The organism is Microbacterium sp. ZW T5_45, from assembly GCF_044987415.1.
In the GTDB taxonomy this organism is placed as follows: domain Bacteria; phylum Actinomycetota; class Actinomycetes; order Actinomycetales; family Microbacteriaceae; genus Microbacterium.
The window spans coordinates 1-54812 of record NZ_JBJDRJ010000007.1; the positions used below are offsets into that span (position 1 = coordinate 1).

Sequence of the window (54812 nt, forward strand, 5' to 3'; positions counted from 1 at the left end):
GCAACCTGTCCTGGATCGCCTCCAACGGGCCGATCGCCGCGAGAAACCCCGCCACCCCGATCACCCCGTCCAACAGCACCTCCCGCAGCAGCGGCCACTTCGCCGGAAGACGATCCCCCGACGACAAACTCACATCCCGCCGCACCGCCGCCGCGACCCGAATCGTCTTCCCCGCCGACGCCGCATCCGTCAACAACGCCCGCTGCAACAACTCATTCATCCCCGAGCATCCGAACCGGTGACCGAACTCCACATCCGCACACGCCACCGTCTCCACGACCACCGCGTCCGTCAACCGGCCGATCTCCCCCAACGGCCGCAACACCCCGGCCCGATCCTCATCCGACAACCCCGCCAGCACGCCCCCGGACAGCACCCCACGCAGGCCATCAACAGCCTTGCCGAGAGCAGCATCCGTGATCGGGTTCATACCCCCAGTGAACACCCGACCACCGACATTCCCACCCCGATAATCCCCAGATCAGGAGTCAGAAAACCGAAATACCGGAATAGATCACACGAGCCCTCAAGATCTGCTCTACACACCCGAAGAACAGTCCCGCAACCCAGCGGATGCCCGCTCAGACCGAGCCCGAAGAAGAACTCTCAGGAAGCCCGCTTCACTCAGCGTCCAGCCAACGAACGACGCGATCGTTGAACCACTCGGGACGCTGGAGCGGGATGCCGTGACCGCACCCGTCCACGACGGACAGCTCGCTGCGAGGATGAGCCGCGTGGATCGGGGCCGCGGACTCGCGCATCAGACGCCGTTCTCGACCGCCCACCATGATGAGAGCCCGCCCGGGGAACAGCGCCCATTCGTCGGGCAATTCGAAGCGAAGGTTGTCGCCGACTGCGGCGAGGAGGGACTCCTTCGTGATGCCCGCACTGGTACTGATGTACTCCTCGAGCATATGGGCGGGGACGAAGAGCTCCCGCGCCTGCAGGCGTGCGAACCAGCGTCGGCGAGTGAGCGGAGCACTCTTGCCGAGCACCGCCAGTGTGAAGCGGGTGAGCGGCAGGGGCTTCGCCTGAGCGCTCACGATCACGGCCTGGGACACGAGGTCGGGATGCTCCGAGGCGAGGCGAAGCGCGAGCTGAGCTCCGAGCGAGAAGCCGACGACCGTGACCACCTGATCCCCCGCCGTCGCTCTCATCGACCGCGCGAGCGCCGCGACCGTCTCCGCATGGGACGTATACGACTCGTCGGCCGAACGACCATGTCCGGGCAGGTCAGGAACGAGAACCGAACGGTTCGGCTCGAGCGTTCGTCGCAGAGAGTCCCACATCCAGCCCGCAACGCCACCGCCGTGGAGCAGCAGCACGCGAGGGGCGCCGGACACGCCTGAGCTTGAAACGAACATCGTGGCTCAGCCTGCCAGAACTCGCGCAGGAACACGCGCGACAGCCCGCCGCACTCGTCCCGTCCCACCGCGACGAACCACTGACACTCAGGAAACCAGAAAACCCGCGGGAATCCGCGGGTTTCGTATGGCTGGGGTACCTGGACTCGAACCAAGAACAACTGAACCAGAATCAGCCGTGTTGCCAATTACACCATACCCCAAGGGCGAAACCGCAGCCTCGCACCGAGATTCAACCTTACCCGAGCACGCGTCGATCGCCAAAACGACGCGCGCCGCTCGGGCGCGTCGACCGTGGAAGGCCCCGTGCCGGAAACGCGAGAGGAGGGACACCACCCGGCGTCCCTCCTCTCGAACCGAAGCTCAGACCAGCGTGGCGGCCAGCGCACGCAGACGACGAAGCGACTCGTCCTTGCCGGTCAGCTCCATCGACTCGAACAGAGGCGGCGACACCCGCCGGCCCGTGATCGCCACGCGCGGCGGCCCATAGGCGACACGCGGCTTGAGCGCGAGGTTCTCGACGAGCGCCGTGGCGAGAGCATCCTGGATCCGCTCCGGTGTGAACTCCTCCACAGGCTCGAGCGCAGCGACACAGGCCTCGAGCACCTCGGACGCGTTCGCGGGAAGTCCCTTCAGCGCATCCGCGTCGTACGAGACCTCATCGACGAACAGGAAGCCGAGCATCCCAGGCACATCACCGAGAAGCTGCACGCGCTCCTGCACGAGCGGTGCCGCACGGAACGCGAGCACGAGCTGCTCATGCGTGGGCTCGTCGAACAGCCCGGCGGCGGCCAGATACGGGATCGTCCGCTCGGCGAAGTCCTTCCCCCCCAGCATCCGGATGTGGTCGCCGTTGATCGACTCCGCCTTCTTCTGGTCGAATCGCGCCGGGTTCGGGTTCACGTTCGTGATGTCGAACGCCGAGATGAACTCGTCGAGAGAGAACACGTCGCGGTCGGGACCGATCGACCACCCCAGCAGCGCCAGATAGTTCAGCAGACCCTCGTGGATGAAGCCGCGCTCGCGGTGCAGGAACAGGTCGGCCTGCGGGTCGCGCTTCGAGAGCTTCTTCGTCCCGGTCTCCCCCAGCACCAGCGGCATGTGTGCGAAGCGCGGCACGAAGGTGGTGACACCCGCGTCGATCAGCGCCGCGTACAGTGCCAGCTGACGCGCGGTCGAGGGCATGAGGTCCTCGCCACGGAGGACATGCGTGATGCCCATCAGCGCATCGTCCACCGGGTTCACGAACGTGTACAGGGGGATGCCGTTCGGACGGACGACCACGAAATCGGGGAACGAGCCGGCCGGGAAGGTGACCTCGCCACGGATCAGGTCGACGTAGGTCACGTCCTCGTCCGGCACGCGCAGACGCAGCGCGGGCTGGCGCCCCTCGGCGCGGAACGCGGCCCTCTGCTCGTCGGTCAGATCGCGATCGAAGTTGTCGTAGCCGAGCTGCTTCGCGCGGCCCGCCGCCTCATTGCGCGCGTCGATCTCCTCGGCGGTCGAGTAGCTCTCGTAGAGCGCACCCGTCGCGAGGAGCTTCTCGATCACGCCATGGTAGATGTCGTGACGCTCGGACTGGCGGTACGGCGCGTGCGGACCACCCACCTCGACACCCTCGTCCCAGTCGATCTTCAACCACGTCAGCGCGTCGACGAGCTGACGGAAGCTCTCCTCGCTGTCACGCGCGGCATCGGTGTCCTCGATGCGGAACACCATCTTGCCGCCGTTGTGGCGGGCGTAGGCCCAGTTGAACAAGGCAGTGCGGACCATGCCGACGTGCGGCAGACCGGTCGGCGACGGGCAGAAACGGACACGGACGTCGGCACCACTGGCGGTCGTGGTGGCGGGATGAGGAGTAGCCATAGCCCCTCGATTCTATCCGCGCGCCCCGATCCGCCCGCGCGCTATCCGCCGACTCGGAGCCCGCCCGACTCACGCACGGCGAGAGGCGACAGTGCGAGGATCGCCACGACGATGACGGATGCCGCCATGCCGAGCCCCGCGTACTGGAAGTTCGAGAGGATCACGCCCGCCAGCACCGCCCCGACCGCGGCGCTCAGGCTCATCAGCGAGTCGCTGCGCCCCTGGCGCCGTGTGCGCAGTTCCGGTGCACTGGCCTCGGTCAGCAGCGCCGCCCCGGCGACGGTCGCGGCGCTCCAGCCCAGTCCCAGCAGGATCAGGGCGACGATCACACCCCACGCCCGATCGTTCGTGAACACGGCGAACACCAAGGCCCCGGCGAGCAGCACCTGGCCGAGAAGGACGACGCGCAGTCGGCCCCACCGATCGGCGAGCACCCCGAAGACCGGCGACAGCGCATACATGCCGCCGACGTGCAACGCGATGGTGATGCCGACGAGCGCGGAGACGTCGGCCGCTGTGGTCGACGCTCCGTGCATGGTGTGCGCCATGTGCGAGAGGTGCACCGGGGTCATCGCCATGACGGATGCCATGACGACGTGGGAACCGGCGATCGCGAAGATCGCATACCGCGCGACGACGGGCCGGTCCTGCCTGGCCGTGGCATCAGCGGCGACGACGCGAGCCGCCAGTCGCTGCGCCGTGAGCAGCGGATCGGGTCGAAGCGCCACCAGATAGAGAGCGAGGGCGACCAGCTGGGCCACGAAGGAGAACACGTAGGAACCGGTCTGCGGCGGCATCCCGATCGCCGCACCGACGGCCTCGCCCGGGCCGAGCAGCAGCGGTCCCGCGACTCCGCCGATCGTCGTCGACCACACCACGATCGACAGATCCCTGCCCCGATGCTGCGGCGCGGCGAGATCGGTCGCGGCGAAGCGCGACTGCAGATTCCCCGCGTTGCCCGCGCCGATCATGAGCGTGCCGATCAGCAGCAACGGGAAGACCCACACCGAGACGGCGAACACGACGATGCCGATTCCGATCAGTGCGAACAGGTTGCCGAGAGTCAGAGCCCGCCGGCGCCCGAAGCGCGACGCCATCCGTGCGAGCGGGATCGCGCACAGCGCCGGCCCCAGCGTCACCGATGCGGTCGCCAGCCCGGAGAGCCCGTCGTCGCCCGAGAGATCGGCGGCGAGCAGAGCACCGAGCGACACGGTCGCCCCGAAGGCGATCCCGCCGAGCACCTGACCGAGCGCCAGGACCAGAACGGTGCGCCGCTGGACCGCCCTCTGCTGCTCGGGCGAGAGCAGCGTCACCGGGCGTCGCGAACGGGGTTGCGTAGGATGCCCAGCCCGGTGATCTCCACCTCGACCGTGTCTCCCGCCTGGAACGTGCCGACCCCCGCCGGCGTACCGGTGAGGATCACGTCGCCCGGCAGCAGCGTGAACACCGCCGAGGCGTAGGCGATGATGTCGGCGACCGAGTGGATCATGTCGGTGAGCGGCGCCTTCTGACGCACCTCACCGTTAACGCGGGTCTCGATGGTCGCGGATGCCGGATCGAAGTCGGTGTTGATCGTCGGTCCGAGCGGGCAGAACGTGTCGAATCCCTTCGCTCGCGTCCACTGTCCGTCCTTGCGCTGCAGATCGCGAGCCGTCACGTCGTTGGCGATCGTGTAGCCGAGGACATGGTCGAGGGCGTTCTCGGCCGTGACGTTCTTGGCGACCTTGCCGATGACGACGGCGAGCTCGCCCTCGTGCTCGGTCTGTTCCGAGATCGCCGGGCGCACGATGGCGTCGCCGGGACCGATCACGGACGTGTTCGGCTTGAGGAACAACAGCGGCTCCTCCGGAGCCACTCCTCCCATCTCCGCCGCGTGGTCGTGATAGTTCTTCCCCACGCACACGATCTTCGACCTCGGGATCACCGGCGCGAGGAGCACGGCATCCGCGATCGGGACCCGCGCACCGGTCGGCTCGTATCCGGCGAACAGCGGATCGCCGGCGAGCACGACGAGGTCGGTGTCGTCGACGATCCCGAACAGGATGGCGTCGTCATGGCTGAAACGGGCGATCTTCATGCGTCCAGCCTAGCCAGACGACACGACGACGAGACCCCGCCTCGCGCGAGCGGGAGGCGGGGTCTGGGAACGTCCCGGGTGATCAGGCGTCGAGGCGCAGGAGCCAGCCGTGGCGGTCTTCACGACGGCCGTACTGGATGTCGGTGAGCTCTTCGCGCAGCGACAGCGCGAGCTCGCCGAGGGGCTGGGCCTCGTCGAACCCCTCGCCGACGAGAGCGCCGATGGGCGTGACGACGGCGGCGGTGCCGCAGGCGAACACCTCGACGATGTCGCCGGAGGCGACTCCCTCACGCCACTCGTCGATCGAGATCGGTCGCTTCTCCACCGTGTAGCCGCGGTCCTCCGCGAGCTGCAGCAGCGAATCGCGTGTGATCCCCTCGAGGATGCTGTCGGACTCGGGAGTCACGACGCGGCCGTCCTTGAACACGAACACGACGTTCATGCCGCCGAGCTCTTCCACGTCGCGGTTCTCGTTGAGGAACACGACCTGGTCGCAGCCCTTCTCACTCGCCTCGGCCTGCGGCAGCAGGCTGGACGCGTAGTTGCCACCGGTCTTCGCCTTGCCGGTGCCGCCGCGACCCGCGCGGGCGTAGTCCTCGGACAGCCAGATGCGCACCGGCTTCACGCCACCGGTGAAGTAGGCGCCCGCCGGGCTGGCGATCACGTAGTAGGCGACCTTCTGCGCGGCGCGGACACCGAGGAAGGCCTCCTTGGCGAACATGAACGGTCGCAGGTACAGGCTCTGGTCGTCTCCGGACGGCACCCAGCGCTCGTCGACCGCGATGATTTCGCGCAGCGACTGGATGAAGTATTCGGTCGGCAGCTCGGGCAGGGCGAGACGACGGGCGCTCGCCTGCAGGCGAGCCGCGTTGCGGTCCGGACGGAAGGTGTGCACCGAGCCGTCGGCGTGACGGTACGCCTTGATGCCCTCGAAGATCTCCTGACCGTAGTGCAGCACCGAGGCCGCGGGGTCGAGCGGGATCGGGCCGTACGGCTGGACGCGCGGGCGGTGCCAGCCGCCCTTGACCGACCAGCAGATGTCGACCATGTGGTCGGTGAAGACGACGCCGAAGCCGGGGTTCTCCAGCACTTCGGCGACTCGCGCGGGCGAGGCCGCGGCGAGGTTCTTGGTCACAGCGAAATCGAGCGGCGCTGCGGGCGCCTGAGCGTCGATGGTCGTCATGGTGATTATCCGTTCTGAGGTATGGACGCGTCCTCGCGCGGTCTCAGCCTACGCCCGTAGGTCAGAGACGTGCGGCGATCGCGGAGCCGATCTCGGAGGTGGTGCGCGAGCCGTCACGGCCCGCGATGTCCGCCTCGACAGCGGCGCTGACGCGTGCGGATTCGGCGGTGAGGCCGAGGTGGTCGAGCAGCAGCGCGATCGAGAGGATCGCAGCGGTCGGATCGGCCTTCTGCTGCCCCGCGATGTCGGGAGCCGAACCGTGCACCGGCTCGAACATCGACGGGAAGGCGCCGGACGGGTTGATGTTCCCGGACGCGGCGAGTCCGATCCCGCCGGTGACAGCACCGGCGAGATCCGTGAGGATGTCACCGAAGAGGTTGTCGGTGACGATGACGTCGAAACGCGACGCGTCCGTCACGAGGAAGATCGTGGCGGCGTCGACGTGGAGGTAGTCGACCGCGACATCAGGATGCTCTGCGGCGACCTCGTTCACGATCCGCTGCCAGATGGCACCGGCATGCACGAGAACGTTCGTCTTGTGGACGAGCGTGAGCTTCTTGCGGCGGCGCTCCGCCAGGTCGAAGGCGTGGCGGACGACCCGCTCGACCCCGAAGGCCGTGTTGACGCTGGTCTCGTTCGCGACCTCGTGCGGGGTGCCCTTGCGGATCGCACCGCCGTTGCCGACGTACGGTCCCTCGGTGCCTTCGCGGACGACGACGAAGTCGATGTCGCCCGGGTCCGCCAGCGGACCCGCTGCGCCGACGAAGAGCTTCGACGGGCGCAGGTTGACGTAGTGGTCGAGCGTGAAGCGCAGCTTGAGGAGCAGGCCTCGCTCGATGTTCGCATCCTTCAGTCGCGGGTCGCCCGGTGTGCCGCCGACCGCGCCCAACAGGATCGCATCGTGCGCCGCGATGGCGGTGAGGTCGTCATCGGTGAGCGTGTCGCCGGTCTCGAGATAGCGCGCGGCGCCGAGCGAGAAGCGGGTCTTGTCGAACGTCACGTCGCTGTCGGCAGTGACGGCGTCGAGCACCTTCTCCGCCTCGGCGATGACCTCGGGACCGATGCCGTCACCGGGGATGACGGCCAGCTTCACGACACGCGACATGACACTCCTTGCTCGGGGATCGGCGTCGCTGACGAACGGACGCCGATCCCTCCAGCGTAGTGCTCAGTGCATGGGCGCCTTGCGCAGTGTGACGGCGGCGATGACGCCGGCGACCACGACGAGTCCCGCGCCGATGAACGAGGTGATCATGACGCCGGAGCCGAACGCATCGGCAGCGGCCTGCCACAGCGCATCGCCGATCTCGGCGGGCAGGTCCTGCGCCTGCGTGTAGGCACCGGCGAGCGTCTCTCTGGCGGCGGTCATCGCCTCGGCGGGCAGGCCGTCCGGCAGCACGATCGCCGAGCGGTAGAACGCCGTGATGATGCCTCCGAGCACCGCGGTGCCCAGTACAGCGCCGAGCTCATACGCGGTCTCGGAGACCGCGCTCGCCGCGCCCGCCTTCGCAGCGGGAGCGCTCGAGAGGATGAGCTCGTTCGAGATCGTCTCGGCGGCGCCGATCCCGATGCCGAGCACCACGAAGGCGACGATCAGCGGAGCGACACCGTGGGCGTGGGTCGTGAACGCGACGATCAGGTACCCGGCCACCGAGAAGGCGAGACCGATCGGCACGACCACATGCGGCGGGATCCTCCGCGAGATCGGGACGACGGCGAGACCTGCGACGATCATCACCGCCATTCCCGGCACCAGAGCCAGACCCGCCATCATCGGCGACAGGCCGAGCACCAGTTGCAGATGCTGCGACACGAAATAGAGGAAGCCGACGAGGCTGACCACGCTGAGGAGGTTCACGAGGATCGCGCCGGAGAAGGTCCCCCGGCGGAACAGCGCCATGTCGAGCATCGGGATCTCCGCGCGCAACTGGCGGCGCACGAACAGCACGCCCATCAGGATGCCGAGGAAGGCCCAGGCAGCAGCGATGACGGTCGGCCCGTCCACGGCGAGCGACTTGATCGCGTAGACCACCGGGATCATCGCCGCCATCGAGAGGGCGATGCTGATCAGGTCGATGCGCCCCGGCTTCGGGTCGCGGCTCTCAGGCACGAGGATCGGCGCGGCGATGAGCAGCGGGATCAGTACCGGAACGGCGATGAGGAACACCGAGCCCCAGCTGAAGTGCTCGAGCAGGAATCCTCCGACGATCGGGCCCAGCGCGGCGCCGGCGGAGAAGGCCGATGCCCAGACGGCGATCGCGAGCCGGCGCTGATCGCGGTTGACGAAGATCGAGCGCAGCAGCGAGAGGGTCGACGGCATGAGCATGGCTCCGAAGAAGCCGAGGAGTGCACGTGCGGCGATCAGCAGCCCCGCCGTCGGCGCGAACGCGGCCAGTACCGACACGGCGGCGAAGCCGCTCGCCCCGATCAGCAGCATCCGGCGTCGTCCGAAGCGATCCCCCATGGTCCCCATCGTCACCAGAAGCCCTGCGAGCACCAGCGGATACACGTCGATGATCCACAGCTGCTCGGCACCAGAGGGCGCGAGAGCGATCGAGATCTCGGGCAGAGCGAAGCTCAGCACCGTGTTGTCGACGGACACGAGCAGCACGGGGAGCATGAGCACGACGAGCGCTGCCCATCCTCTCGCGCCCACCCGGGGAGCATCCGTCTCGGTCATCGGGGTCGACGCGGTGTGCGTCATGGAGCACCTCTCAGAATCGTGGCGGTCCGTTACTAAACCGTCCGGCTGGTATAGTAACAGAATCCGGACTGTGAGACGACCGAGCAGAGGATCCATGCCGCGACCACCACTCGCACGCGAACGCGTGCTCGACGCCTTCGAGGCGCTGATCCTCACCGACGGCGAACGCGCGGCGACGCTCGATGCCACCGCCAGAGCGGCAGGAGTCTCGAAAGGCGGACTGCTCTACCACTTCGGGTCCAAAGAGGATCTGATCCAGGGGCTCCTCGACCGGCTCGACGCGCTCACCACAGCGGATGTCGAACGGATGACCGCCGCCGATGAGGGTCCTGTCGCCTACTACGTGCGCACCTCGGTCATGGAGGACGACGCTCTCGACCGCGCTCTGGTCTCGGCATCCCGCCTCGCACAGGGCGGATCCGTGGCCGCGGCCGACGCGCTGCGCGAGTCGCGCCACCGCTGGGAGGATCTGATACGACCCCATGTGCGGGATCAGACGAGCCTCGACCTCGTGATGCTCCTCAGCGACGGCCTGTATTTCAACAACTCACTCGACGTGAACGGCTCGGAGCACCTGGTCCCCGGGCCGGCGGAGCTCGAGGCGCTCATCGCACTCGTGCTGCGCACGACCGCTCCCGAGAAGAACGCCCCCTGAACGCACGCAGGGCGGAGCGCTGATCGCGCCCCGCCCTGCATCCGCAGTGCCTCGGTCTCAGACCTCGGTGATCTCGATCTGTCGGAACAGATCCGCCTCGATGGCCGCACTCACGTCGTCGAGCAGCTCCTCGGAGACCGGCGAGTCGAGCGTGAGCACGCTGAGCGCCTGGTCGCCGGCGGCGCGACGCGAGATCTGCATGCCGGCGATGTTGATGCCGGCCTCGCCGAACTTCTGGCCGTAGACCGCGACGATTCCGGGGCGGTCGGTGTAGAGCATCACGACGTGGTGCTTCTCGATCGGCAGCTCGATCGCGTGGTCGTTGATGCCTACGAGCTTCTCGGCCTGCTTCGGTCCGGTCAGCGTGCCCGAGACCGACAGCTGCGTGCCGTCCGACAGCGCGCCTGTGAGGGTGATCACGTTGCGGTACTCGTCGCTGACATCGTCCTTGAGCAGACGAACGGCGATGCCGCGCTGCTCGGCCAGCAGCGGAGCGTTCACGTACGACACGGTCTCGCTGACGATGTTGGTGAACACGCCCTTGAGCGCGGCGAGCTTGAGGACGCTGACGTCGTAGTCGTTGAGCTCGCCGTGCACCTCGACATCGAGGCTCGTGAGCGGCGAGGTGGCGAGAGCCGAGAAGATCTGTCCGAGCTTCTCGACCAGCGAGATGCCAGGGCGGACGTAGGGGTCGATGACGCCGCCGGCGACGTTCACGGCGTCGGGCACGAGGTCGCCGCCGAGTGCGAGGCGCACCGAGCGGGCGACCGAGACGCCGGCCTTCTCCTGCGCCTCGTCGGTGCTCGCACCGAGGTGAGGGGTGACGACGACGTTCGGCAGCGCGGTGAGCGCGCTGGCCGTGCTGTCGGGCTTCGGCGGCTCGGAGGTGAACACGTCGAGCCCGGCGCCGGCGATCTCACCGGACGTGAGCGCCTCGAGGAGCGCCTCCTCGTCGATCAGGCCGCCGCGTGCGACGTTGACGACGTAGGCCGAGGACTTCATCGCCCTGAACTGCTCGGTGCTGAGCATCCCGGTCGTCTCGGGGGTCTTCGGCATGTGGATCGTGATGAAGTCCGACTCGGCGATGAGCTCGTCGAGCGAGAGCAGCTGCACGCCGAGCTGCTGGGCACGGGCCGAGGTGACGTAGGGGTCGTATGCCACGACGCGCATGTCGAAGGCGGCCAGACGGGCGGCGACCAGGGCGCCGATGCGCCCCAGGCCGATGATGCCGACGGTCTTCTCGAACAGCTCGGCACCGGTGTAGGAGCTGCGCTTCCACTCCCCCGCGGAAAGCGATGCGTGGGCGGCCGGGATCCGGCGGGCGAGGCTGAGGATGTGGCCGACGGTCAGCTCGGCTGCCGACACGATGTTCGAGGTCGGCGCGTTGACGACCATGACGCCCGCGGTCGTCGACGCCTTGATGTCGACGTTGTCGAGACCGACGCCGGCGCGCGCGACGACCTTGAGGTTCGGCGCGTGCGAGAGGGCCTCCTCGTCGATGCGGGTCGCCGAACGGATCAGCACCGCGTCCGCGTCGGCGAGCGATGCGAAGAGCGCCTCACGATCGGTGCCATCGACGTTGCGCACGTCGAAGTCGGGGCCCAGAGCCTCGATGGTGGCGGGTGAGAGTTCTTCGGCGATGAGCACAACAGGCTTCGGCACAGTGGATCCTTCGGGGCAGCGCGACAAGCGGGAGGGGCCGATGCGCCGCACACCAGCGGGGGCGCGATCGGTCCAACTCTACCCGAGCGCCGGGAGCGCCCCGTGCGTGTGACGAGGGGTCAGGACGCCGAGCCGACGAGTTGTTCGGCGTTGAGCAGACTGTAGCCGAGCAGGCTCAGCCAGAACACCGCTACGATGCCGAGCCCGGTGAGGAGCACAAGTGCGAGGGTTCCGACGGGGCGACGACGTCCGATCCCGAGAGCGAAAACGAACACGAGCGCCGGGAAAAGCACTCCGAACAGCATCGTCACCCATCCCGTGCCGGTGAGCCCGTTCGGCGAGGCCATGGAAGCGAGACGGGCGATCGCATTCCACACCGCGTAGGCGTAGAACAGGCCGGCGAGCCCGAGGACGAGTCCGGTGAGCCAGCGGGGTGACGAGGCTGTCGCCGGTGCGGCGGGGACGGGCGTGTTCATCCGATTGCTCCTACGGTTACGAACGGCCACGGCACGAGGAGGATCACTCCCAGGATGAGCGCGCTGATGCGGATCCAACTCGCGCGACCCCGCGTGAGCACCCATACGGCCAGGAACCAGAGCGCGGGCGCGGCGACTGCCAGCACGAACCACGGCAGGAACATCGCGTCGACGACGAAGAAGCTCGCGAGCGGTTGCAGCCGCAGGCCGCCGACCACCCAGCCGACGCTGTAGAGGAGGTAGATCCCGCCGATCACTCCGAGGGTCAGCAGCATCACCGTGCTGAGGCCGGCCGGCTCCTCGGTCTCGTCCTCGTCGAGCTCGTCCACGTCGACGAGTCGGGGGCCGGATGCCGCACCCGACGATGTCGAGGGGAACGTCGTCGCCGCCGCGGGTGCCTGCACCGGGATGGAGCGGTCGGGACCGGCCTCCGTCGTTGCCGGCTCGCCGGCGTCACCGGCATCCGTCTCCGCTTCGGACGGGCGTCGCTTCTGCCGTCGCGGGGTCGGAGTCGTCGGCTCGTCGTCGCCGTCCCAGGACAGGGCGTCGTCGGAATCGGAGGTCATACCTCCAGCGTAGGTCACACTGTCCACTAGGCTCTGGGCTGACAGCGCCTCAGGTGCGCGTGACGAGAGGGCGAGACCGTGGCCGAGAACAAGACCGACGACGTGGCGGAGCCGGCAGCGAACTGGAAGCCGACCGCCGCAGCGAAGTCGAAGGCGACGACGTTCCGCTGGATCGCGCTGGTGCTGTGGATCGTCGCCATAGCGGGCGAGGCCGTCGCGATCTTCTGGGTTCTGCGGCAGCGCGTCTACGTCGGGGAGGACGGCACGCTCTTCCGCGATCCTGACACCGGACTGCTCGAGGAACGCGGTGTCACCGCGCAGTTCCCGCAGTGGGCCTTCATCACCCTCCTCGTGCTGCTCGTCGTGATCGCCGCGCTGTCCATCATCGGTTCGCTGCTCTGGAAGAAGGCGAATCGCCTGGACCCGGCACGTAAGTCCGACACCGTGCGCTTCTTCGTGCAGAACCAGCTCGGTGCGATCATCGCGATCGTGGCGTTCCTGCCGCTCATCATCCTCATCTTCCTGAACAAGGACATGGACAGGGGCCAGAAGACGACGGCGGGGATCGTCGGCATCGCCCTCGCCGCGATCGCGGCGTTCATCGGCATCGACTTCTCGCCGGCATCCGTCGAGCAGTACACGGCCGACCAGTCCGCCGTGATCCAGCTGCTCGGCGCGGACGAGGTCGTGTGGGTCGCCGGCGGTTCCGTGTACCACGTCTGCGATCAGGTGTCCGACATCCAGACCGGCAGCGAGAAGCTCACGGGCACGACCGCCGAGGCGATCGAGGCCGGCAAGAGCCGACTCACCCTCAAGTTCGCCTCGGAGCTGCGCACCTGCGGGCTCGCGGTGCCGGAGAATGCCGACGAGATCACCGAGGCACTGCGTGCGATCCAGGACGGTCAGGTCGACACCCTGCTCCCCCAGCCGGTCTGGGCCGACCCGACTGACACTCCTATCGTGGTCGAGGATGCTCCGGCGGAGTAGTCACTCCGCCGTCAAAGCCTCCACGAGACGCTCCTCGGCCGCCGACAGGTGGACCGCGAGCAGGTCGGCTGCGAGTCCGGCTTCGCCGTCGGCGACGGCCTGCAGGATCAACGTGTGCTGAGCGGCGATGTCCGCGGCATCCAGCAGACGACGACCTTGGACCTGCGCCATGCACAGGCGCACCTCGTCGAGCACGCTCCGATACATGCGTCCGGTCCGCTCGCTGCGGATGGCGTCGATGATCGCGGTGTGGAAGCGGAGGTCGGGCTCCACGCTCGCGGGATCGGGGCCTCCGGAGAGCTCGGCGATCTCGGCATTGGCTGCGACAGCCGCCGATGGGACGTCCCGACGAACGGCCAGCTCGCGCAGCGCGGCGCTCTCGAGCCGGGTGCGGGTGCGGTAGACGTCCCGCACCATCGCCGCATCGATGTCGACGACGCGCGCACTGCGATGGGCGGTCCGCGCCAACAGCCCGGAGGCGACGAGCTGCTCGATCGCAGCCTTCGCGCTCGGCCGCGCGACACCGTACGCCTCTGAGACCGCCGCCTCCGTGACGGGAACGCCGGAGAGCACCTCGCCCGAGAGGATGCGCGAGCGGAGGTGCGCGGTGACCGCATCCACGACGCCGACCACGCCGAGGGCGTCATCCGGACTCGTGATCATGCAGGCATTCTATCGCGTCGACCAAGTTCGGTACACTTGTCTTACAATCTGTTCACCACTGTCGAGTCGACGTCGAGGAGACACCGTGCCCGCAACCGTGGCCCCACCGCTGGATGCCGATCTGCTCGGCTCCGTCACCGAAGTGCGCACCCGCTCGATCGACCGCTTCTCGCGCGCTCACGACGCCTCGCACTACCTTCTGATCCCCGATGCGGTTCTCTCCCCGGCGGATGCCGATGGGGTGGCGCGCGCCTTCCACGCCGTGCGCGCTGCGGGCCGCACCCTCACCTTCCGTTCCGGCGGCACGAGCCTGTCGGGACAGGGCGTGACCGGCGATGTCCTCGTCGACACGCGCAGTCACTTCCGCGATGTCCGGGTCGAGGACGATGGTGCATTCGTGCGGGTCGGCCCCGGAGCGACCGTGCGTCAGGTGAACACCCGGCTCGCTCGCCACCGCCGCAAGCTCGGCCCCGATCCCGCCAGCGAGATCGCGTGCACGATCGGCGGCGTCATTGCGAACAACTCCAGCGGAATGGCGTGCGGCATCATCGAGAACTCGTACCGGACCGTGGACTCCCTCGTACTCGTGCTGCCGAGCGGGACCGTCATCGACACCGGCGCAGCCGACGCGAACACGCGACTGCGGGCCGCGGAGCCGCAGATCGCGGACGGCTTGCTCGATCTGCGGCGCCGCCTGTTGTCCTCCCCCGAGAACGTCGCGTTCGTGAAGCAGCAGTTCTCGATGAAGAACACGATGGGCTACGGCATCAACGCCCTGCTGGACTTCGAGGACCCTGTCCGGATCCTGGAGCATCTCGTGATCGGCTCCGAGGGCACTCTCGCCTTCGTCGCCGAGGCGCGATTCCGCACGATCGAGATCCGCCCCGCGGTCGCCACCGGCCTGCTGGTGTTCGAGAGCCTGTCCGACGCGATGGCAGCACTCCCCGAGCTCGCCGCGCTCGGACTCGCCACGATCGAGCTCCTGGACGCCGCCTCCCTGCGCGTCGCGCAGGGACTGAGCGATGTTCCGCCGGCGATCGCCGCGATCGACGTGCAGGGTCACGCCGCGCTGCTCGTCGAGGTGCACGCGGCCGACGACGACAGCCTGAGGCGCGAAACCTCCGTCGTGCTCGACCACGTCGCGACGCTCCCCCTGAGCATCGAGGCCCGTCTCACGGTGGACGCCGCCGAGCGGGCCGCTCTCTGGCATGTGCGGAAGGGTCTGTACACGGCCATCGCCGGTGCGCGCCCGTCGGGCACGACCGCTCTTCTCGAGGACATCGTGGTGCCCGTCGATCGATTGCTCGTGACCTGCGAACGGCTCATCGAGCTCTTCGCCGCTCACGAATACGAGGACTCGGTGATCTTCGGTCACGCCAAGGACGGCAATGTCCACTTCCTGCTCAACGAACGCTTCGACGATCCCGAGAGCGTCGCACGTTACCGTCGATTCACCGACGACCTCGTCGACCTGGTCCTCAGTCAGGGCGGATCGCTGAAGGCGGAACACGGCACAGGGCGCATCATGGCTCCGTTCGTCCGGCGACAGTACGGCGACGAACTCACGGATCTGATGTGGGAGGTCAAGCGACTGCTCGACCCCGACGGCATCCTGAACCCCGGTGTGGTGCTGTCGGACGAGGCGGACTCGTACCTCCGCGACCTCAAGCGGGTGCCGACCGTCGAGAAGGAGGTCGACCGATGCGTGGAGTGCGGCTACTGCGAGCCGACCTGCCCGAGCAAGACCATCACGCTGACGCCCCGCCAACGGATCGTCCTGCGGCGCGACATGGCCTGGGCAGAGGAGCAGGGCGACCACAAGCTCCTCGCGGAACTCAGGGCGGACTACGACTACGACGGCGTGCAGACCTGTGCCGTCGACGGCATGTGCGCAATCGCATGCCCCGTCGACATCAACACCGGGGACCTCGTGCGCAGGCTGCGTGCGGAGGAGTCGTCGAAGATCGAGAACGGGCTCTGGAATGCGGCGGCAGCGGGATGGGGCGCGGTGACGCGTCTGGGTGGCATCGCCCTGACCGTGGCGGATGCCGCGCCCGCTCCCCTGGTCACCGGCGTCACGAAGCTCGCTCGAGCGGTCCTCGGGGACGACACGGTCCCGCTGTACGATTCCGGTCTGCCTCGTGGCGGATCCGCACCGCCCACGCCCCATGTCCCTGCCGATGCGCGGGCGGTGTTCTTCGGGGCCTGCATCGGCACCATGTTCGGAGCCGAAGACCACGGGATCGGATCACGGGATGCCGTACGCTCGATCCTCGATCGAGCCGGCATCCCGGTCGTGATCCCGGATGATGCGGGCGGTCTCTGCTGCGGGACCCCATGGAAGTCCAAGGGCCATCTCGACGGATACGAACGGATGACGAAGCGCACGCTCGCGTCCCTCTGGGCGGCCAGCCGCGGAGGTGAGCTGCCCGTCGTGTGCGATGCGGCATCCTGCACCGAGGGTCTGCACACGATGCTCGCGAAGTCGCTCGCCGCTCACCCGGAGTACGCAGGCCTGGTCATCGAGGACGCCACCACGTTCATCGCCCGAGAGGCGCTGCCCCATCTCACCGTGGGAGCCCGGCTCGACAGCATCGCCGTGCATCCCACCTGCTCGACGACCGCGCTGGGCGCGACCGATGCCCTCACCGAGATCGCCCGGGCCGTCGCGAACGACGTGTTCATCCCCGACGGCTGGGGATGCTGCGCATTCGCGGGCGACCGCGGGATGCTGCATCCGGAGTTGACGGCCAGCGCGACAGCCGTGGAGTCCGCGGAGCTCGAGAGCGCCGACACCGCACGCGGAGGCTTCGACGCTTTCGTCTCGGCCAACCGCACCTGCGAGATCGGGATGAGTCGCGCGACCGGCCGACCCTATCGTCACGTGGTCGAGGTGCTCGAGGAGGTGACCCGTCCCGTCTAGAAGCTCGAGGAGCTGCCCGATCCCGAGAAGCTCCCGCCGCTCGATCCATAGCCCGTCGACGAGCCCCCGGAGAACGAGCTGCTCGCGGCCGCGGAACGGTCGGATTCGACCCTGCTGACACCCGCCGAGTAGCCGATGCTGAACGAAATCGGATTCCAGAACTGGCCGGGACCGTACACGGTGTCGAGGATCGAGCCGGACCGCGGCGGCACCGAGCGGCGCTGCTTCTCCATGGCGGCCTCGATCGATGCGCGCTCGCTGTTCGACTTCGCGTACACCTCGATCAGGGCTCGCGAATGCTCGCGGAGCAGATGCGACAGCTCTCCTCGCAACCGCTCGAGCGCCTCCAATGCCGTCTCGGCGGAGATGGTCTGGCTGCGCAGATCCGCACCCAGGCGCTCGATCTCGGCTTCTGCGGAGACACGGAAGCTCTCGAGCGCCTGCGTCGAGGCGAGCGGATAGGAGTTCGGGTCGGACACGAGCTGCGAGATCGCGCCGATGTCCTCCCGCACAGGCTCGACCTGCTCGGCCCAGGCCTTCTCCCAGGTCGCGGCACGGGTCAGCAGAGCCGCAGCGTTCACGATCGCGTTGTCGACGAAGTCCAGTTCGGCGGCCTCGTCGGCGAATGCCTTCGCCTGCTCGGGGGCCTCCGAGCGCGATCGCTCCTTCTTGGTGAGCAGCTGCAGGCGCTGCTGCTCCTCGACCGTGCTGTAGTAGCGCCCGGAGAAGTCGTGGAAACGCTGCTCGAGGCGCTGCGCGAACGACGAGGTCGTCGGCAGCGTCCGCGCCGCGAGCTCGGTCTCATCGAGGTCCATCGTGACGCTCGTGAGGTGTTCTGCGCCGCGGGAGAGTTCTGCGGCGACCTTTCCCCGGCGATTCGCCCGGACGAGCAGGATGCCGCCCCACGTGCCGACGCCGACCACGCCCCCGCCCACAGCCGTGCCGATGAACGCCGGCGATGCGTACCACGGTCGGTTGATGAGCGAGGCGGCCTTCTTGACGCCGACGACGACGCCCTCGGTCCAGAATGCGGCGCGGAAGTCGTCCTTCGTGGCCTCCTGGATCGACGCCTGATCGTCGAGGGGGATGGTGCGGTCGTCACCGAAGTAGGTTCCGACGTGCCGGCCGTCCGGGTCGAGGGCGAAGATGAAGAGGCCGTCGGCCCATTTCTGCCCGTCGGCGCTGATCCATTCCGGATGCTCGGCCCGAGCGAACTCCAGGACCTTCTCATTCAGGTTGTCGTTCGCCGTCCCGCTGTAGGTGAAGACCACGACGGTCGTGGGCTCGTAGAAGTCGACGTCCGCGAGCTCGCGCTCCAGAGTGGGAACATCGAGTCGACCTGCCGTGTCGACGACGATGAGGTCGTCTCCCCCGACAGCCTGTGCGGCGACCGTCGGGAGGAGCAGCGAGATCAGGACGATGAGCATCCCGGCAAGGGCTGCTCCGGCACGTGCGGCGTGTCGAGTCATGCCTCCACCCTAACGACACGAAGAGGGCGCCCCGGAAGGGGCGCCCTCTCGCGAACGAAGCTCAGCGGTGGATGAGCTCGACGTCAGCGCGCAGCGCTGCCGTCGACCCAGGCCCGAAGGGCCGGCCGTCGCGCCAGCGACGCAGACAGCACAGCCCTCCGAGGACTACTCGACGTCAGCGCGCAGCGCTGCCGTCGACGTAGTCCTCGTCCTGCTGCTTCCAGGCGAACAGAGCGCGAAGCTCCTTGCCGGTCGCCTCGATGGGGTGCGTCTCCTCCTTGGCACGCAGCGCGAGGAACTCCTCGGCTCCGTTGTCCTGGTCCTCGATGAAGCGCTTCGCGAAGGCACCCGACTGGATATCCGCGAGGACGCCCTGCATGCTCTCCTTGACGCGAGCGTCGATGACGCGCGGGCCCGAGACGTAGTCGCCGAACTCGGCCGTGTCGGAGATCGACCAACGCTGCTTGGCGATGCCACCCTCCCACATGAGGTCGACGATGAGCTTGAGCTCGTGGAGCACCTCGAAGTAGGCGATCTGCGGCTGGTAGCCCGCCTCGGTGAGGGTCTCGAAGCCGGCCTGCACGAGGTGGCTCACGCCACCGCAGAGCACAGCCTGCTCGCCGAAGAGGTCGGTCTCGGTCTCTTCCGTGAAGGTCGTCTTGATGACGCCGGCGCGGGTGCCGCCGATGGCCTTCGCGTAGGAGAGAGCGGTCGCCCAGGCGGAACCCGATGCGTCGCGCTCGACGGCGATGATGTCCGGGATGCCGCGGCCGGCCACGAACTCGCGTCGCACCGTGTGGCCGGGGGCCTTCGGAGCGACGAGGATCACGTCGACGCCTTCGGGAGCGTCGATGTAACCGAAGCGGATGTTGAAACCGTGCGCGAACGCGAGGGTCTTTCCCGCGGTCAGGTTCGGCGCGATGGACTCGCTGTAGATGGTGCGCTGGTGCTGGTCTGGCGCGAGGATCATGATGAGGTCGGCCCACTCGGTGGCCTCGGCGACGGTCTTGACCGCGAAGCCGGCCTCTTCCGCCTTCGGCGCGGACTTGGAGCCCTCCTTGAGGGCGATCGCGACCTCGACACCCGAGTCGCGCAGGTTCTGCGCGTGGGCGTGGCCCTGAGAGCCGTAGCCGACGATCGCGACCTTCTTGCCCTGGATGATGGACAGATCGGCGTCAGCGTCGTAGAAGATCTCGGTGCTCACTGGTTTCCTTCTCCTTGATTGTGGTTTGTGTGAAAGCTGGTCGTGGTTCTGGATGTTTCGGGCGGTCGGCGATCAGCCGCGCAGCACGCGTTCGGTGATGCTCTTGCCGCCGCGGCCGATCGCGAGAAGGCCCGACTGGGCGATCTCCTTGATCCCGAAGGGCTCGAGCGCACGCAGCAGCGCGTCCACCTTGCCTCGATCTCCCGTGACCTCGACGACCAGCGCGTCGGGCGCATAGTCCACGACCGAGGCGCGGAACAGGTTCACGACCTCGATGACGTTCGAGCGCGTGGCGTTGTCGGTGCGCACCTTGACCAGCATGTGCTCGCGCTGCACGGACGCAGCGGGGTCGAGCTCGACGATCTTGATGACATTGATGAGCTTGTTGAGCTGCTTGGTCACCTGCTCAAGAGGCAGGGCGTCGACGTCGACCACGACGGTGATGCGCGAGATGCCGGGCACCTCGGTCACGCCGACCGCCAGCGAGTCGATGTTGAAGCCACGACGCGCGAACAGGCCGGCGACGCGAGTCAGGAGTCCAGGGGTGTCCTCCACGAGGAGGCTCAGCACGTGAGTCGTCATGGTCAGTCCTCCTCGTCGAAAGCGGGCGCGTGGTCGCGGGCGTACTGGACGTAGCTGTTGCTCACGCCCTGCGGCACCATCGGCCACACCATGGAGTCGGCGCTGACGACGAAGTCGATCACGACCGGGCGGTCGTTGGTCGCGAGGGCGAGTTCGATGGCGGCATCCACCTCGTCCTCCTTCTCGACGCGGATCGCGAGGCATCCGTACGCCTCGGCGAGCTTCACGAAGTCCGGGATCCTGACCGTGCCGTGGCCCGTGTTCAGGTCGGTGTTCGAGTGCCGGCCATCGTAGAACAGCGTCTGCCACTGCCGGACCATGCCGAGGGAGGAGTTGTTGATGATCGCGACCTTGATCGGGATGTTGTTGATCGCGCAGGTCGCGAGCTCCTGATTGGTCATCTGGAAGCATCCGTCGCCGTCGATCGCCCACACGTGACGGTCAGGCTCGGCGACCTTCGCGCCCATCGCCGCGGGCACCGAGTACCCCATGGTGCCGGCGCCGCCGGAGTTGAGCCAGGCGTTGGGGCGCTCGTACTTGATGAACTGCGCGGCCCACATCTGGTGCTGACCCACACCGGAGGCGTAGATGCCCTCCGGTCCCGTGAGCTCGCCGATGCGCTGGATCACGTGCTGCGGTGCGAGCAGACCGTCGGTGGTCGGGGCGTAGCCGAGCGGGAACTCGGTGCGCAGACCGTCGAGGTACGACCACCACTCCTCGATGTCGGGAGCGCCACCGGCGATCGCGCTGCGGAAGGCCGTCTCGAGGTCGACCAGCACATCGCGCACGTCGCCCACGATCGGCACGTCGGCGGTGCGGATCTTCGAGATCTCGGCGGGATCGATGTCGACGTGCACGACTTTCGCGTTCGGAGCGAACAGCGCGGCCTTTCCGGTCACGCGGTCGTCGAACCGCGCGCCGAGCGAGACGAGGAGGTCGGCCTCCTGCAGGGCGAGCACGGCCGGGACCGTGCCGTGCATCCCGGGCATGCCGAGGTGCTGCGGGTGCGAGTCCGGGAATGCGCCGCGCGCCATCAGGGTCGTCACGACGGGGGCACCGGTGGACTCCGCGAGTGCGAGCAGCTCTGCTGCGGCACGGCCGCGGACCACGCCGCCGCCCACGTACAGCACGGGCTTCTTCGACTCGGCCAGCAGAGCGGCCGCGGCCTGGATCTGCTTGCCGTGCGCCTTCGTCACCGGACGGTATCCGGGCAGGTCGTACTTCGGCGGCCACACGAAGGGCACCACATCCTGCTGCGCGTCCTTGGTGATGTCGACGAGAACGGGGCCGGGGCGACCGGTCGAGGCGATCTCGTAGGCGGCTGCCAGAGCACCGGGGATGTCGGCGGCGTCCTTCACCAGGATGGAGTGCTTCGTGATCGGCATCGTGATGCCGACGATGTCCGCTTCCTGGAACGCATCCGTTCCCATGAGGGTCGAGAACACCTGACCGGTGATCGCGAGCAGCGGCACGGAGTCCATGTAGGCATCCGCGATCGCGGTGACGAGGTTCGTCGCACCGGGACCGGAGGTCGCGATGCAGACGCCGACCTTGCCGGACGCCGAGGCGTAGCCCTCTGCCGCGTGGCCCGCGCCCTGCTCGTGGCGCACGAGGATGTGACGGAGGTCGGACGCGTCCATGAGCGGGTCGTAGACCGGAAGGATCGCGCCGCCGGGAAGGCCGAACACGTCGGTCACCCCCAGCAGCTCGAGCGTGCGGACGACGGCCTCGGCGCCCGTGATCTCGGGCGAAGACGACTTGGCGGCGGGCGGCCTCGGCACGGCCGAGACGGAGTCAGTTGTCATGAGACTTCCTTCAGATGATCTGTGGAGACGTGGGCCCTTCGACAGGCTCAGGAACCCATCGGAAGAGCTGCGGATCAGCCGGTCGTCGCGCCCTCGGCGGCGGACCGCACGAGACGCGAATACTTGGCAAGAACGCCACGGGTATAGCGCGGGGGAAGCGGCTCCCAGCCGGAACGGCGGGAGGCGAGCTCCGCCTCATCGACGAGTAGATCGAGAGAGCGAGCTGCGATATCGACCCGTATCAGATCACCATCGCGCACGAAGGCGATGGGACCAGCGTCCACCGCTTCGGGTGCTATGTGGCCGATGCACAGGCCGGTTGTGCCGCCTGAGAATCGTCCGTCCGTCAAGAGTAGTACATCTTTTCCGAGCCCGGCGCCCTTGATGGCCGCGGTGATCGCGAGCATCTCGCGCATGCCGGGTCCGCCCTTGGGGCCTTCGTAGCGGATCACGATGACGGTGTTCTTGTCGATTTCGCCGCTCGCGACGGCATCCATCGCCGCGCGCTCTCGCTCGAAGACCCGCGCCTTGCCCTCGAACACCGCGGCATCGAAGCCCGCGGTCTTCACGACGGCGCCCTCCGGCGCGAGCGAGCCGTGCAGGATCGTCAGGCCACCGGTGGCGTGGATCGGATTGTCGAAGGTGTGGATGACCTCGCCGTCGATGGGCATGGGGTCGAGGTCTGCGAGGTTCTCGGCGAGCGTCTTGCCGGTGACGGTGAGAGCGTCGCCGTGCAGGAGGCCTTCATCGAGCATCGCCTTCATGATGACCGGGATGCCGCCGTGGCGGTCGACGTCGTTCATGACGTACTTGCCGAACGGCTTCATGTCGGCGACGTGGGGCACCTTGTCGCCGATGCGGTTGAAGTCGTGCAGGCTCAGCTCGACCTCGGCCTCGCGGGCGATGGCGAGCAGATGGAGGACGACGTTCGTCGAGCCGCCGAGCGCCATGGCCAGCGCGATCGCGTTCTCGAACGCCTCCTTGGTGAGGATGTCGCGGGTCGTGATGCCCTGACGGAGCAGGTTGACCACGGCCTCGCCGGAACGATGCGCGAAGTAGTCCCGGCGACGATCGGCCGCGGGCGGAGCAGCGGAGCCCGGAAGGCTGAGTCCGAGAGCCTCGGCGACGGATGCCATGGTATTGGCCGTGTACATGCCACCGCACGCGCCCTCACCTGGGGCGATCGCGCACTCGATGCGCTTGAGGTCCTCTTCGCTCATGAGGCCCGCACGGCACGCGCCGACGGCCTCGAACGAGTCGATGATCGTGACGTCCTTCTCCGTGCCGTCGGAGAGTTTCACCCAGCCGGGGGCGATGGAGCCTGCGTAGAGGAACACGCTCGACAGGTCGAGACGCGCGCTGGCCATGAGCATCCCGGGGATCGACTTGTCGCAACCGGCGAGCAGCACCGATCCGTCGAGACGCTCGGCCATGATGACGGTCTCGACCGAGTCCGCGATGACCTCGCGCGAGACGAGCGAGAAGTGCATGCCCTCGTGGCCCATCGAGATGCCATCGGAGACGGAGATCGTGCCGAACTGCAGCGGGTAGCCGCCGCCGGAGTGCACGCCCTCCTTCGCGCCCTGCGCGAGCCTGTCGAGGCTCAGGTTGCAGGGGGTGATCTCGTTCCAGCTCGACGCGATTCCGATCTGAGGCTTGTCCCAGTCGGCGTCGCCCATGCCGACCGCACGCAGCATTCCGCGTGAGGTGGTCGCCTCGATGCCGTCGGTGACCACCCGACTGCGAGGCTTGATGTCGATGGGCGGCTTCGATGCATCGTGCGAGGACATGACGGAAGTCTATTCCCGCACGGCCTCCCGCTCGTCTGCGACAGACTGCAGAAGTCGGGCCAGCTCTTGTGGGTTCTGCACACGGAGCGCCGCCGAGCTCTCCCCCGGGCCGACCCTGACCCCGAGATCTCCCTCGCCGAGCACGCGCATCGCGTCCTCGTCCGTGACGTCGTCGCCAGCGAACAGGATGCCGGTGGCGCGGTAGCGCTCGCGGAGAGCGGCCATCGCCGCGTCCTTGCCCTCGGCTCGCGAGGAGAACTCGAGCACCCTGTGGCCGAGGCGCCGACGCCAGGACGGGAAGCGTGCGGCGACGAGTTCATCGATCTCCGCGAACACGGCCTTTTCGACCTCTCGCGTCGCTCCACGGGTGTGCACGCCCATGCCGTACGTCTTGGGCTCGAACTCGGCGCCCTCGTACCTGTCGATGATCGGGCGTGCTGCGGCCCACAGCTCCTCGCGCTCGGCATCCGATGCGGTACCGGTCGGCGCCGGGGCCTCGCCAGTGCCGGGGTACCAGTACTGCGCGCCGTGGGACCCGGCGAGGGCGATGGGCGAATCGTCGGAGTGCTCCGTGATGATGCGGAGGTCGTGCAGGCTGCGCCCGGAGACGTACGCGACGGTCGTCCGTGGCAGCACGGAGAGACGCTCCAACTGCTCGACGATCTCGGGGATCGCCCGCGCCGCCATGGGATCGACGACGAACGGCGAGGCCGTGCCGTCGAAATCGAGGGCGACGACCAGGCGGTCGGTGGCGGCGAGAGCCCGGATCGCGTCGTCCGACGATCCGGGGGTCCAGGTGCGTGTCACGGGGTCTCCAGTCTGCTGGTCGGGGTACCGGGCCGGGCGTCAGTGCGGATGCACCTCGTCGAGCGCCTTGAGGAACGACGAGGACCAGGCCTCGACATCGTTCTCGAGCACTCGACGGCGCAGCGACCGCATACGTTTGCCTTGCTCGCCCTTGGGCATCTCGACCGCGGTCATGATCGCGTCCTTCAGGCCCTCGATGTCGTGGGGGTTCACGCGCACCGCCTGGCGCAGCTCATCGGCCGCTCCCGTGAACTCGCTCAGCACGAGCACTCCGCGGTTGTCGGCCCGAGTGGCGACGTACTCCTTCGCGACGAGGTTCATGCCGTCACGGAGCGCGGTCACGAGCATGACGTCCGCGGCGAGGTACAGCGCGACCATCTCCTCGCGGGGGTAGCCCTGGTGGAGATACCGGATCGCGGTGTGCCCCATGGTGTCGAAGTCGCCGTTGATCCGCCCGACCGACAGCTCGATCTCGTCCCGGAGGTGCGCGTAGGCGTCGACGCGCTCGCGGCTGGGGCTCGCCACCTGCACGAGGGTCACATCCTCCACTGCGAGCCGCCCCTCGGTCAGGAGCTCACCATACGCCTTGATGCGGTGTCCGATGCCCTTGGTGTAGTCCAGCCGGTCGACACCGAGCAGGATCTTCGCCGGGTTGCCGAGGCTCTCCCTGATCTCGGCCGCTCGTGCTCGCACATCGGGTCGCGCGGCGAGCTCGAGGTAGGGCGTGGTGTCGATCGAGATGGGGAACGCGCGCGCGATGGCGGTGCGGGTCGTGCCGTCTTCCACCGGCACCGCGACGGCCGAGCCCTTGACCTCGTGGCGCAGTCGACGCCGGACCGCCGTGAGGAAGTACGTCGCGTCCTGGGCTCGTTGGAAGCCGATCACATCGGCCCCGAGCAGCCCGCGCAGCACCTGATCGCGCCATGGCAGCTGCGCATACAGACCGTGCGCGGGGAACGGGATGTGGTGGAAGTACCCGATGGTGAGGTCGGGGCGCAGTTCGCGCAACAGCTGCGGCACCAGCTGCAGCTGATAGTCGTGCACCCACACCGTGCCGTTCTCGGCTGCGACGGACGCGGCCGCCTCAGCGAAGCGGCGGTTCACTCTCGTATACGCGTCCCACCATTCGCGGTGGTACTGGGGCGGGGCGATCACGTCGTGGTAGAGCGGCCAGATCGTGTCGTTCGAGAATCCCTCGTAGTACTCGGCGATCTCCTCGGCGCTCAGCGCGACGGGGACGAGATCGATCCCCCCGATCTCGAAGGGATCGAGGTGGAGGTCGGCCTGCCCCGGCCACCCGACCCAGGCGCCGTGGGCTCTTCTCATCATCGGCTCGAGTGCGGCGACGAGACCGCCTGGCGATGTCCGCCACTCCTCGCTGCCGTCCGCCCCGATCACCCGGTCCACGGGGAGTCGGTTGGCGACGACGACGAAATCTGCGGCGGGCATGCGCACTCCTCGGATGGATGGACGGATGCCTTCAGGCTATCGACAGCGGCTACGCCGTGCGTGCCGCGGAATGAGGGGTTGCGCTGAGCCACCAGTTCGCGATAGCCGCCGCGAAGGCGACGCCGGCCGCCACGATCGGCAGCACGAGAGCCGCCGTCGAGCCGTGACTCTCGGCGATCCCTCCGGCCACGGCGGCTCCGAGGGACTGGCCGACGACGACTCCCGAACCGAGCATCGTCATCACCGTCGCCGAGCGTCCGAGGGGGCTGCGCGCCGCTCCGAAGCTGTATTGCGTGACGAGCGTGGGTCCGATGCCGACGCCCATGATCGCCAGTGCCACCATCATCGATGCCGGGGAGTCGACGAACGGCAGCAGCAGGGTGCCTGCGAGGAGGATGCCGGCGAACGTCAACCAGCGAGCTCGCAGCGAGAACCGGGCGGGAAGCCAGGCGACGCCGAGCGCCAGAGCGGCCGAGCCGACGCCCATGACTCCGTAGAGGAGCCCTGCCTGTTCGGATGCTCCACGATCGGCCATGAACGAGGTGAGCGAGGTGAGCATGGTCCCGAAGAACATGCCGACGCCCAGGATGCCGAGCACGACGATCAGCAGTTGCGGCCGGAACAGCTCGGACGCCGAGGAGGGTGCGCGCCCGTCGGCATCGCGGTGCTGCGACACGGCACGGGCGCTGGGGTGCAGAGCGAATGCGCCGACGAACACCACGGTGAGGATCGCCGCGCCGACGAGGGGAGCCCACGGAGCGATGGCCGACGCCAGGATCCCCACGAGGAAGGGGCCGAAGACGAACACCGTCTCGTCCGCCGCCGACTCATACGCCATCGTGCCGGAGATCGTGCGCGTGCGCCCTGCCTCCGGCATCCGATCGGTGATCATCGTGACCAGGCGTGAACGTGAGAGCGGTGCGACCTGCGGCGCGGTCGCGCCGATGCCGAATGCGCTCACCAAGACCAGCGCGTCGGCCGTGGAGCTGTAGACGACGGCGGTGAACGTCACGAGCATCGCGCCGTTGGCGATCGCCAGGATCGTCAGCACCACGCGCTGTCCGAACCGATCGGATGCCGCTCCGAGCAGCGGCCCGAAGCAGGCGGTGCCGAGTCCGACTGCGGCGGACGTGAGACCGCCGAGCGAGAGCGACCCCCGCGCGGACACGACGACGGTGAGCACGCCGACGACCATCATGGCGAACGGGAGTCTCGCGATGAACGCGATGAGGAAATAGGGGAATCCGGCGATCCGGAGAAGGCTCGGCTGCGCCGAGGTGTGCGTCTGTGTCATGGCTCTCGCGCGTCCGCGGACGCGGGGTCGGGTGCCGCCGCTGTCCGCCGGGGATGCCGACGTCCGGTAGATACACGGGTGTGCGGCCGTGGTCGAGCACGGCCTCTCCAGGATAGCGCGTTCACCTGCGCGGGGCACGGAGCCCTTTACACCACCTCGCCCCGCCGGCGGAACACCTCTTCGCCACGAGTTCGACCGGGGTAGCGTAGCCTCATGCGCTACCTGTTCAGCACGGGACTCTTCGCCGCCCTCTCCGCCGGGTACTCTCTGCTCCGCGGGTCACGAGAGGTGCCCATCACCTGGCGATCGGTGCTCGCCTGGGTGAGCTGGGGCATCACGCTGGCGCTCGCGATCGGCGCGGTCATCGACACTCGCCGTGACGAGAAGGGTTTCGCGGTCGCCGAGGACTCACCGCTCGCGCACGTGCAGACCAAGCGCGCGAAGAAGTTCGAGAAGGCCGCGCAGAAGGCTCAGAAGGCGACCAAGAAGGCGCGCCTCTGAGCAGCATCCACGACGGTCACAGAGTGAGGATCAGCGCCTCGCCCTGACCGCCGCCGCCGCACAGCCCGACAGCGGCCGTGCCGCTCCCCCGCCGCGCGAGCTCGTGCACCGCGTGCACGACCAGTCGCGCCCCCGATGCGCCGATCGGGTGGCCGATCGCGATTCCCCCTCCGTGGATGTTCACGATCCCGCTGTCGAGTCCGAGCTCGACCTGCGACCGCGCGACGACGGCGCCGAACGCCTCATTGATCTCCACGAAGTCGAGGTCGGCGTGCGAGATGCCCTGCTTCTCGCACGCGCGCTCGATCGCGCGGGCGGGCTGAGCGTGCAGGGAGTTGTCCGGCCCGGCGGTCTGCCCGCTCGCGCCGATGACGCCCAGCACGGTCCATCCCTCCGCCTCGGCGCGCTCCCTCGTCGTCACGACCACGGCGGCGGCGCCGTCGGAGATCTGCGAGGAGTTGCCGGCCGTGATCGAACCGCCCTCGGCGAAAGCCGCGCGCAGACCGCCCAGCGACTCCGCGGTCGTGTCCGGGCGCACCCCCTCGTCGGAGGTGACCTCGACGGACGGTCCTCTGCGCTGCGGCACCTCGACGGGCACGATCTCGGCCTCGAACACTCCCGACGTCTGCGCCGCCGCTGCGCGCTGGTGGGACAGTGCGGCGACGGTGTCCTGCGCCTCGCGTGTGAGCTCGTAGCGGGCGTTGTGGCGCTCGGTCGACGCGCCCATGCTCTCCTTGTCGTAGGCGTCGGTGAGGCCGTCGAAGGCCATGTGGTCGAGCACCTCGACGCTGCCATAGGTCCATCCGTCACGGGACCCCATCAGCAGGTGCGGGGCGCAGGTCATGGACTCCATCCCACCGGCCACCACGACCTCGGCGTCTCCCGTGCGGATCATGCGCGATGCGTCGATCACGGCCGTCAGGCCCGAGAGGCAGACCTTGTTGACGGAGTGGGCGGGCACATCCCAACCGATGCCGGCGCCGATCGCGGCCTGGCGTGCCGCGTTCTGGCCGGATCCGGCCGCGAGCACCTGCCCGACGATGACGGCGTCGACGGCCGCCGGATCGATCCCGCCCTGTGCGAGCGCACCGCGGATGGCGAACGATCCGAGCTGTGGAGCGGTGAACGCCGCGAGCTGTCCTTTGAGCCGCCCCTGCGGCGTCCGGGCCGCCGCGACGATGACGATGTCGGTCATGAGTGCATCCCTTCGGGAACGATGAGTGCGGGTTCGGTCGCCGCGATCACGTCGGCGACGCTGACGCCCGGTGCCGTCTCCACCAGCACGAGGCCGGTATCAGTGACGTCGATCACGGCGAGGTCGGTGATGATCCGATCGACGACGCCACGACCGGTGAGCGGCAGCGAGCAGTCGTTCACGATCTTCGCGGATCCGTCCTTCGCGACGTGCTCCATGAGGACGATCACCTGCGCAGCGCCGTGCACGAGATCCATGGCCCCACCCGGGCCCTTCACCATCTTGCCGGGGATCATCCAGTTCGCGAGATCGCCGGATGCCGAGACCTGCATCGCACCGAGGATCGCGGCATCGATCTTCCCACCGCGGATCATGCCGAAGCTCGTCGCCGAATCGAAGAACGCTGCCCCCGGAAGGACCGTCACGGTCTCCTTGCCTGCGTTGATCAGGTCGGGGTCGACCTCGCTCTCGCGCGGGTACGGTCCGACGCCGAGGATGCCGTTCTCGGACTGCAGCACGACGGTGACACCTTCCGGCACGTAGTTGGGGACGAGCGTTGGCAGCCCGATCCCCAGATTCACGTACGAGCCGTCGGTCAGCTCGGCAGCGGCGCGCGCGGCCATCTGCTCTCTCGTCAGCGGCATGTCAGGCTCCTTCCGCGGCGACGGTGCGCCGTTCGATGCGCTTCGGGATGTCGCTGCCGACCTCCACGATGCGGTGCACATAGACGCCGGGCAGGTGCACCCGATCGGGATCCAGCTCCCCTGGTTCGACGAGCTGCTCGACCTGCGCGATGCAGACCCGGCCGGCCATCGCCGCGAGCGGGTTGAAGTTGCGGGCGGCCTTGTTGAAGATCAGGTTGCCGTGCGGGTCACCGGCCACGGCGTGCACGAGGGCGAAGTCGGTCGTGATGGCCTCTTCGAGCACGAACTCGCGAGGCACGCCGTCGACGTCGAAGGTCCGCACGTCCTTGACAGGAGACGCGACGGCGATCGACCCGTCCGGGTGATAACGCCGCGGGAGTCCTCCCTCCGCCACCTGTGTGCCGACGCCCGTCTGCGTGAAGAAGGCGGCGATGCCCGAACCTCCGGCCCGCAGCTTCTCCGCGAGGGTCCCCTGCGGGGTGAGCTCCAGCTCGAGCTCACCGGAGAGGAACTGCCTCTCGAACTCCTTGTTCTCGCCGACGTACGACGACGTCATCTTACGGATGCGCTGCGCGGCCAGCAGCACGCCGAGACCCCAGTCGTCGACACCGCAGTTGTTGCTGACGATGCTGAGGTCGCGTGTCCCCTGCGCGAGGAGCGCCTCGATCAGAGCGATCGGATTCCCCGAGAGTCCGAAACCGCCGACCGCAATGGTCGATCCATCCGAGATGTCGGCGACGGCCTCGGCCGGCGTCGCCCAATGCTTGTCGATCACGCGAACTCCTTCGATGACGTGTCCTCGTCCAGCATCCTCCGCCGACGAGCTCTGGGGAACCCGACTCTTGCGATGTGGACTGATCCGGCACTAGCGTCCACGATATGGACACCCAGCGCTCGATCCCCGGTGCACAGGCGATCGCGAGAGCGGCTCACCTGCTGCGCCTGGTCACCGCGAGCGGATCCGATGGCGCAGCCCTCCTCGATCTCGCCCGCGCCGCGGATCTGTCGCGACCCACGACGCACCGCCTGCTCAGCGCATTGCGACTCGAAGGCCTGGTCGACCGCGATGTGGACACCGGGCGATGGATGCCGGGGCCCGAGCTCTTCCTCATGGGTTCGGTGGCAGCCGCCCGATACGACGTGACGGCGCTCGCGCGCGACATCGTCCGCTCGCTCGCCGTGACCACCGAGGAGAGCGCGTTCTTCTCTGCCCGCCGCGCCGATGAGACGGTGTGCCTCTTACGCGAAGAGGGTGCCTTCCCCATCCGCTCTTTCGTGCTCAGCGAGGGCGTCCGCTTCCCCCTCGGCGTGGCGAGCGCCGGGCTCGCGATCCTCGCCTTCCTCCCTGACCACGATGTGGATGCCTACCTCGCGCGGCATCCGGAACTGGAGTCGGAATGGGGGCGTCCGCACGGAGGGCCCCCGCTGCGCATCAGACTCGCCGAGACCAAGGAGCGCGGATTCGCGATCAATCCCGGTCTGATCGTCGAAGGCAGCTGGGGGCTGGGAGCCGCGGTCTTCGATCGCGCCGGGCGACCGGAGTGGGCACTGAGTCTCACCGGCGTCGCCTTCCGTTTCGGCCCCGATCGGATCGCGGATCTCGGACGCACCCTGCTCGCGCATGCACATCAGCTCTCAGCGAGGATCGCGAACGCACGACGGTGACGGATTACATACCGCAGGATATATACTTTTTGGTATGAATCGCGTGGATGTCATCCCCTCGCTCGTGCTCTCCGGCTACGCGCTCGGTCGCATCGCCGCTCAAGACGCCGGCAACGACGCGCCTGCGGCGCAGTGGCGGGTGCTGAGTCTGCTCGAGCAGAGGGGAGGCAGACGTGTCGGCGAGCTCGCCGCCGCATCCCGCACCACACAGCCGGGCATGACCCGGCTCCTCGGCGGGCTGGAGGGCGACGGCCTCGTGCGCCGCTCCCCCGACCCCGCGGATTCCCGGGCGACCGTCGTCGACATCACCGCAGAGGGATCAACGGCGCTGCGCGCGTGGCGCGAGCAGTTCCGCGACATCCTCGCTCCGCGCTTCGCCGGACTCGATGACGACGACTGGAGCGCCCTCACGCGTGCCGCAGAGATCCTCGCCGCGCACACCACCGCAGAATCGACAGGAGCAGTACGTTGAACACCCCCGCACCGTCCGTGTGGAGGCAGCCGGCCCAGGTCTGGGCCGTCGCCTTCGCGTGTGTCGTCGCCTTCATGGGCATCGGTCTCGTGGACCCGATCCTCCCCGCGATCGCCGAGTCTCTCGAGGCGAGCCCTGTGCAGACCGAACTGCTGTTCACGAGCTATCTGGCCGTCACTGGCCTCGCCATGCTCGTGACCAGCTGGATCTCCAGCCGCATCGGAGCGAAGAGGACGCTGCTGATCGGACTGGCGTTCATCGTCGTGTTCGCGCTCCTGTGCGCGATCAGCGGCAGCGTCGACGCCGTCATCGGCTTCCGCGCGGGGTGGGGACTCGGGAACGCCCTGTTCATCTCCACCGCGCTCGCGACCATCGTCGGCGCGGCATCCGGTGGCAGCGGAGCCGCGATCGTGCTGTACGAGGCCGCGCTCGGCCTCGGCATCGCGGTCGGACCGCTGCTGGGAGGGCTGTTGGGCGAGCAGAGCTGGCGGGCCCCGTTCTTCGGAGTCGTCGTGCTCATGGCCATCGCGTTCGTCGCGATCCTCGTCCTCCTCAAAGGCGTCGACGAGAAGCGTCAGCCGATCCCTTTCTCGGCTCCGTTCAAGGCCCTCGGTCGCCCTGCACTCGCAGTGCTCGCCGTCACCGCGCTGTTCTACAACATCGGCTTCTTCGTGCTGCTCGCGTTCTCGCCGTTCCCGCTCGGCTTCGGCGCCATGGGCATCGGCTTCACGTTCTTCGGCTGGGGAGTCGCGCTCGCGATCACGAGCGTCTGGGTCGCACCGCTCCTGATGCGGCGGATGCGGCGCACGACGGTGATCCTCACCGTGCTGCCGCTGCTCGCTGTGGATCTCGTCGTCGGCGGCCTCCTGGTGGCCTCCCCGACCGCTCTCGTCGTGTGCATCATCATCGGCGGCCTGCTGTTGGGCGTCATGAACACGGTCCTCACCGAGGCCGTGATGGAGGCCACCGATCTGCCCCGCTCCGTCGCATCGTCCGCGTACTCGGCGGTTCGGTTCCTCGGCGGCGCGATGGCGCCCCCGATCGCCGCCGCCCTGTGGCACGCGTTCGATGCGACGGTGCCGTATCTGTTCGCCGCGGCATCCGTGCTCCTCGCGGCGCTGACCGTCCTGCTCGGGCGGCGGACTCTCGCACACATCGACGACCACGCCGCTGACCCCGTGACCGAGGACGCGGAGGCCATGGCGCTCGGCGACGCGAGCTGAGCCTGGCATAGGCTCCGGAGAATGACCGAGCAGCGCATCGAGGACCTCACCATCGGTGGCGAGAGGACGCTCGAGCACATCGATCACGATGCGCTCGAGCGGTTCTGCTTTCCGGACGGGCAGGGTTTCCCGCCGTCGTATGCGGCCTTCGTCCGGCACCTGGGCTGGGCACGATTGTTCGGACTCTGGCTGATCTACCCGCCCGTTCTGCCCGGTCATGCCGACGGGCTGCTCGGGCGCGGTCGCTCACTCACCGCACGGTTCGCCGAGGAGTATCGCGAGGGCGAAGCAGAGGGGTTCGACTGGATCGTGGAACCCGATGGCGATTGGCGCCGCACACAGAGCCTCCAGGTGTTCGGGTGGAGTGAGAACGGCGACGTCCTGCTCTGGGACACGTCCGCACGGGATGAGGCCGGTGAGTTCCCGATCTGGGAATCCGCGCGCATGCAGTCGCTCCACCGCCGCGGCTCGAATCTGATCGAGGTGCTCCCTGGCCTTCGCATGCGCGCAGGCTCGCTCACCATGGATCACGACGCGCAGCCGTTGACCTCCTCCCTGCTCTAAGGGCCCGGCCGCTACTGGCACCTTCGATATCGTGGGGGCGTGACCAGCGCCGCAGACCTCCCCGAACGCAGCAGACTCGTCCAGCAGAGCCTCGACGAGGTCGGCATCCGCTCCGAGATCACGGTGCTGCCCGACTCCGCGCGCACCGCGCCGGAGGCCGCCGCCGCGATCGGCTGCGCGGTGAGCGCGATCGCGAACAGTCTCGTCCTCGTCGCCGATGGCGAGCCCGTTCTCGTGATGACGAGCGGTGGGCACCGCGCGGATCTCGAGGTCGTCGCGCGGAGCATCGGCGCGGATGCCGTGCAGATGGCACCCGCACGGGTCGTGCGCGAGGCTACAGGTCAGGCGATCGGCGGCGTCGCGCCCGCTGGCCACCCCGCGTCGCTGCGCAGCTTCGTCGACGAGAGTCTCGCGGATCATGCCGTGGTGTGGGCGGCTGCCGGTCACCCGCACACCGTGATGCCCCTGACCTTCGAGGAGCTCGTGCGGCTCACCGGCGGACAGGTCATCCGCGTGGTGTGACTCTCGTGAGCACGCCTCGCGCTCTGGTCCACGACCGAAAACAAGGAGGAGAGCCCATGATCCTGAAAATCCTTCTCGGCATCGTCTCGCTCACGATTTTCGTCTCGACGCTCATCGGCTACGCGTCCCCGCTCTCGGCCAGAGCATGGATCCACACCGGCTCGAGCGCCGAGGACGTCGAGTACGCCCCCATCGACTGCTCATCGCTTGCGGAGACCGCAGCCGGCCGCCTCGATGACGGCGCGGCCGGCGATTCTGCCGACTACCTCGCCGACAACTCCGCGATCCTCGCCACGTGCTCGACGGTGCGTCAGGCGCAGACCGCCTGGATCACGATCCCCGTGCTCCCCGGCGCGGTCGCGGGCGTCGCCGCGATCCTGCTGCCGCGTCGACGTCGAGCAGCGTGACGCGGGAACGCGAGGTCAGCGAATCGCATCCGATGCGCCCGATCTACCGCGCCTGAACGACGAGACCCCCGCCCGGCACGCAGCCGGACGGGGGCCATGATCGCTCTGACGCCACGGTCTCCCCAGACCCGCGTCCCCATCGTCGCCGCTTCGGCGGCGGCTCGTAGAACGAACCGGCCTAACGTACAAGAAGCTTCCTACCCAGCGGTGGCCGGGTGGGGTGCTAACTCCTGAACGGAGTGGGCGTCAGGTGAGGTCTCGGCGTTCTTCTCGGCGACTCCGCAGGGCTGAGGTGTCGCTCGGAAGACGACGAGTAGGCGACGGCTGGTCTCCGGGCCATCACGCGAGAGACATAGCAGCGACTGGGCGTTAACGCAGAAAAGCCCCGGTAGATGGCGAGATCTACCGGGGCTTGTCCGTGCACCCCCAGGGACTTGAACCCTGAACCCACTGATTAAGAGTCAGTTGCTCTGCCGATTGAGCTAGAGGTGCGTGGCCCGGGATGAGAACCCCGGCCGAGGAATTACATTACCAGCGGATGGCGCGCATACGAAATCGAGCCGCGCGGGCGACGTCCCGCGCGTGTCGCGCGTCTCCGCCTCACGGGGTGCACAGCCGCGACGGCTATCCTGAGGGCGTGATCGCCTCCCCCAGCGCCGCCCCGCTCTCCGCCGACCTCGAGCTCGCCCTCCGCCTCGCGGATGCCGCTGACGCCCAGTCACTCCCCCGCTTCGACAGCGCAGATCTGGAGATCTCGACCAAGGCGGACCGCTCGCACGTCACCGACGCCGACCTCGCCACCGAGCGAGCGATCCGCGCGCTGCTGGCCGAGGAACGTCCCGGTGATGGCATCTTCGGCGAGGAGTACGGCGCCGAGGGAGACACCCATCGTCAGTGGATCATCGACCCGATCGACGGCACCGCCAACTTCCTCCGGGGCGTGCCGCTCTGGGGCACGATGATCTCGCTCGCGATCGACGGCATTCCTCAGGTGGGCGTCGTGAGCATGCCCGCGCTCGGACGGCGCTGGTGGGCATCGACCGGCAGCGGAGCATGGACCGCGACGGATGCCGGTCCGCGCCGGCTCTCGACGTCGCAGGTCGATTCGCTCGACGACGCCAGCGTGAGCTTCCAGAGCATCGGACAGTGGGCCGACGTCGGCCGCAGCGCACAACTGCTGCGACTCGCCGACCGGGTATGGCGCGATCGCGCCTACGGCGACGTCTACGCGTACATGCTTCTGGCCGAGGGACGTCTGGAGATGGTCGCGGAGTTCGACGTCAAGGAGTACGACATCGCCGCCGCCGTGTCGATCGTCCGCGAGGCCGGCGGTCGCTTCACCGCCTTCGACGGCGCCGAGACGATCTCGGCGCGGTCGACACTCGCAACCAACGGCATCCTGCACGACGCGTTCCTCGACCTCCTGCGCGACTGACACCGACTGGGGCCAGCCATGAATTTCCGCTTCGCTTCGACCGCAGCCTCTGTGATCCTCCTCACCGCGACGCTGGTGGCGTGCTCCGGATCCCCCGAAGGCGCGCCGACATCCGGCGCGGAGCGGCCGAGTGCCGGTGCGACGTCACAGCCTTCCGGGCAGGACTCCGGCGAACCGACGTGCGAGACGATCGTCTCCGAGGGCACCGTGGCGGGACTCACCGACGCGGGGTGGACCGCGGAGCGCAAGGACTTCGTGATCGGCACCGTGGCACTGCCCGACGGGATGCTGTGCTTCTGGGCCGACTACTCGCAGGCCAGCGACCACGGTCAGCTCTACGGCTGGTCCGAGATCTCGAGCAGCGACGCCGAATCGGCGCAGGGCGCCCTCGCGGAGGCGGGCTGGATCCGAGAGGATGCTCCCGAGGGGAGCTACTTCACCGAGAACCCCGAGTTCGCGCTGAACGTGGACGACGAGGGCTACGGGATGACCTACCTGTTCGGCGACGGCTGGGTGAAGCTCGCCGACACGAAGCAGAGTCTCATCCTCGTCGACTGGGCCGAATAACGACCGATCTTCCGGATCACGGAGCCTGGTTCTGCGACAGGACACGCATAGGTGGCGCGATATCGTGGAGGCGACAACAATTCCGCGCGATGATCGCGCGGGCCAGCCACACAGGCGAGCCAGCAGCCACACAGAGGTGACCGAGATGACCCAGACCGTTCAGCGCGTCCAGACCACGCAGGATCGCCCATGGGAGTCCGTCGCGCACATCGACGTCGAGAGCGGCACCGGCGGCTCCTCCTCCATGCCCGACGTCATCATCAGCGGCGATGGCACCCAGCAACCGATCGAGGGCTTCGGCGCCTGCTTCAACGAGCTCGGCTGGACGTCGCTGTCGGTTCTGCCCGAAGCCGTACGCGTCGGCATCCTGGAGGAGCTCTTCGCACCGGGAATCGGGGCGAACCTGTCGCTCTGCCGGATGCCGATCGGTGCGAACGACTTCTCACGCGATTGGTACTCGTACGACGAGACCCCCGGCGACGTGGGGCTGGACGATTTCTCGATCGCGAACGATCACGAGACGCTGATCCCCTTCATCCGTGCGGCGCGGGCTCAGAGGCCGGATCTGCGCCTGTGGGCGTCGCCGTGGAGTCCGCCGACCTGGATGAAGACGAACGGCCATTACGCAGGGTCTCAGCCGAGTGCCTTCCACGGCATCGAGAACGGTCTGCGCGACGACCAGGTCGGTCACGAGGGCACCGACATGTTCCGCACCGACGATGAGCACCTCTCGGCGTACGCGGCGTACTTCGGCAAGTTCATCGACGCCTATCGCGCTGAGGGCATCGACATCGGCATGGTCATGCCGCAGAACGAATACAACTCGGCACAGGTCTTCCCGAGCTGCACCTGGACTCCCGACGGCTTCCGCCGGTTCCTCCGTCACCTCGGTCCCGAGATGCGCCAGCGTGGCGTCGAGATCTTCCTCGGCACGCTCGAGCGCGCCGACGACCGCCTGATCGGCGACGTGCTCGACGACGAGGATGCGGCCGCGTTCGTGGACGGTGCGGGCCTGCAATGGGCCGGCAGCCGCGCGGTCTCCGGCCTGCACCGGCTCCACCCGGACCTGCGGATCTACCAGACCGAGCAGGAGTGCGGCGACGGTCGCAACGACTGGCGGCATGCTCGCCACGCGTGGAACATCATGAAGACGTTCTTCAGGAACGGCGCGAACGCCTACATGTACTGGAACATCTCCCTGCTCGAGGGCGGCGTCAGCCGCTGGGGCTGGGCGCAGAACTCGCTCGTCGTGGTCGATCCCGAGACCGCGACGCACCGCTTCACGCATGAGTATCACCTGCTCAAGCACGTCAGCGCATTCGTGCAGCCCGGCGCCCACCACCTCGACACGCTGAGCTGGACCGGGTACGAGAATCAGCTCGCCTTCCGCAACCCTGATGGCAGCACGGTCATCGTGATCCAGAACGACCTCGGCGAAGACGACACGATGCAGATCATGGTCGACGGCCGTGTGTTCCGTCCGACCCTGCCCGCCGACTCCTTCACGACGTTCGTCATCCCCGCGGCGTGAGCCCGTCCCCGCCGTCGCGCCTTCTTTCGCACAATCCCCGGGGGCGCGCTCCGAGCCCCGCCGGATAACGGATCGAAGGTGCGACTTTTCACGAATCCTGAATCAACGGTGCGCCCGCCGAGGGCTGGGGTCCCACAGAACGACGGACGCACCTTCTCACGTGTGGAGGTCTGAAGGGCCCTCACGCAGCGGGGTGCCCGCTATGCAAGAGCCCCCCGAGTAGAGCGACATCAACGGTTCCCCCAGAGTCCCGGATCTGCACTCTACTTCGAACCATACGCCTGATCGTGCGAAAGCATCACCCCCATCAGTGATCGATCTCGTGTTCGTCGCCGCGCAGCGCGCAGAGTGTGCGCACAGGCCGGGATGGCAGAGAAAAACCCCCGGGTTCCACACTCTCGTGGGGAACCCGGGGGTCGATCTTGCGACAGCGACCTGGTGGAGCTGGGGGGAATCGAACTCTGCCCGAACCTCCGCCCTCAGGCTCCGCCCGCGTAATCATGCGGGGAGACAGGGGGTTACGGAGGGGCAGGGAGTGGGTCGAGTAGGGCAAGGCGTGCCCATTTTGTGCCCACGATTGAGGCCGCCTGGACGCTACTTCCAGTTGCTCGCGAGGCGGTCCCCGTCGGCATCCCAGAGGTAGAGCTCATAGTCGGTCTTGATGGTGTCGAGGTTGGGCTGCTTGTCGAGGTAGTCCCCTGTGGGCACGTACGACGAGATCATCAGTAGCGTGACCGTGTCGTGCGAAGGGTCAGCGTAGATCGCCCGCGCAATCGAGTTGCCCGCTTCGATGAGCGTGTCACGGTCAACTCCGGAGCTGCAGATCCTCGCGACGACCTCGACGCGGCCCGGATCGTCCGTGGACCCGATGATCTGGAAGCCGGGGTTGAGGACGACGCCGGCGGGCATCACCGCGGTGGCTCCAGCGAGTCCGACAGGGCTCGTGTCTGACGGGGTGCTCGGGACGTAGTCGGTGCACTCCTTCGGGACGGTGGCAGCCTCGGGGGTCGGTGTCGGCGTGGGCGTGGGCGTCGACAGCTCCACCGTCGCGGTCGTTGTCGAGGTGGGCGACGGCGTCGCGGCATCCGTCGACGGCGCCGAGCACGAGGTGAGCGTGAGGATTGCCAGGGCGGCGACGGCCGCTGAGACAGAAGTTCGCATGCCTCACGGTACCGCGAGCACCGGAACGCGCATCGTCCGGGCCTCCCGGCGTCGTGCCCTCAGGTCCGCGCGCTCTCTCACCCGCCGGGCAGTGAACGGATCCGCTGCGATCCCCTCGAGCGAACGGGCCGCGCGATCGAGCAAGGCGTAATACCGCACTGGCGTGATGCCGAGCTCTCGGCGGATGCGCTCGTCGCGGTCAGGCGTGGACATCGGGTAGGTGGCCTCGAAGGCCAGGAGTTCTGCTGGCGTCATGGCACCTACCCTGGCGACGGCCACCGACATACGCTGTGCGGATGGACGCTGAGACTCAGCCGCACTGCCCGAACTGCGGGACGGTGATGCGTGAGCACGCGCGCGGGTTCCGCTGCGGCGGATGCGGGCACGTCATCGACATCAGCGACGAGCTCGCGACCGTCGTGGTCCCACCGGAGTTCGACGGTCCCGGCATCCACGGTGGTTGATGTCCCTGCTCCGGCGTAGGCTCATCGTCTCGGCCGGAGAAAGCGAGCCCGGCCATGCCCAAACCGAAACACCTGCACCCCGACACGTTGCTGAGCATCCGCCTCTCCGCGACGATGTCCCGCAACCGGTATACGTCTGACCCCGGCCCTGTGATCGACGAGCTCCGGCAGATCGCCGGCGACCGCCTCGACATCCTCGCCGACGAGGTGGGCACGTGGATCGGGTACTTCGAGGACGACCACACCCGCACCCTCACGACCGCACTGCGTGCCCTCCCCCTCGACATGGACGACGCGATCGCGCTCGGCCAGCGCCGACGCCACGAGCCACCCCCGTCGACAGTCGGGTTCCGCGATCCGACCCTAGGCTGAACAGCATGTACATCGGCATGATCCGCCCCATCGGCTCCTACACGGTCGAGGTGACCGGCACCACTCTCGAAGACGTCCAGGAACAGCTTGAGCAGCAGCGGAAGCCCGGCTACGAGCTCACCGTCGCACCCGCCGAGATGATCAAGGGTGCCGCGCTGATCAAGACCACCGGCACATTCAGCCGGCGCGACGAGGTCACCGAGATCGAGGCCGACACCATCGACGGCGTGCGAGAGCTCGTGCCCGACGGATGGCAGCTGCTCTCCGTGCGGGAAGCCTGAACCCGAAACGACGAAAGACCCCCACCCTGCCCGAAGGCTAGGTGGGGATCAGAAGCTACGACCTAACGAACCGAGAACTGGTTCTCAAGCGATGGGTCCTCTTGGGCACCGAAGGAAACGGTCATCCCTTTGCCCCCCTTTACCGTCGCCGTAAAGGTGTAGTCACCAGGCCCGGGGATAGCGAGCGCCCGCGCATCGATCGCGAACGAAGTCGACGTGTAGGCATTGCGAGGCATCTCGGGAGATGCCTCGGCAACACCTTCGAGTTCGAACTCACTCAGCGGCTGCGGCTCGCCGTCCTTTCGCAGCACAACCTTCAGCCCGATATCGGCAGATCCGCGATGACTGATCGTCAGAGCGATGTCGCAGACGAGAGGTGCAGGGTAGCTCGGGCGACGAATGTAGGTCAATCCTCCACCGATGACGTTGATCAGCCCTTCCCGCACGGTGGCAGCGTCACAGAGAATGAGCGAAGAGACATGCATTCAACTCGCCCCGTTCTGGGTCTGTCGCAAGGAAACCGAAGAAGAAGCTCCTCGCGAAGTCGTCAACCGGGCACGCTGCGTTCGTGCAGCAGAGGTGGCAGTGGCCCACCCGTTCTTATTGAGTCCGAACCTGAGGCCCTGGCCCTGGTCCCGGCGAACAGACTTCCAGTCGACCTGCAGGAAGGCGATCCCGAGATCCTCACGAATGGAAGACACGCGGGCGGGAGCGCAAAGCTTGTCTTCTGGTTCGATGGCTTCGACCATGAACCCCTTCTTTAGAGTTCCCCCGCTGACGTCAGACAGGAAGACTACAGTCTCGCCATCCTCGTCGACCGAGTTGAGATCGATCACGACTCGTGCGGTAGGCATGTGCTTCTACCTCTCCTTGAATGCGGGGTTGTTCCGCCGCCGGTCTTGAAACTCTTCGGCCAGACTATCGAGATCCGGCTCGATCGCCAGGTCCGATCCTCCGACCAGATAGTGCTTCTCGGGCGGGACCGCTTCATGCAAAGCGTAGCCCCGTTCCCTGAGCCTAGTCTCGGTGGTCACGGTCATCCGATCTCCACCCGCAACGTTGTGAGTGATCTCGCTGCATAGCCGGTCCGCAGCTGAGTCCATGTCTTCGTCATCACGTATGACATCTCCGAACACTGAGACCCCGTACTTCACGGGACGAGCCTTCGCGAGGTCTCCGAGCGCTTGCTTTCGCACTGAGTTTCGTAGGCTTTCGACGCCGAACGGATTGAAGCGGATTACTACCCGCTCAAACCCCTCCGACACAGACACGAGCAACACCATACCCAATAAACGAGACCCCCACCCTGCCTAAGCGAGGTGGGGGTCAATGTTGTTCAGGGCCGGATTACCAGTTGTACGGTGCGAATGAGATGGCTTCCATCCTCAGCCCGCGCCCAGTCGTCCCGACCGTCACATGGCCACCGGCTTTGGTGCTGCGCGCGGTCACGTCGCCGATGTTCTGGATGTGCGCTGTGAGGCCCATGTTGTACCCCGGGGTCCACGCCTCGACCGCTTCGATCGCGAGACTGCGGCCTTCGGTCCCGACCGTGATCTGCCGGTTCGACGTCGATGTGCACTTCGCCGCCTGCCATCCGATTGTCGCGACGTGCACTCGCAAGCACATGGGTTTGTCACCTGATTGGTAGATGCGGATCCCTTCCAGGCGCAGGCCGAGGCCTTTGGACCCGGCCATCGTCGTCCATCCGTAGTCCTGGATGTGCGTCCAGATCTTGAAGGTGCCGGTGTTCTGCATCGGGACCATGCCGCCCATCGGCGCATCCGGAAGCGACGGCGATGGGAGCGGTTCGGGCTCGGTCGACGCGGACGCCGCACCCGTCCCTGCCAGCGCCGACAGGGCGATCCCCAGTCCCGCTACTGCCGCGCCGACGCGCATCCGCCACGTCCGCCCTGACGCGCGCGACTCACTGCTTCTTGCCATTCTGAAACCCCCAATGGTTCGTTGTGCCGCTCAAGCTAGCGAACGGTGCAAGAGGGCCGATGTAGGTACTTTGGGGGACACACGTCCGAACCCGCATGATCGCGGCTATCGGTGACCCATCAGGGGGTCATGGAGGGGTCAACGACGAAGCCCCCCTCACCCGGCCCGCAGGCAAGGTGAGGGGGTAGGTCGTATCTTGGGGGGACTCACTCGATCCGGTGCGCGTTCGCGATCTGGGTGGCCTGCGTGGCGTTGACGTCTTGGCGGAGGCTGCGGCGGTCGCGGCGCAGCTCGCCCGACCCGACCGTCTGCACGCGTTCGGTGACACCGGACGGCTTCCAGAAGCCGAGGTGCGTGGCGATCGCGATGATCCACGCCGCGAGACCCGTGAGGAGCGCAGTGATGATGTCGAACGGGGCGCCAGCGAGGACCGCGGCGAGCAGCGCAGACACGAGGCCGGAAGCGAGGCTGATCGTGGCGAGCAGCACCGCCTTGAGGGTGCTCGCGGTGACCTTCGTGGTCACGAGGCCAACGAGCACGGGGAAGACGACAGCGAGCAGCAGGTTCAGCAGCTGCGGCACGTCGAGGTTGACGATGATGTCGGTCATGAGGGGTTCTCCTTCTGCCGCCTAGTGCGGCGGTCTGTGGTTTCGATCGCGTCCCACTGCTCGCGTTCGGACTGACGGATCTGACCGATCTCTTGCCGGATGCCGAGGATGTCGCGGCTCTGGAAGCGCTGCGTCTCCTCGATGCCTGTCATGCGGGTCGCGGTGGCCTTCACGATCTGTAGGACTTCGTCGATGTCGTCGCGGAGGTTCTTCTGCGTGTGGGAGTTCACGACGTGCTCCGCAGTCTCCGAAGTGTTCTTCCCGACCGCGTTGAGCTTCGGAACGATGAGCGCCCCGAGACTGCCGAGCAAGGCGATCAGCGCGAGCATGATCTGGTTCGGATCGATCTCCCGCCCCGATCGAAGCGATGCGACCAGCGCGACCCCGACGATCGCGACGGCGATCCCGCCCCCAATCGCTGCGACCACCCACCAGACCCGAGCTATCCGGTTGGAATGCTGGGTCTGGTGGGTGCCGGTCGTGGTGGGTGGCGGGGTCATGCCGTCGCCGACTCGATGCCCTTCGCCGTCGCAAGAACGTCAGCGATGGTCTTCGACTGTGCTGCCTGCGTGTCGCGGATCGCGATGCCTTCAGCAGCGAGACGTGACCAGTACTTGCCGCCGGAGAGCGGCCCGGTGCCGTTGAGCACGGCGTCGACCGCGTCCCAGTGCACGCCAGCGAAGTTCAGCTCCGCGGTCAGGCCGTCGTTGCCGACGTCCTTCGCCTTGCCGTGCACCTTCTCGAGCAGCGCGAGCGTCGCAGGGTTGGGCACGTGGCAGACGGCTTCCCGGCCGATGCCGAAGACGTGCTGGCCGTTCCATCGGATGAGTTGCATATCGTCCTCCTCGGACAGATCAGGTGCGGTTGCGACGGGCGTCGCCTGGGTGAAAGCGGGGATGACCCAGCCGTCGTTGAAGTCGCCGATGTGCCACCGCTCGGACGGCGACACGAAGTCCGTGCGGAATCCGGCCTCGTTCGCGAGGTCGCGGAAGTTCGCCCAGGGCACGGCCTGCCAGTTGTCGACGTCGATCGCGAAGACCACAGCGCCGCCGACGACACCGCCGTGCGTGGAGTACCCGACCGCCGCGGCGCGTGACCCGAGAGCCTTCTTGTATGCGGCCTGCGCTGCTCGGGGGCGGTAGGCGTTCCATCCGCCGAGCCCGTCCCGGTCAGGGGTGATTCGGAAGGTGACGCCGAACCGCTTCTGCCCCTCGGCGACGAACCACAGCCAACGCGCGGCGGTGCCGGGCGGGAGGTAGTGATTCGCGCCGAGGTGGACGAGCTTGTCGAGAGGGATCTCGCCGTTCTTGTAGCTCATCCGACCGGCTGCACTTTCACGTAGCCGCCGAGGAACGTGCCCGCGGAAGCGTTGAACTGGAACCCGTCGAATATGGTGGAGTCAGCAGAGCCAAGCCACGCGCGCTCCTGCGAGAACGCAAGCCCAGGGGCACGTGATGCGTCCGCAGAGAACGACTTGATGCCGGTGGTCGCGGGGTTACGGATGATCCACTCCCCCGACAGGTTCGACCCAGTAATTCCCGAACCTGACCATGCGTTCGAACCGCTCGAACTCGACGCTGTAACCGTTGCACCGTTCGCGACGAGCCGTTCCGAATGATGGTTAGCCGCCGTATGTGGCGCACCAGCAGCAACCAGGTTCACACCAAGACCGCCCGTGTCCGTGGACACCGACAGCCAGAAGTTGATCCGATAGATGCGGAACCGGGACGAGAACACGTTGTTCACACGGACGGTCGTCCCGCCGGAGGTCGGCACGATGCCGCCGAACGAGTCCACCGTGCCGCCGACGACGCTGCCCGGGCGGAGCTCTGGTTCGACGACCAGCACCCAGGCGAGGGCGTTGTCGCAGCGGTAGATGCTGCCTGTGTCCGTCTCGACCCACAGCATGCCCGCGCGACGCTTCCCGGACACGAGCGCCTGCCGCTGTGCGGACGTGCCGCGGCGGACGTTCGCGAACTCGTCAGCGAAATCGACGGCCGCTTGCAGGTCCAGCGGCAGGTTGAATGCGTCGGTGTAGACGGGCTTGCCATATGCGTTCAGGGTGTTGCCCATCAGGACCTCCAAGAGATGCGGAGCGCGCCCGAGAGGGCGTTCTGCGCGCGTGATGCGAACTTGTTAAAACCGCCGTGGCTGAGACCGACCCCGAGACGAGAGCCGCCCTGTTTCAGGGCGTTGAACCATGCCTGGGCGTTCGGCGGGGTCTGCCAGTCACTGCCCGGAGTCCAGGCGGTGACGTCGGTGAACGACAGCTGTCCGTTCTTCTCGGCCAGCGGGTGCAGACCGAAGTTCGGGGCGGACCCGTACCGCGATGCCCAGGCGACGAAGAACTCGAGCGACACGAGGGTCGCCGACGCGGGGATGGTGTCTCGGATCTGCGTGCCGTAGAACCAGCCCCCGAAAGTGGAGTCCGACGCCCAAGGTTGCGGCTGCCAGTAGTTCGACGAGCCGTTGTTGTGCGAACCGGTATCGATCGGGCTGAACACCGCCGACCGCACCGCTGGCGGGATTGGGTCCGGCGGCGGCGGTGGCGGGGGCGGATCCTGACCGGAGAATGGTCCGATCACGAATGGCACCTCGGACCAGCTGATCCCGACCTGTTGCCCTGACGTCGGCGCCGTGGGTGACACGTACCGCATCTGGTAGGTGCCGGTGCTGGTCTGTACAGTGCAGATCCCGTTCGAGACGGTCATGATCGTGCCGACGCCCGGAAGCGGCCGGGCGGGGAACATCAGGTGCCGTGCCCCGATCGAGATGATCCGCACGGTCTCTCCAGCGGCCGGGATGAACCCGGCACCGAACTCGGCGGTGAACCGGCTCGACATCATCTCCACGAGCGCGTCACCGGTGGAGGTGAGCTGAATGAACGTCGCCTTGCGAACGAGCACCGGGTCACGTGCGTCGAGACCCTGCAGGATGACGTCGGCTTCCTCGTTCACTCGGTCACCTCCACCTGCAAGGTCGTCGTCGCGCCCCCTGGGTGCGACACAGCCGTGATCCGGACGATGGACTCTTCGCCCTGCCGGGTCGGGTCGACGAGCACGTTCACGTCGCCGACCTCGTGCAGCGGGTTGAACGGGATCTCGATCGTGCGAGTGATCGCGCGCATCCGCGACACCTTCGGCAGCAGCTCGTCCGCGTAGTTCTGGCACTGCTGCTGTGTCGTCAGGAAGTCGGATCGGTAGGGGTACGTGTTCCCACCGAACGGCGACCGTGACCCGTCGGCGTTGCGGGTGCGGAGCAGCCCGTCCGTGATTTCCGCGACCGCGATCAGCGGCGGCCCCGACGTGTCCGGGTTCTTCCCCTCGACGACGACACGGTTGTAGACGTTCTCCGACCGCATCTCCGACGACACATCGAGCACCCGCTCGATGCGTCCGACCGGGTCCGTCCAGTCCTTCGGCAGAGCCGTCAGCGCGCCCGCAGGGGTGAGCGACGGCCATGCGTTCGACGGGCTGAACACCGACTCGAGCGCGTTCAGCCGGTCGTCCTCGTAGGCGAGGTTCGTCGGCAGCACCCGGTCCGGGATCGACTTGAACACCGGCAGTCCTGTGAGGCGCTGCGCCTCATCCCACATCGACGTGGACTGCGGCGACGTCGGGAACGCGAACGAGTCGCGCGCGATCCGGAGGAAGTAGTCCGCCAGGTCGAGCGATACCCGGGACTCGGCGACGACGGGGATGCCGCCGTGCGGATGCTGGATTGCGTACTCGACGCTCGCCGGCACCGAGTCGAGGACGAACCGCCCCATCGACACTCGCTCTTCGAACTCGCCCGTCGAGACGATCACGTCGACCTGCAGCTCAGCCCCGAACGGGGAGAACAGATCGCCGATCTCTCGCGGCACGATCGACTGCCCGAAGATGTCGTCCCAGAGGATCTCGCACGTGCCCTTGCCCTCGATCTGAGAGCTCCGGCTCCACGAGAACTTCGGCTCCAGCACCTTCAGGTTCTGAGCTCGAGGCGAGTTGTCGTACAGCAGGTCCGCCGCCCAGAAGACGTCGTAGTCCCCGTACTCCAGCACTTCGAGCAGCTGTTCCGAGGCGTTACGCATCCGCAGCTCCGATCAGCGAGGTGTCGCGCTTCACGTCCGAGTAGGTCGCGTAACGGGCCTTGACCGCCGAGTAGGTGGAGTAGAAGACCTTCACGTCCGAGTAGGTCAGCGCCACTCCCGCGATGCCCGGTGCCGGCGGCGTCACCTCGGTGACGACGGCGGTGAACCGGACAGCGCCCGTCCACCAGGAGTCGTCGAGCTCGCGTAGGGAGCCGACGCGGCAGAACAGGATCCGTGGAAGTCTCTGGCCCGGAGGCGTGCGCACGAGCCAGATTGGGAGCTGCCGGGTGTCGTATGTGCCGAGCGTCGCCTGCAGCATGTCTGCATCGGCGCCGCTCGCGACCTTCAACGCGAGCGCTACGTCCCGCAGGCCACGCCGAGGGCCGAGGCCCACGAGCCCAGGAAGCGACTGCCCCTGCGGGTAGACGAGCTCCCCGGGAGTCTCTCGGATCAGCTCTCGGGCGGTGCCTGCGAGGCGGGTGACGCGGACGGCGAGACGTGTGTCCAGCGGCTGCTGGATCACTACCCCGTCGAACGCGACGACGACCGACCCGAGCGGCCACGACCCGACGACGACGCCGCCAGCGTCGCGGCCGATCAGGGTGTATACGTTCGGCACGCCGAATGCCGGCTCGGGGTCGAGCACGACGACGGGCGAGCCGCTGGGCATCCGCTGACCACCGCGGACATCCATCGTTCGCCCGTCCGCCGTGCGCGTGAGGGAGACGGTCACCGACCCCGCGGGGAACTCCGACACCGGCACGTCGATGAGGACGCGCGGCACCGGATCCATGTCCGTGAACGGGGTGAGGGTGCTCATCCGTCAGACCTCCTCCGAGACCGAATGTCACGAGCGACCGTCCGCCCGCGTTCTTCAGCGACCGCACCCGCGTGGGCACGGACGTAGGCCGACAGGCGCGACCCGTCCTCCAAGACGAGCTCGAATCGCAGCCCGTCCGGGAGGGTCGGACTCGACACGACGATCGGAGCGGCGGCCTGCGTCGCGGTCGACGACACGGCAGGGACCGCCGGCATCCGCCATGTGGCGTCATCGATTGACACCGGCCCTCCGTCGGCGAGCCTGAGTCCCTGACGGATCGCCTGACGGATCCGATAGATGCCCGCATGACCGCCAGCCATCGCGACCTCGTCAGCGGGCAGCATGTGCTCACCGTTCGACGCCATGATCGGGATCACGTCGTCACGAGGCCCACCGGGACCCCAGATCGGACCGCCGTATGCACGGCCGGTCGCGGTCTGGATGCCCTGGATCGCGATGCTGATGACCTTCTGCGAGTTCTGCCGAACGAACTCGTTCACCGCGGCCTGGGCAGGCCCCGTGCTCGCGACGATCACGAAAGACCCGTCCGGCATCTGCACGACCTTCTGCGTGAGATTGTCGACAACCGCGGCCTGAGCCTCCGCGTTCGACGCATATCGGGTGTACGCATCCGTCGGAGTCTTCAGCACCGTGTTGATCAGCGACTGCGCCTGCTCCTGCGTGAGACCCATCGCCGTCAGCTGGTTCATCAACGCGGCCGACGTGGTGTCGTACCGGCCCTGAAGGTTCTCCTGAGACTCCCCGGCGAGAACTGCCGCGTCGTACTCCGCTTGCAACGCGGCAGCCGACCCCTCGAGCTGGCTCTGAAGCTCGCCGCTCGCACTGACGGATCCGTCCTGCGCGACCGTGAACTGGTCCATCAGGGACGCGCCCGTCTCGGCGGCGTAGCCGACCTTCGAGATCGCATCTGCCGTGCGCAGCGCTGCGTCGTTGACGTAGCCGAGCGCGACCTGCCCATCCATGAAGCCGTTGAACTGGCCGCGCATACCCTCGAGGCTGTCGATCACGGTGTCGGTTTCGTCCCCGAAACCACGCATTCCCTCGGCGAGCTTGTCGAGCTCCGAGGTGTCTGCTCCCCAGTTGAAGAACTTGATCGCTACGGCAAGCCCCTCGACCATCTCGGCCAGGGGCCCAGAGACGAAGGAGCTGACGCCCTCGACGGCGGCGATCGCGAAGTCGATCGCCCCGTTCGCCAGGTCGGAGAAGAACTGCAGCAGGGGGCCGCGGTTCTGCGACACCCAGTCGGCGAAGTCGCCGAGCGGCTCAGCGAACACGGTCGCCAGTGCGCCCTTGATCCCGTCCGCAGCGACCTCGATGTTCCGCTGCGCCTGCTCGATCTTCGACGCGTCGTTGTCGCTCAGCGTGTCGAACATCTTCTGCGCGGCGCCGGTGACGCCGCCGAGCTGCTCCACAGCGTTGGACAGGTCCATCGCGAACAGCGCCTCGCCGAGGTCCTCCGCCTGGGTGCCGAACAGGGCGACGGCGGCCGCGTTCCGGACCACTGGGTCTTCGGTCTCGCGGAGCTTCGTGAGCACGGCGTCGAGACCGTCACGGGCGTCAGTGCCGCCGCGTGCAATCTTCGCCGTCATCTCTTCGGCGTTCAGGCCAAGCGCCTCGAATCCAGCAGCCGATGCCGTGGACGCATCAGTCGCGCGGATCTGGAACTCCTTGAGCGCGTCGGCCGCGAGGTCGCTGTTGCGCGCGCCGGCCTGCATGCTCTGGCTCACAAGCCCGAGCGCTTCCTCACCGGAGAGGCCGAGCCGCTGGAACAGCGACGGGTACTCGGTGAGCGTGTCGAGCAGGTCCTCGTTGCGGTTCACCCCGTTCCGGGCTCCGGCTGCGATCAGGTCATATGCCTGTGTCGCGTTCTTCGCCAGACCTGTGGAGATCAGCTGGGTGACGGCCTGCGCGACGGGGCGCACGTCCTCACCGAGCACGTCGGCGATACCGGACAGCCCCTGCACGACGAGCTGCGCGTCACGGGTCGTCGCGTTCGGATCGAGGATCCGGAACTGCAGCGCCAGTCGCGTCGTGTCCATGTTCGACTCGATCGACTCGCCGAAGTTGTTCGCGTACGCCTCGCCTGCTGCACGGGACAGGCGCAACGCGTCCGCCTCCGTGATTCCGGTGAGGGCCTGCAGTCGGTCCTGGTTCTTCTCGACCGCGAGCCCATCGTTGATCGCACCGGTGATCGCCTTGCCGATCGCGACACCCGCGAGGATGATGCCACCGGCGACCGGGATCGCGGAGAGCGCGTCGACGAGCGTGGACTCGACCTCGCCGCCGACGACGGCGCCGACCTTCTCCCCAGCCCCACGGGTCGCGGAATCGAGCGACCCGGCGAAGCTACGGCCGGAGTTCTCCCCCGCGCCCTTCGCGACGTCGGGGAGCTTCTTCAGCTCCGCCTCGGCGGACGACGTGTTGGCGTCGACCTCCATGTTCGCGCGCGCGCCTTCAAGCCCCCGCAGCTTCTTCTCCGCCGCCTCGAGGCGAGACTCCGCCTTCGACACGTCGACGAGCACCTGCGGGGTCGCCTCCTGCGAGGCGAGCACTTCAAGCTCGGCGCGGATCCGGGTGACGTTCTTCTGCGCGTAGGTGATGTCCGCATCGACCTTCGCGACGACGTCGGCAGACACGACACGCTTCTCCGCGGCGACCTTCTGCAGAGCAGCGAGAGCCTCGGTCGTGTCCGCGTCGACGTCGATCTTCGCGCGAGCCTCGGTGAGACCCTTCAGGCTGCGCTCCGCCTTCGACAGGGCAGCCTCGGCACGCTTCGTGTCCGCGGTCACATCGAGGCCAGCGTCGGCCTTCACCTGCAGGTCCTCGATGCGGGCCTTCGTGCGCTCGATGTTCGTCTCGGCGCGGGAGATCTCCGCATCGAGCTTCACGACCGTGTCTGCGGAGACGAGGCGCTTGACCTCGCCCTCGACACGGTCCATGCCGGCGAGCACGTCCGACGTGTCGGCCTCGATCTTGATCGGGTTGCCCTCGACGGTCTTCCCGACCTGCTTGATCGTCTTCTCGGCCTTCGCGATGTCATCGACGTTGGCGGTGAACAGAGTCTCGATCTCAGCGGCGCGAAGGGCCATTCGGGATCACCTCCGGGTGAGAGCAGTGCGCAGACGCGAGCCCGGCGTGTCGATCAGGTCGAAGATCGCCGTGCGCACGCCAGGCCAGGGCCGGGCGCGCACGGCGGGGTCGTACAGGTCGATGCCGTTGCGGATGAGCTCGGCGACGACGACGCGCCAGTTCGTGACGATCGCGAGCAGCGACAGGTCGAGCTGTGGTTCTGTCGAGACGGCCGGGGCGCCGGGTGCCTCGGGCTTGAGGTGCTCGGGGATGGGCCGGTAGTCCGGGTACCAGCCGTCAGCATCGGGCTCGCCGATGCCCCACGGGGCGTAGTCCTCGGCCGTCTCTAGTCTTTTGGGCGGTCGCCGCCGCCCTCCGCGGATGCGTCCCCGGCGATGTCGCGTGGGGTGAACAGGATCCGGGCGAGCCGGTCGGCGTACTCTTCGCCGCGCGCCCAGTAGAAGATCGCGTAGTACGCGAACCGGTCGATGGTGACCGGCGACAGCTTCGCGTCCACCATCTCCTGGTAGGTGTCGCCGAGCGCCGGATGCTCGCCCGGCTCGATGCTGTCGAGCACTTCCTGCACCTCGTCAGGGATCGGCCCCTTGACGATGCCGAGGACCACCTCACCGCGCACGGCGCACGCGAGCAGCTTCCCCGCATCGTCCACGCTGGGCGGCCGCACCGTGAAGGTACGGTCGCCCAACGGGATAACGAGGTCCTGCTGCGCCCACGCCTTGAAGTCAGCCGCGGACGCCATGCGTCACGCGCCTCGAGTGAAGGTGAACGCCGTCGAGACGCCGCCCGGGGTGGTGACAACGACCGGGATCGGGCCGGCGCCGTCGGAGGGCAGCGTCGCGATGAGCGTCGAGCCGTTGACCGGGAGGAAGTCGTCCGCGGGCAGACCGTCGAACGTGACCGCGGTCGCGCCGAGCAGGCCCGTACCGGTGATGGTGACGATGTCGGTCGTCCCCGCGCCCTCCGGGGTGACGCCGGTCACCTTCGGGGCGGTGACATCCCAGCCGAGGAACGGGTTGGGGATCTTCGTCTTCGGGCCCTTGCCGGTGAGGGTGTAGCCGAACTGCTCGATCGCGCCCTCGGGGCCCGTGTTGTTGCGGGTCTTCGCGACGGTGCAGAACCCGCGGAACGCGTCGTTGGGGTTCGGGGTGCCCATCTCCGGCTTGTGGTACCAGCGGACGTCCGCAACAGCGAGCTCGCCCTTCGCGTCGGGGTCGCCGGCGCGCGCGTTGAGGTACTCGATCTCGGGCAGGTACAGGCCCGAGGACAGCAGACGGTTGACGAGGGCGTTGAACGCGAGCGTCCAGGACCAGCCGGTGACGTCCTGGTTCTGCGCGCCGAGGTCGTCGTACGTCTGCGCGTCCTGGGTGGTCGGGGTGTCGGTCGGGTTGAACCCGCTGATCCGGCGGAACGGCTGCCAGATCGGATCGGCGTAGGTGCCGAGGTTGGCGTCCAGGCCGTACTCGTAGGACTTGCCGAGCGTGGCGCCGGCGGGAAGGGTGACTGCTTCGCTCATCGCGATGCCTCCTGGTTATCGAGAGTGATCGTGTAGTTGTCCGACCGCTGCTCGCGGTCGTTCTTGTCGGCCCCGAGTGGGGTCATGGAGTCGCGACGGATGTCGCTGATCCCTCCCACTCGGGAGAGTCGTTGGAGGCGCAGGAACGCGAGCTGCGCCATGTTGTCGGCGTCGTCGACGTAGCCGGGGCGTCCGCGGAAGCGGATCTGTGCGCGCCGTGACGCGAGGCCGTTCACCGCGTTGTCACTGGTGGAGTAGACGCGGACGCCGATGCCGACGTCTGGGGATGCGGGGATCGCGCCGTAGTGGATCGCGCGCTCCCCCGCGGCGTAGGGCGGAGCGGTCTCGCGCCAGGTCCAGCCGGGGATGTCGCCGAGCAGCGTGCAGAGCAGCTTCGTGAGTTCGGCGTCGCTCATCCGAGCTTCTTCCGGAGGGACGCCGCGGCGATCGCTTCGACGTCGACTTCATCGGATGCGGTTTCGAGGAACTTCGCCTCGCCGCCGTCGGCGTGCTCGTAGTCGAGGTTCTCGTGCTGGAACCGGGCGTGCACGGCGTCGTACGACACCTGCACGGTGAGGTCGTCGACCGTCACCTTCCCCGAGTTCACGAGGTCCAGGTCGTCCTTCGGTGCCTTCGCGTTCGACAGCTCGAGCGTCTGATCGGCGGCCTCCTTGAGCCCGTCGACGGCGGCCTGCTCGAAAACCGTGAGGATCGGAACGTACATCTTCACGGCGGCCCCCGATCAGGTCAGGTACAGCACCTGGTGTGAGTCCAGGAGCGTGTCGGTGTTGTCGTTGTCTCCGATGGAGAGGACGGTCGCCGTGCGCTCGTTCGGGCGGCCGGGCCACACCGTGACCCGCGCGCCGAGCTGCACGTTCGAGCCGAGCGGGACGGTGACCTGCGACGACGAGACGACCTCGGCGCCGTCGCGGTCACGAACGAGCTGCCGGATGTCCTTCACCTCGGCGTCGAGGGCGCGCGACGATCCGTGGCTGGCGCCCATGCCGCCGCCGCCGAGGTAGTCGCGGACGAGCACCCGGTGCGGGTAGAAGAAGCCCGGCCAGGTCACGTGTACTCCCCTTCGGGCCAGACGCGCTCGAACGCACGCGCCTTCGGGAAGCTCCCTGCGATCACGGTGCCCGGTTGGGCGCCGGACGTCGGGGCGGAACAGAGCGCCTGCAGGCTCGCTCTGGCGTCGTCGTCGAAGGCGGATGCGATGTCGCGGAACGACATCGAGGTGCCATTCCGCGACAACTGCGTCGTCCGCTTCGATCCCGGGGCGGGGAGCTCGCCGAGCACGCCCTGCAGGATCGCGATCGCGTCCTTCTTCTGCTCGCTGTCTTCAGTGAACGAGTCGATGCAGGGGGCGATGGACCGAGCCAGAACGAGCACGCGCCGTGCGGTGCTCTCGTCGCCACCGATGTCGTTCGGTGTCATGGTCATGTCCATCGCCCCCTGGCTCACTTGGTGGCGGCAGCTGCCTTCTCGGCGGCGGCCCTCTCCGCGGCGGCCTTGTCGGCCGCTTCCTTCTTCTCGGCTTCCGCCTTGGCGGCAGCTGCCTTCTCGGCGGCGGACGGCTCGGCGTCCGCGACCTTCGTGATCAGCCCCACGCTCAGGAGGTGCTTCACGCGCGACTCGTCGACCTGCGCCGCGTTGAAGACGGCACCGCGGTAGAGGTAGCGCTCGGACCCGTCGAGGATCTTCACGACCGCGACGTGGCCGATGACCTTGAACTTGCCCCGCCCGGGCTTCGCCTCGGCCATCAGAGACCGGTCCCCGTGAGTCGCACGCCCGCGAGGGGCTCGGTGACGACGGCGACCGTGTTCCGGCGGCCGCGGACGAGGTAGCCGTCCTTCTCGCCCTGGGTGTGGCGGTCGGTCGATGCCTCGACGCCGGTGTTGCCCGCGGGGGCGAACTCCGGAGACAGGATCTTCTCGTCCGCCATACCGCCGAGCTGCTCGACGTCGAACAGCCACGGGTCGGAGCCCGTGATGTGCTGCGACGTAAGCCACGTCAGGCCGTACGCGCTGACCGGGATCGAACCGGTGAGCACGATGTTCGCCTGCTCCCGCGGCAGCGCCTTGTCGTCGACGAGAATGCCGATGAGCTTGGCGAACTGCGCGCCAGAGAGGGCGGCGACGTCGAGCTCGAGGCCGGTGGCGAGCTCGGCGCGCTCGTTCTGGATGGTGAGGATGTCGCGCATGATCCCGCCAGCCG

At 67.7% G+C, this 54812-nt stretch carries 61 protein-coding genes and 2 tRNA genes (1 of these 63 running past the window's edge); 16 read left to right on the forward strand and 47 right to left on the reverse strand.

Features of this window, described 5'->3' with window-relative positions:
* From ACI3KS_RS04835 to ACI3KS_RS04875, 9 genes are all read right to left on the reverse strand, one after another.
* Positions 1–430: hypothetical protein (locus ACI3KS_RS04835; protein WP_404915774.1), on the reverse strand; the 430-nt coding region annotated here is incomplete at its 3' end.
* A 190-nt stretch (positions 431–620) separates the two neighbouring features.
* Complete coding sequence (locus ACI3KS_RS04840) at positions 621–1343, reverse strand: alpha/beta fold hydrolase (RefSeq protein ID WP_404915776.1); 723 nt, start codon at positions 1341–1343, stop codon at positions 621–623.
* A gap of 149 nt (positions 1344–1492) precedes the next feature.
* Positions 1493–1567, reverse strand: a tRNA-Gln gene (locus tag ACI3KS_RS04845).
* 160 nt (positions 1568–1727) lie between these two features.
* On the reverse strand, positions 1728–3230 hold the full coding sequence (gene gltX / locus ACI3KS_RS04850; RefSeq protein ID WP_404915778.1) for a glutamate--tRNA ligase: 1503 nt from the start codon (positions 3228–3230) through the stop codon (positions 1728–1730).
* 41 nt (positions 3231–3271) lie between these two features.
* Positions 3272–4543, reverse strand: coding sequence for an MFS transporter (locus tag ACI3KS_RS04855; RefSeq protein WP_404915780.1), 1272 nt, complete (start codon positions 4541–4543; stop codon positions 3272–3274).
* Positions 4540–5307 carry a fumarylacetoacetate hydrolase family protein gene (locus ACI3KS_RS04860; RefSeq protein WP_404915782.1) on the reverse strand — a complete coding sequence of 256 codons (768 nt, stop codon included), beginning with the start codon at positions 5305–5307 and terminating at the stop codon, positions 4540–4542. The genes ACI3KS_RS04855 and ACI3KS_RS04860 overlap by 4 nt, the downstream gene beginning before the upstream one ends.
* 82 nt (positions 5308–5389) lie before the next feature.
* A complete protein-coding gene (locus ACI3KS_RS04865) occupies positions 5390–6490 on the reverse strand; it encodes a branched-chain amino acid aminotransferase (RefSeq protein WP_404915784.1) in 1101 nt (366 codons plus the stop codon).
* A 61-nt stretch (positions 6491–6551) separates the two neighbouring features.
* Positions 6552–7595, reverse strand: coding sequence for a 3-isopropylmalate dehydrogenase (locus tag ACI3KS_RS04870; RefSeq protein WP_404915786.1), 1044 nt, complete (start codon positions 7593–7595; stop codon positions 6552–6554).
* Positions 7596–7658: 63 nt separating this feature from the next.
* A complete protein-coding gene (locus tag ACI3KS_RS04875; RefSeq protein ID WP_404915788.1) occupies positions 7659–9194 on the reverse strand; it encodes an MFS transporter in 1536 nt (511 codons plus the stop codon).
* Between the two features lie 94 nt (positions 9195–9288).
* Here ACI3KS_RS04875 and ACI3KS_RS04880 point away from each other — a divergent pair, with 94 nt between their 5' ends.
* Positions 9289–9849 (forward strand): TetR/AcrR family transcriptional regulator, encoded by a 561-nt coding sequence (locus ACI3KS_RS04880; RefSeq protein ID WP_404915790.1) that lies wholly within the window; start codon positions 9289–9291, stop codon positions 9847–9849.
* 57 nt (positions 9850–9906) lie between these two features.
* On the opposite strand, the gene serA is transcribed toward ACI3KS_RS04880, so the two are convergent.
* The 3 genes from serA to ACI3KS_RS04895 all read right to left on the reverse strand — a co-directional run bounded on the left by serA (position 9907) and on the right by ACI3KS_RS04895 (position 12553).
* Positions 9907–11511, reverse strand: a complete 1605-nt coding sequence (serA, locus tag ACI3KS_RS04885) for a phosphoglycerate dehydrogenase (protein WP_404915792.1) — start codon at positions 11509–11511, stop codon at positions 9907–9909.
* 119 nt (positions 11512–11630) lie between these two features.
* Positions 11631–11987: a hypothetical protein gene (locus ACI3KS_RS04890; RefSeq protein ID WP_404915794.1), complete on the reverse strand. Its 357-nt coding sequence runs from the start codon at positions 11985–11987 to the stop codon at positions 11631–11633.
* Positions 11984–12553, reverse strand: coding sequence for a hypothetical protein (locus tag ACI3KS_RS04895; RefSeq protein ID WP_404915796.1), 570 nt, complete (start codon positions 12551–12553; stop codon positions 11984–11986). The genes ACI3KS_RS04890 and ACI3KS_RS04895 overlap by 4 nt, the downstream gene beginning before the upstream one ends.
* 78 nt (positions 12554–12631) lie before the next feature.
* Between ACI3KS_RS04895 and ACI3KS_RS04900 the strand changes: the two genes are divergently transcribed.
* Positions 12632–13540 carry a hypothetical protein gene (locus ACI3KS_RS04900; RefSeq protein ID WP_404915798.1) on the forward strand — a complete coding sequence of 303 codons (909 nt, stop codon included), beginning with the start codon at positions 12632–12634 and terminating at the stop codon, positions 13538–13540.
* Here the strand turns inward: ACI3KS_RS04900 and ACI3KS_RS04905 are convergent, their stop codons facing one another.
* Positions 13541–14203, reverse strand: coding sequence for a GntR family transcriptional regulator (locus tag ACI3KS_RS04905; protein ID WP_404915800.1), 663 nt, complete (start codon positions 14201–14203; stop codon positions 13541–13543). It lies immediately after the preceding gene.
* On the opposite strand from ACI3KS_RS04905, the gene ACI3KS_RS04910 reads away from it, so the two are divergent.
* Entirely contained in the window at positions 14202–17126 is a 2925-nt protein-coding gene (locus ACI3KS_RS04910; protein ID WP_404915802.1) for an FAD-binding and (Fe-S)-binding domain-containing protein, read from the forward strand. The genes ACI3KS_RS04905 and ACI3KS_RS04910 overlap by 2 nt on opposite strands.
* Here the strand turns inward: ACI3KS_RS04910 and ACI3KS_RS04915 are convergent.
* From ACI3KS_RS04915 to ACI3KS_RS04950, 8 genes are all read right to left on the reverse strand, one after another.
* Positions 17123–18595 carry a DUF5129 domain-containing protein gene (locus tag ACI3KS_RS04915; protein WP_404915804.1) on the reverse strand — a complete coding sequence of 491 codons (1473 nt, stop codon included), beginning with the start codon at positions 18593–18595 and terminating at the stop codon, positions 17123–17125. The two genes, ACI3KS_RS04910 and ACI3KS_RS04915, sit on opposite strands and share 4 nt — an antisense overlap.
* A gap of 175 nt (positions 18596–18770) precedes the next feature.
* Positions 18771–19799 (reverse strand): ketol-acid reductoisomerase, encoded by a 1029-nt coding sequence (ilvC, locus tag ACI3KS_RS04920; RefSeq protein ID WP_404915806.1) that lies wholly within the window; start codon positions 19797–19799, stop codon positions 18771–18773.
* A 72-nt stretch (positions 19800–19871) separates the two neighbouring features.
* Positions 19872–20381 carry an acetolactate synthase small subunit gene (gene ilvN / locus ACI3KS_RS04925; protein WP_404915808.1) on the reverse strand — a complete coding sequence of 170 codons (510 nt, stop codon included), beginning with the start codon at positions 20379–20381 and terminating at the stop codon, positions 19872–19874.
* Positions 20382–20383: 2 nt separating this feature from the next.
* A complete protein-coding gene (locus ACI3KS_RS04930; protein ID WP_404915810.1) occupies positions 20384–22186 on the reverse strand; it encodes an acetolactate synthase large subunit in 1803 nt (600 codons plus the stop codon).
* A gap of 74 nt (positions 22187–22260) precedes the next feature.
* Positions 22261–23976: a dihydroxy-acid dehydratase gene (gene ilvD, locus ACI3KS_RS04935; protein WP_404915812.1), complete on the reverse strand. Its 1716-nt coding sequence runs from the start codon at positions 23974–23976 to the stop codon at positions 22261–22263.
* Positions 23977–23985: 9 nt separating this feature from the next.
* The gene (otsB, locus tag ACI3KS_RS04940; RefSeq protein WP_404915814.1) at positions 23986–24783 is read right to left on the reverse strand and encodes a trehalose-phosphatase; all 798 of its coding nucleotides are present in this window, start codon (positions 24781–24783) and stop codon (positions 23986–23988) included.
* Positions 24784–24822: 39 nt separating this feature from the next.
* On the reverse strand, positions 24823–26232 hold the full coding sequence (locus ACI3KS_RS04945) for a trehalose-6-phosphate synthase (protein ID WP_404915816.1): 1410 nt from the start codon (positions 26230–26232) through the stop codon (positions 24823–24825).
* Positions 26233–26281: 49 nt separating this feature from the next.
* Complete coding sequence (locus tag ACI3KS_RS04950; RefSeq protein ID WP_404915818.1) at positions 26282–27526, reverse strand: MFS transporter; 1245 nt, start codon at positions 27524–27526, stop codon at positions 26282–26284.
* A 213-nt stretch (positions 27527–27739) separates the two neighbouring features.
* Here ACI3KS_RS04950 and ACI3KS_RS04955 point away from each other — a divergent pair, with 213 nt between their 5' ends.
* Positions 27740–28027: a hypothetical protein gene (locus ACI3KS_RS04955; RefSeq protein ID WP_404915820.1), complete on the forward strand. Its 288-nt coding sequence runs from the start codon at positions 27740–27742 to the stop codon at positions 28025–28027.
* A 16-nt stretch (positions 28028–28043) separates the two neighbouring features.
* On the opposite strand, the gene ACI3KS_RS04960 is transcribed toward ACI3KS_RS04955, so the two are convergent.
* From ACI3KS_RS04960 to ACI3KS_RS04970, 3 genes are read right to left on the reverse strand one after another with little or no spacing between them, the layout of a single operon-like run.
* Entirely contained in the window at positions 28044–29222 is a 1179-nt protein-coding gene (locus ACI3KS_RS04960) for an acetyl-CoA C-acetyltransferase (RefSeq protein ID WP_404915822.1), read from the reverse strand.
* A complete protein-coding gene (locus ACI3KS_RS04965; RefSeq protein WP_404915824.1) occupies positions 29219–29866 on the reverse strand; it encodes a CoA transferase subunit B in 648 nt (215 codons plus the stop codon). Before ACI3KS_RS04965 ends, ACI3KS_RS04960 begins: the two co-directional genes overlap by 4 nt.
* A gap of 1 nt (position 29867) precedes the next feature.
* The gene (locus ACI3KS_RS04970) at positions 29868–30641 is read right to left on the reverse strand and encodes a CoA transferase subunit A (RefSeq protein ID WP_404915826.1); all 774 of its coding nucleotides are present in this window, start codon (positions 30639–30641) and stop codon (positions 29868–29870) included.
* A 104-nt stretch (positions 30642–30745) separates the two neighbouring features.
* Here ACI3KS_RS04970 and ACI3KS_RS04975 point away from each other — a divergent pair, with 104 nt between their 5' ends.
* The 6 genes from ACI3KS_RS04975 to ACI3KS_RS05000 are packed head-to-tail and all read left to right on the forward strand — an operon-like array spanning position 30746 to position 34719.
* Positions 30746–31531: an IclR family transcriptional regulator gene (locus ACI3KS_RS04975; protein WP_404915828.1), complete on the forward strand. Its 786-nt coding sequence runs from the start codon at positions 30746–30748 to the stop codon at positions 31529–31531.
* Positions 31532–31565: 34 nt separating this feature from the next.
* Complete coding sequence (locus ACI3KS_RS04980; protein ID WP_404915830.1) at positions 31566–32003, forward strand: MarR family winged helix-turn-helix transcriptional regulator; 438 nt, start codon at positions 31566–31568, stop codon at positions 32001–32003.
* Positions 32000–33226 carry an MFS transporter gene (locus tag ACI3KS_RS04985; protein ID WP_404915832.1) on the forward strand — a complete coding sequence of 409 codons (1227 nt, stop codon included), beginning with the start codon at positions 32000–32002 and terminating at the stop codon, positions 33224–33226. The genes ACI3KS_RS04980 and ACI3KS_RS04985 overlap by 4 nt, the downstream gene beginning before the upstream one ends.
* Positions 33227–33247: 21 nt before the next feature.
* Entirely contained in the window at positions 33248–33790 is a 543-nt protein-coding gene (locus ACI3KS_RS04990; protein ID WP_404915834.1) for a hypothetical protein, read from the forward strand.
* Positions 33791–33829: 39 nt separating this feature from the next.
* A complete protein-coding gene (locus ACI3KS_RS04995) occupies positions 33830–34312 on the forward strand; it encodes a YbaK/EbsC family protein (protein WP_404915836.1) in 483 nt (160 codons plus the stop codon).
* 56 nt (positions 34313–34368) lie between these two features.
* Positions 34369–34719 (forward strand): hypothetical protein, encoded by a 351-nt coding sequence (locus ACI3KS_RS05000; RefSeq protein ID WP_404915838.1) that lies wholly within the window; start codon positions 34369–34371, stop codon positions 34717–34719.
* A 419-nt stretch (positions 34720–35138) separates the two neighbouring features.
* Here the strand turns inward: ACI3KS_RS05000 and ACI3KS_RS05005 are convergent.
* A tRNA-Lys gene (locus ACI3KS_RS05005) sits at positions 35139–35211 on the reverse strand.
* 145 nt (positions 35212–35356) lie between these two features.
* Between ACI3KS_RS05005 and ACI3KS_RS05010 the strand changes: the two genes are divergently transcribed.
* From ACI3KS_RS05010 to ACI3KS_RS05020, 3 genes are all read left to right on the forward strand, one after another.
* Positions 35357–36154 carry an inositol monophosphatase family protein gene (locus ACI3KS_RS05010; protein ID WP_404915840.1) on the forward strand — a complete coding sequence of 266 codons (798 nt, stop codon included), beginning with the start codon at positions 35357–35359 and terminating at the stop codon, positions 36152–36154.
* An 18-nt stretch (positions 36155–36172) separates the two neighbouring features.
* Positions 36173–36721 carry a hypothetical protein gene (locus ACI3KS_RS05015; protein ID WP_404915842.1) on the forward strand — a complete coding sequence of 183 codons (549 nt, stop codon included), beginning with the start codon at positions 36173–36175 and terminating at the stop codon, positions 36719–36721.
* Positions 36722–36866: 145 nt separating this feature from the next.
* Positions 36867–38252, forward strand: a complete 1386-nt coding sequence (locus ACI3KS_RS05020; protein WP_404915844.1) for a glycoside hydrolase family 30 protein — start codon at positions 36867–36869, stop codon at positions 38250–38252.
* A 594-nt stretch (positions 38253–38846) separates the two neighbouring features.
* Here the strand turns inward: ACI3KS_RS05020 and ACI3KS_RS05025 are convergent.
* Together ACI3KS_RS05025 and ACI3KS_RS05030 are read right to left on the reverse strand one after the other, a co-directional pair.
* Entirely contained in the window at positions 38847–39413 is a 567-nt protein-coding gene (locus ACI3KS_RS05025) for a hypothetical protein (protein WP_404915846.1), read from the reverse strand.
* A gap of 3 nt (positions 39414–39416) precedes the next feature.
* Positions 39417–39668, reverse strand: a complete 252-nt coding sequence (locus tag ACI3KS_RS05030; RefSeq protein WP_404915848.1) for a DUF3263 domain-containing protein — start codon at positions 39666–39668, stop codon at positions 39417–39419.
* 41 nt (positions 39669–39709) lie between these two features.
* Here ACI3KS_RS05030 and ACI3KS_RS05035 point away from each other — a divergent pair, with 41 nt between their 5' ends.
* Genes ACI3KS_RS05035 through ACI3KS_RS05045 form a run of 3 tightly spaced genes read left to right on the forward strand, consistent with a single transcriptional unit; the run spans position 39710 to position 40530 of the window.
* Positions 39710–39877, forward strand: a complete 168-nt coding sequence (locus ACI3KS_RS05035; protein ID WP_404915850.1) for a hypothetical protein — start codon at positions 39710–39712, stop codon at positions 39875–39877.
* A 54-nt stretch (positions 39878–39931) separates the two neighbouring features.
* Positions 39932–40249, forward strand: coding sequence for a hypothetical protein (locus tag ACI3KS_RS05040; protein ID WP_404915852.1), 318 nt, complete (start codon positions 39932–39934; stop codon positions 40247–40249).
* 5 nt (positions 40250–40254) lie between these two features.
* Entirely contained in the window at positions 40255–40530 is a 276-nt protein-coding gene (locus tag ACI3KS_RS05045; protein WP_404915854.1) for a hypothetical protein, read from the forward strand.
* A gap of 62 nt (positions 40531–40592) precedes the next feature.
* On the opposite strand, the gene ACI3KS_RS05050 is transcribed toward ACI3KS_RS05045, so the two are convergent.
* From ACI3KS_RS05050 to ACI3KS_RS05145, 20 genes are all read right to left on the reverse strand, one after another.
* Positions 40593–41015, reverse strand: coding sequence for a DUF6941 family protein (locus ACI3KS_RS05050; protein ID WP_404915856.1), 423 nt, complete (start codon positions 41013–41015; stop codon positions 40593–40595).
* The gene (locus ACI3KS_RS05055) at positions 41016–41366 is read right to left on the reverse strand and encodes a hypothetical protein (protein WP_404915858.1); all 351 of its coding nucleotides are present in this window, start codon (positions 41364–41366) and stop codon (positions 41016–41018) included.
* Positions 41367–41390: 24 nt separating this feature from the next.
* A complete protein-coding gene (locus tag ACI3KS_RS05060) occupies positions 41391–41801 on the reverse strand; it encodes a hypothetical protein (protein ID WP_404915860.1) in 411 nt (136 codons plus the stop codon).
* A 76-nt stretch (positions 41802–41877) separates the two neighbouring features.
* Entirely contained in the window at positions 41878–42471 is a 594-nt protein-coding gene (locus ACI3KS_RS05065; protein WP_404915862.1) for a hypothetical protein, read from the reverse strand.
* A gap of 206 nt (positions 42472–42677) precedes the next feature.
* A complete protein-coding gene (locus tag ACI3KS_RS05070; protein ID WP_404915864.1) occupies positions 42678–43079 on the reverse strand; it encodes a hypothetical protein in 402 nt (133 codons plus the stop codon).
* The gene (locus ACI3KS_RS05075) at positions 43076–43579 is read right to left on the reverse strand and encodes a hypothetical protein (RefSeq protein ID WP_404915866.1); all 504 of its coding nucleotides are present in this window, start codon (positions 43577–43579) and stop codon (positions 43076–43078) included. The genes ACI3KS_RS05070 and ACI3KS_RS05075 overlap by 4 nt, the downstream gene beginning before the upstream one ends.
* Positions 43576–44397 carry a hypothetical protein gene (locus tag ACI3KS_RS05080; RefSeq protein ID WP_404915868.1) on the reverse strand — a complete coding sequence of 274 codons (822 nt, stop codon included), beginning with the start codon at positions 44395–44397 and terminating at the stop codon, positions 43576–43578. Before ACI3KS_RS05080 ends, ACI3KS_RS05075 begins: the two co-directional genes overlap by 4 nt.
* Positions 44394–45152, reverse strand: coding sequence for a hypothetical protein (locus ACI3KS_RS05085; protein WP_404915870.1), 759 nt, complete (start codon positions 45150–45152; stop codon positions 44394–44396). Before ACI3KS_RS05085 ends, ACI3KS_RS05080 begins: the two co-directional genes overlap by 4 nt.
* The gene (locus ACI3KS_RS05090; RefSeq protein ID WP_404915872.1) at positions 45152–46036 is read right to left on the reverse strand and encodes a hypothetical protein; all 885 of its coding nucleotides are present in this window, start codon (positions 46034–46036) and stop codon (positions 45152–45154) included. Before ACI3KS_RS05090 ends, ACI3KS_RS05085 begins: the two co-directional genes overlap by 1 nt.
* Complete coding sequence (locus ACI3KS_RS05095; RefSeq protein WP_404915874.1) at positions 46033–47151, reverse strand: hypothetical protein; 1119 nt, start codon at positions 47149–47151, stop codon at positions 46033–46035. Before ACI3KS_RS05095 ends, ACI3KS_RS05090 begins: the two co-directional genes overlap by 4 nt.
* On the reverse strand, positions 47144–47971 hold the full coding sequence (locus tag ACI3KS_RS05100; protein ID WP_404915876.1) for a hypothetical protein: 828 nt from the start codon (positions 47969–47971) through the stop codon (positions 47144–47146). Before ACI3KS_RS05100 ends, ACI3KS_RS05095 begins: the two co-directional genes overlap by 8 nt.
* Complete coding sequence (locus ACI3KS_RS05105; protein ID WP_404915878.1) at positions 47968–51081, reverse strand: phage tail tape measure protein; 3114 nt, start codon at positions 51079–51081, stop codon at positions 47968–47970. The genes ACI3KS_RS05100 and ACI3KS_RS05105 overlap by 4 nt, the downstream gene beginning before the upstream one ends.
* Before the next feature lie 326 nt (positions 51082–51407).
* A complete protein-coding gene (locus ACI3KS_RS05110; protein ID WP_404915880.1) occupies positions 51408–51821 on the reverse strand; it encodes a hypothetical protein in 414 nt (137 codons plus the stop codon).
* Between the two features lie 3 nt (positions 51822–51824).
* Positions 51825–52595 (reverse strand): phage tail tube protein, encoded by a 771-nt coding sequence (locus tag ACI3KS_RS05115; protein ID WP_404915882.1) that lies wholly within the window; start codon positions 52593–52595, stop codon positions 51825–51827.
* Positions 52592–53011, reverse strand: a complete 420-nt coding sequence (locus ACI3KS_RS05120) for a minor capsid protein (RefSeq protein ID WP_404915884.1) — start codon at positions 53009–53011, stop codon at positions 52592–52594. The genes ACI3KS_RS05115 and ACI3KS_RS05120 overlap by 4 nt, the downstream gene beginning before the upstream one ends.
* Positions 53008–53325, reverse strand: a complete 318-nt coding sequence (locus tag ACI3KS_RS05125) for a hypothetical protein (protein WP_404915886.1) — start codon at positions 53323–53325, stop codon at positions 53008–53010. The genes ACI3KS_RS05120 and ACI3KS_RS05125 overlap by 4 nt, the downstream gene beginning before the upstream one ends.
* A 12-nt stretch (positions 53326–53337) precedes the next feature.
* On the reverse strand, positions 53338–53664 hold the full coding sequence (locus tag ACI3KS_RS05130) for a hypothetical protein (protein ID WP_404915888.1): 327 nt from the start codon (positions 53662–53664) through the stop codon (positions 53338–53340).
* A complete protein-coding gene (locus tag ACI3KS_RS05135; protein WP_404915890.1) occupies positions 53661–54038 on the reverse strand; it encodes a hypothetical protein in 378 nt (125 codons plus the stop codon). Before ACI3KS_RS05135 ends, ACI3KS_RS05130 begins: the two co-directional genes overlap by 4 nt.
* A gap of 17 nt (positions 54039–54055) precedes the next feature.
* Positions 54056–54358, reverse strand: coding sequence for a hypothetical protein (locus ACI3KS_RS05140; RefSeq protein ID WP_404915892.1), 303 nt, complete (start codon positions 54356–54358; stop codon positions 54056–54058).
* A protein-coding gene (locus tag ACI3KS_RS05145; protein WP_404915894.1) for a hypothetical protein crosses the window boundary here: on the reverse strand, positions 54358–54812 show its 3' end. 472 nt of this gene lie beyond the right edge of the window; the window shows 455 of its 927 coding nt (coding positions 473–927); its start codon lies off the right edge, out of view; its stop codon occupies positions 54358–54360. Before ACI3KS_RS05145 ends, ACI3KS_RS05140 begins: the two co-directional genes overlap by 1 nt.

Coding starts and splice junctions, on each gene's coding strand:
- ACI3KS_RS05105 (WP_404915878.1), bottom strand. CDS start 51,081: ATGGCCCTTCGCGCCGCTGAGATCGAGACTCTGTTCACCGCCAACGTC.
- ACI3KS_RS05110 (WP_404915880.1), bottom strand. CDS start 51,821: ATGGCGTCCGCGGCTGACTTCAAGGCGTGGGCGCAGCAGGACCTCGTT.
- ACI3KS_RS04955 (WP_404915820.1), top strand. CDS start 27,740: ATGCGCTACCTGTTCAGCACGGGACTCTTCGCCGCCCTCTCCGCCGGG.
- ACI3KS_RS05085 (WP_404915870.1), bottom strand. CDS start 45,152: ATGGGCAACACCCTGAACGCATATGGCAAGCCCGTCTACACCGACGCA.
- ACI3KS_RS05120 (WP_404915884.1), bottom strand. CDS start 53,011: ATGAGCGACGCCGAACTCACGAAGCTGCTCTGCACGCTGCTCGGCGAC.
- ACI3KS_RS05030 (WP_404915848.1), bottom strand. CDS start 39,668: ATGACGCCAGCAGAACTCCTGGCCTTCGAGGCCACCTACCCGATGTCC.
- ACI3KS_RS04875 (WP_404915788.1), bottom strand. CDS start 9,194: ATGACGCACACCGCGTCGACCCCGATGACCGAGACGGATGCTCCCCGG.
- ilvD (WP_404915812.1), bottom strand. CDS start 23,976: ATGTCCTCGCACGATGCATCGAAGCCGCCCATCGACATCAAGCCTCGC.
- ACI3KS_RS05080 (WP_404915868.1), bottom strand. CDS start 44,397: ATGAGCTACAAGAACGGCGAGATCCCTCTCGACAAGCTCGTCCACCTC.
- ACI3KS_RS04950 (WP_404915818.1), bottom strand. CDS start 27,526: ATGACACAGACGCACACCTCGGCGCAGCCGAGCCTTCTCCGGATCGCC.
- ACI3KS_RS05050 (WP_404915856.1), bottom strand. CDS start 41,015: ATGCATGTCTCTTCGCTCATTCTCTGTGACGCTGCCACCGTGCGGGAA.
- ACI3KS_RS04980 (WP_404915830.1), top strand. CDS start 31,566: ATGAATCGCGTGGATGTCATCCCCTCGCTCGTGCTCTCCGGCTACGCG.
- ACI3KS_RS05015 (WP_404915842.1), top strand. CDS start 36,173: ATGAATTTCCGCTTCGCTTCGACCGCAGCCTCTGTGATCCTCCTCACC.
- ACI3KS_RS05115 (WP_404915882.1), bottom strand. CDS start 52,595: ATGAGCGAAGCAGTCACCCTTCCCGCCGGCGCCACGCTCGGCAAGTCC.
- gltX (WP_404915778.1), bottom strand. CDS start 3,230: ATGGCTACTCCTCATCCCGCCACCACGACCGCCAGTGGTGCCGACGTC.
- ACI3KS_RS04880 (WP_404915790.1), top strand. CDS start 9,289: ATGCCGCGACCACCACTCGCACGCGAACGCGTGCTCGACGCCTTCGAG.
- ACI3KS_RS05135 (WP_404915890.1), bottom strand. CDS start 54,038: ATGACCATGACACCGAACGACATCGGTGGCGACGAGAGCACCGCACGG.
- ACI3KS_RS04895 (WP_404915796.1), bottom strand. CDS start 12,553: ATGACCTCCGATTCCGACGACGCCCTGTCCTGGGACGGCGACGACGAG.
- ACI3KS_RS04890 (WP_404915794.1), bottom strand. CDS start 11,987: ATGAACACGCCCGTCCCCGCCGCACCGGCGACAGCCTCGTCACCCCGC.
- ACI3KS_RS05020 (WP_404915844.1), top strand. CDS start 36,867: ATGACCCAGACCGTTCAGCGCGTCCAGACCACGCAGGATCGCCCATGG.
- ACI3KS_RS04870 (WP_404915786.1), bottom strand. CDS start 7,595: ATGTCGCGTGTCGTGAAGCTGGCCGTCATCCCCGGTGACGGCATCGGT.
- ACI3KS_RS04865 (WP_404915784.1), bottom strand. CDS start 6,490: ATGACGACCATCGACGCTCAGGCGCCCGCAGCGCCGCTCGATTTCGCT.
- ACI3KS_RS04930 (WP_404915810.1), bottom strand. CDS start 22,186: ATGACAACTGACTCCGTCTCGGCCGTGCCGAGGCCGCCCGCCGCCAAG.
- ilvN (WP_404915808.1), bottom strand. CDS start 20,381: ATGACGACTCACGTGCTGAGCCTCCTCGTGGAGGACACCCCTGGACTC.
- ACI3KS_RS05025 (WP_404915846.1), bottom strand. CDS start 39,413: ATGCGAACTTCTGTCTCAGCGGCCGTCGCCGCCCTGGCAATCCTCACG.
- ACI3KS_RS05075 (WP_404915866.1), bottom strand. CDS start 43,579: ATGACCCCGCCACCCACCACGACCGGCACCCACCAGACCCAGCATTCC.
- ACI3KS_RS05100 (WP_404915876.1), bottom strand. CDS start 47,971: ATGAGCACCCTCACCCCGTTCACGGACATGGATCCGGTGCCGCGCGTC.
- ACI3KS_RS05070 (WP_404915864.1), bottom strand. CDS start 43,079: ATGACCGACATCATCGTCAACCTCGACGTGCCGCAGCTGCTGAACCTG.
- ACI3KS_RS04910 (WP_404915802.1), top strand. CDS start 14,202: ATGCAGGCATTCTATCGCGTCGACCAAGTTCGGTACACTTGTCTTACA.
- ACI3KS_RS05000 (WP_404915838.1), top strand. CDS start 34,369: ATGATCCTGAAAATCCTTCTCGGCATCGTCTCGCTCACGATTTTCGTC.
- ACI3KS_RS04905 (WP_404915800.1), bottom strand. CDS start 14,203: ATGATCACGAGTCCGGATGACGCCCTCGGCGTGGTCGGCGTCGTGGAT.
- ACI3KS_RS05040 (WP_404915852.1), top strand. CDS start 39,932: ATGCCCAAACCGAAACACCTGCACCCCGACACGTTGCTGAGCATCCGC.
- ACI3KS_RS05045 (WP_404915854.1), top strand. CDS start 40,255: ATGTACATCGGCATGATCCGCCCCATCGGCTCCTACACGGTCGAGGTG.
- ACI3KS_RS04975 (WP_404915828.1), top strand. CDS start 30,746: ATGGACACCCAGCGCTCGATCCCCGGTGCACAGGCGATCGCGAGAGCG.
- ACI3KS_RS05065 (WP_404915862.1), bottom strand. CDS start 42,471: ATGGCAAGAAGCAGTGAGTCGCGCGCGTCAGGGCGGACGTGGCGGATG.
- ACI3KS_RS04945 (WP_404915816.1), bottom strand. CDS start 26,232: ATGCCCGCCGCAGATTTCGTCGTCGTCGCCAACCGACTCCCCGTGGAC.
- ACI3KS_RS04960 (WP_404915822.1), bottom strand. CDS start 29,222: ATGACCGACATCGTCATCGTCGCGGCGGCCCGGACGCCGCAGGGGCGG.
- ACI3KS_RS05095 (WP_404915874.1), bottom strand. CDS start 47,151: ATGCGTAACGCCTCGGAACAGCTGCTCGAAGTGCTGGAGTACGGGGAC.
- ACI3KS_RS05140 (WP_404915892.1), bottom strand. CDS start 54,358: ATGGCCGAGGCGAAGCCCGGGCGGGGCAAGTTCAAGGTCATCGGCCAC.
- ACI3KS_RS05035 (WP_404915850.1), top strand. CDS start 39,710: ATGGACGCTGAGACTCAGCCGCACTGCCCGAACTGCGGGACGGTGATG.
- ACI3KS_RS04965 (WP_404915824.1), bottom strand. CDS start 29,866: ATGCCGCTGACGAGAGAGCAGATGGCCGCGCGCGCCGCTGCCGAGCTG.
- ACI3KS_RS04860 (WP_404915782.1), bottom strand. CDS start 5,307: ATGAAGATCGCCCGTTTCAGCCATGACGACGCCATCCTGTTCGGGATC.
- ACI3KS_RS04915 (WP_404915804.1), bottom strand. CDS start 18,595: ATGACTCGACACGCCGCACGTGCCGGAGCAGCCCTTGCCGGGATGCTC.
- ACI3KS_RS04990 (WP_404915834.1), top strand. CDS start 33,248: ATGACCGAGCAGCGCATCGAGGACCTCACCATCGGTGGCGAGAGGACG.